Raw genomic sequence first — 57,671 nt, forward strand, 5'->3', positions numbered from 1 at the left:
AAGATTTCATCACAACACTAGTAGACCTACAAAAAGCATGTGGTGTTGATAACTTGAAGATGAGTGATTATGGGATTGTTTATGAAGAACTTGATGTTTTAGCAAAAAATGCCCGTGATACTATGGGAGGTCTATTCCTTGCAAATCCTTGTGAAATGAACCATGAAGAATGTGTTGCAATTTTTGAAAAAGCATACGATTAAGGAGTGATATATAAATGATAAACTATTACAAAAAGCTGATAGGTGTGGTTCTTTGCTCTACATTGATATTCTTTCTTGTTGCATGTGAAAAACAACAAGAATCAGAATCTACTCAAAGTAAAACATCTGAAACGAGTGAATCATTAAAACCTGATAGTGAAGCAATAAAAATAGAAGATGCACGTATCTTAGTTGCTTATTTTTCTCGTATTGGGAACTCAGATACTCCAAATGAAACAGAAGCTGTGTCCTCTGCAAGTGTAAATATTAGAAACAATGTAATTGAAGGAAATACTGAAATTGTTGCAAAGATGATTCAAAGTAAAACTGGTGGTGATATATCTCTTATAGAGATGGAAAATAAATATCCATCTGATTATAGTATTATTGAAACTCAAGGGCGTGATGAACGAAACGATAACATCCGTCCAAAACTTTTAACTAATAGAAGTGATATAGACTCTTATGACATAATTTTTATTGGATATCCTAACTGGTGGGGTGACATGCCAATGGCAGTGTATAGCTTTTTAGAAGAGTATGATTTTTCAAATAAAATTATCATACCATTTTGTACTAGTGGTGGTAGTGGATTTTCAAACAGTATTGAGAACATCAGAAAAGAACAGCCACAAGCAACAATTAAAGATGGTCTAGCTATTAGTCAAACACTTCCAGATGGTACAGAAGATGAGATAAACACATGGTTGTCTAATCTTGGATTAACAAAATAAATTTATAATAAGTAATTGAAAAGGGGAATAAAATTATGGGAAAAAATGTTTGTATAATATCTACTAGTCCACGAAAAAATGGGAACTCTGAAGAACTAGCAGATGAATTTGCAAGAGGGGCAAGAGAACAAGGTAATAAAGTAGAAAAGATTACTCTATATGATAAAAACATTCAGTTTTGTACTGGATGTCTTGCTTGCCAAACAACATGTAAATGTGTACTAAAAGATGATGCAAATGACATTATTAAAAAGATGTGTAATTCTGATGTACTTGTATTTGCTAGTCCAATATATTTTTATGAGATGACTGGACAGATGAAAACACTTTTGGATAGAACAAATCCAATTTTTCCAGCTGAGTATGCTTTTAGTGATATTTATCTACTTGCAACAGCAGCAGATGTTAATGAAAGTGCCATGGATGGTGCACTTAAAGGGTTGCAGGGATGGATTGACTGTTTTGAAAAAGCAAGATTGGCTGGTGTAGTAAGAGGGACTGGCTTAGACCAAATTGGTGCAATTAAAAATGATACAAATATACTGAAAAAGGCTTACGAAATGGGAAAATCTATTTAATAAAACTAACATATAAGAAAATAAATTGTTGAAAAACATGAACTTCATTGATTGACAAACGAGATTTACTTATAGATAAAAGGAGGATTTTGTATGCGTAAAATAAGAAAATGGATTATATTTTTAGCTATATTAACTAGTAGCTTTGTTTTATCAGCATGTAACAATACATCATCAGCTAAAACAAAGGCAGATGATTTAAATGCACTATCTCAAGTCCCAAATAATCAAAGTACAAATGCCACTGATAAAATAAATGCTACTAATAAAGTAAATTCTACGAATAAAGTAAACTCTATTGACAAAGTAAATAGTCCTGATAAAATAAATGAACATGAAATCCGTATTAAGTTAACATTTGATGATAAAGAAGCAATTGCTGTGCTTGAAAATAATCCAACTACACAAAGTTTGATTGTTCAGCTTCCAATAACAGTTTCCTTTGATGACTTTGCAGGTGCAGAAAAAATTGCCTATACTCCAACAGAACTTTCTCAAAAAGAAGCACCTAGTGGCTATAACCCAGATATTGGAGATATTACATGTTATGGTCCTTGGGGCAATCTAGCAATATATTACAAAGACCAACCTTATGCCAATGGATTGATTCCTATGGGGCATTTTGAATCTGGTTTAGAAGAGTTGAGTAATATGGAGAAGGGAGTTAGAGTTACTATAGAAAAAATGTAAAGTTATATACTTTAAAGGAGTGCTTAAATATGTCCCCAAAAAGAATCTTGCAAATCCTTCTTGATGTTGGAATGATTGGAATGTTACCAATTATAATGGCATATGAACTGGTGGGTAAGTCTACACATGAATGGCTGGGATTGGTGATATTTATTATATTCATTCTGCATAATATTTTAAATTATAGATGGTATAAAAATATACTAAAAGGTCGGTATTCATGCACTAGAATTATCTTACTGATAGTAAATGTTTTACTACTTGTTTGTATGATGTGTTTAATGGTCAGTGGAATAATTCTATCAAATCATGTTTTTATTTTTCTACCAATACATAATGGGGTATCATTAGCTAGAACAGTACATTTACTTGCTTCTTATTGGGGATTTGTGTTGATGTCAATACATCTTGGTCTTCACTGGAGAATCATGATAAATACTGTAAGTAGTGTGTTTTATATTAAAAATTCAAAGATTAGAGTTTGGATTTTGCGAATCATTTCTACTGTGGTAGTTGTTTATGGTGTTTATGCATTTGTACAGCAAAACATTATAGATTATATGTTTCTTGTTAATCAGTTTGTATTCTTTGATAAAGAACGCCCAATAATTTTGTTTTTCATTGATTATTTATCAATTATGGGGATGATTGTGTGTATTGTGAGCTGTATTTCAAATTATTTTCAAAAAATCACCTTATTAAAACAGAAATCTAAGGAGTTATATAAATGAATTAACATGCATATAAATGAATCAATATGCATATAAATTAAAAAAACATTAGTCATATGGCTAATGTTTTTTATTAATTAAATTTTATTAATTAAATAATATTCTTTTCTTTATAAATAATCATCTATAATGTAGTGTAATATTTTTTCATATTCTTTTAGTTTTAATAATATAAATACGAGAGTAAATCAAAGAATAATAAGAAAAAATAAAAGTGGTTGTAAAGCTTATAATTACTTACTTCTATACTAATTACTATACCACAAAATAACAAAAAAATCAAGTCGAGTAATCCCTCAACTTAAGTGATATACTAGGTATTAACAATTTTTTATTAATAAAATATAACTAGAGGATAATCTATGTTTTTTCAATTTATTTAATTAAATTGACCTCTAATTAAGTAATTATAAGGAGAAATATTATGAACTTAACAAAAGGATTAGATGTTTTAAAAGTTTCATCACATGTATTGGGCGAAAATAAAGTTATGTATATTCCTGTAATCTATACAGAAGATGAGGCAACTCTTGTCGATACTGGTCTGCCAGGGCAAGGGGAGTTGATAATGGAGGCTCTTAACAAAAGTAATACAAGCTTCAATAAATTAAAAAATATAATAATCACTCATCATGATATAGACCATATAGGAAATATAAATTACTTAAGAGAAAAGTCTGAGAATAATATCAAAGTATACGCATACAAAAGTGAAGTTAGCTATATAACAGGGGAAGAAACGCCTTATAAACTTTATATGTTAGAGCAAATGGTGGACAATATTGATAATAAGATGCTTAGTATGTTAAATGTTATGGGACTTGGATTTAAGTCATCATACACTAAAGTAGATGTGTCTTTGGATAACCATGAAGTTTTAAATTTAGGTGAGGAAGTAGAAGTTATACATACAGGTGGGCATACTAGAGGTCATATATGCCTTTATTTAAAGAAATCTAAAGTACTTATTGCTGGAGATTTGTTACAAATAAAGGATGGGGAACTCGAGCCAGTTGATGTGATGCATAGCAACAAACAAGAGTTGGCAGATGCTATCAAAAATATAAGCAATTATGATATAGAGGAAGTAATTTTTAGTCATGGCGGATTGTTTCAAAAAAATGTAACTGAGGCATTAAAAAATATAGTTATTGAATAGTATTATTATCAAATAGTATTATGTGATTTAAAATAATCTACAATAATTTCTTAAATTACTTAAAATCATGTTTGAATATGAAGCAGGAAAATTAAAGATAAATAATAAAAAAATCCTTAGAATCTATTTATTTAAATTCTAAGGATATTGTTAAGTTTTAAAGATGTTATTAAGTTGTAAAGATATTAATTTTGATATTAAATTTTTAAGTTGTAAGGATATTAAATTTATTACGAACATATCTGTAAAGTCGAAGTTAGTTGCTAATCACATTGTTCATACCTTTTATTTTTAATAAAATTCTAGTAACTAAAAATAATATAGGTAACTCTATCAAAGAACCTATTATAAGTGCCAATGATATTAAAGATTTATCTGGAAAAGTAGCTATTGCAATAGCTATTGGAGATTTTGCATAAAATAAATGCCCATATAATCATTAAATAGAATTATAAGGGCATTTTAGTAGTTAATTTTAATTATTAAATTAATAACTTTATTTATGTAATCTATAAATATTTTAACTTTTCAGCTATTAATTTATTATTAATCTTTGATGCTTCAAATTCAATAATCTCATAATCACCAAGCTTATTAATATAAAAAGGGTCTTCTTGTATAATTTTATTAGCTTCTTCTTTATCAGTATTGCATAAAATTATTCCACCTACTCTAGGATTTTTTCTTCCAGAGCATATAAATTTGTTATTTGTATAATATTTATTTAAAAATTCTATATGTGCATCTAGTTTTTCTTCAATTTTATTTAGTTCAACTGTATATGTTATGTTTACTATTACCATACGTACATCTCCTTAGATAAAGTATATTTAATACATTTAAACTAGCACTTTTAAGTTACAAAGTCAAATATAAAGCTAATGTAATACGATTGTATGATGTTAAATTTTATTAAAAAATAAAACAAAGTATAATGTGATAAAAAAGGTAATCATTCAAGAAGTATTGGTCAAAGCCATTGGATGTTTAGGTGTAACACATTTTGCAACTAAGGCAGGTAAGCTTTAGGAAATGTGGTATAATACTATATTAGTATTTTGAGTTAACAAATTAGTTTAATTATGATTTTATAGAATTAATGACAATTAGTTTAGTTCACTAATTGCCATTAATTAAAACTTACTATTTCTGGGCTAATAAATTGAAACACCCTTTGTCGATAATTTTTTCAAAGCCTTTTCTGTAGAATTTACACTCTTACCAAGAACACCATTCTTTATGATATTAACATGGTACCCTCTGTTTATTGCTCCTAATGCTGTCTTATAAACACAAGCTGATGAGTCTAATCCAACAATTGAGATTGTATCAACTCTATTTTCTTTTAGGTATTCACTAAAACTTTTGGATGTAAAGGCATCTTGCTGATGTTTAACAAACACTTCATTATTTTCGACATTTAAATCACTACAAATGGAAGCTCCCTTTGACCCTTGAAAAAGGCAACCACCCATTGAAATAAGGCAAAATAGAAAATCAAAGTGATTAAATTCTTGACAGATATATACTATTTTTTGTCCTTGTTCTTTAGCTTCAATGATAACTCTATTTACACTACTTACAAATTCCTCTTTTTGAGGATAAATTCCATCTTTTCCACACATAGCTTCTTGCATATCAATAACCAACAAAATCTTTTGAGGTTCTTGAAAATCTTGTATTTTTTCTCCTTTTGTAGGGCGTATAAATAGAATCATTCTAAGAATCAAAATTATAAGAAGAAAGTATGATATGGCAGTGGGCGTAAAAGAACACAATGTAGCAAATATGATAATACTACATAGTTGTACAAAAGTATAGAAAGCTTTCATAAATAAGTCTCCTTTAGTTTATATTTTTAATCTTGAGATAATCTTACCTTTATTTTTAATGATATGTACTCTTACTTTTTGTACTTTGTAATAAAAGCATTGAAAGCAGTAATAAGTAGTTGTTTTTCTTCTTCAACTGTAAGAGTTAGACTTCCTTTGTAGACTAAACAAGCAATACCATGAGTATAAATCCATATGTTATAAAATAATTCTTTTGCCTGTTCAAAACTAAGCGAACCTTCACTAGCAGCACTATTCACCACAAAAGCAAGTTGTTTGGATGCCTGTTCATCTAAATTATAATTTATAGTACTGTGTTGCATAATAGCTTCAAACAAATTTGGGTATTCTTTGGCAAAGTTAATATATCCAAGTCCATAAGTTAAAAAATCAGAATCATCTAAAGAGTAATCACTGATATATTGAGTATGAAATGTATGGATTTTTTCCTCTACAGAAACACGCAAATCTTCAACTGTCTGGAATTCTCGAAAAATTGGGGCAACTGATGTACCTAGTACTAGTGCAACTTTCTGAGCAGTGATGACAGTAACACCTTCATTTTTTGCTACTTCAAATCCTGCATTTATGATTGCATCTCTATCTGTTTTTATTTTAGGTGGCATAAGCTCAACTCCTTAAAATAGTAATTGTTATCTAACAAGTACTATTTTATGCTCTAAAAAAAATACTGTCAAGCAAACATAGTAAAATATATAATTTATTCTAAATTGTATCTTTGATTTAGATATGAAATAGAGTATTACAAGTATTTTAGACAATAGTTTATATACTACAATTTGAAAGTTTTATAATACTTAAGTTGAAAAATATAATAATTGTGAACTTTATTACATTATAAATATTTTTTTATTATTTTTACAGTATATAATAATTATTGTAATTGATTTTGTGAAATTATTACTGTAATATCTAATTATATAGATAAGGAAGTGGAGTGATAACTATGTGTTTAAAAAAATTATCAAAATTAGAGTTAGTTATTATGAAATTTATTTGGAATTTAGATATAAAAACAAATTCATATGAGGTTATTGATTATATGCAGGAAGAGCATAATTTACCAGAGAAAGTAGCTTTAAAAACTTTATCAAGATTGTCAAAGAAAAAATTCTTATATGTACAAGAAACGAGTAAATGTATGTATTATACAGTTGCAATCAAAGAAAATACGTACTTTGAATTTATATCAAGAAATGTACAAAGCCTTTTGAAGAATATTTTTATAAAGAATTTATTAGTGTCATTTCATGAAGAGGAGTTAACGGCAGAGAAGATAGACTCATTGGAAAACTGGGTAGTAAATTGGGAAGAAGCTTACATATAATATAATTTATAGTCTAAAAAGAGTTTTGTAATGGTTTATTTACAATTATAAGACTCTTTTTAACTGTGTAAATTTAATATAAAATAATTTTGATATTAACTAGAAATAAAAAGATATACTAGAATTCTCATACTAAATCATTAAATTAACTATTAAATTTAACTAGAATAAAAAATTAATATACTATAATGAACTAGAACTTTGTTTCTTTATAATTCCTATATTCTTGATGAAATTATAAAGAAACTTTAAATAAAATAAGAAACCAGTTATATAAGAACTAATAAAAGGAGGTTTTATAAGATGAAAAACAAGATAGTAGTTATTGCTCCTTCTAAGCTATTTTCAGATACTGTATATGAAGTGCTTGAAGAATTACACATAAAAATTCCATCATATATTGCTACAGGTAAAGAAACCATAGAACTAGCAGACAATCTAATCAATCTTGGTACTAAAGTAATAATTACTCGTGGTCAAAATGTTGATTTATTGCGTAATCATGTTTCAATACCCATAGTAGACATTGGATACAAATACGAAGACATATTTTATTCATATAAAAAAGCACTTAAATATTCTTCGGAAGTAGGATTTATAGGTCTAGAATCATCATATAAAACTGCTAAGCGATTCAAAGAAATCTCAAATTTTGATTTGGAAATACCTAAATTAAACTCTCTTTATGAGTTTGAACATAAAATAAAAGAATTAATTGACAATGGCATTGAGATTTTCATAGGTGGAAAAACAACAAAAGAAATCACTTCTAAATACAATAAGCCTTGTATAGAGACGGAAGTTGAAAAATCTTCTATTCATGCATCTATAAATGAAGCAATTCATCTATATAACATAGGGATTGAAAAGAGAATAAGTAATTCTATTACAGAAGAAATCTTAGAATGTACTCATAGTGGTATAATTGCCATTGATAAAAATCACTCACCACTTTTTATAAATAATCAAGCAAAAAGGTTGCTATTTAACCAAGTTGATAAATTTATAAAAGATTATTTAACCTCTAGTGATATTTTAGATTCACTTAAAAATGGACACTCTCTATGCAACAACATAATTAATTTTAAAGGTTCTTCTCTTACATTTGACTGTTTTCCTATTATAATTGATAATTTACATTTTGGATGTGTTGCAACTATACAAGACATAGAAAATATTCAATCTACAGAAAAAGAAATAAGAGAAAGTTTGATTTCAAAATCTCACTGTGCAAAGAGTACTTTTAACGATATATTAGGTTCAAGTGATACATTGATGCACTCAGTAAACATGGCAAAGAAATTTGCTAAATCTGATTCTACAATTATAATTACTGGAGAATCTGGTACTGGGAAAGAAATATTTGCTCAAAGTATCCATAATTACAGTAATAGATTTGATGGACCTTTTGTGGCTATAAACTGTGCAGCGATACCTGAGAACATACTTGAAAGTGAACTGTTTGGGTATGTAAAAGGTGCTTTTACAGGTGCTAGAAATGAAGGGAAAGCAGGTGTCTTTGAATTAGCACATAATGGAACTATATTTTTAGATGAAATAGGAGAGATTTCTAAAGATGTACAAGTAAAACTGCTTCGAGTATTACAGGAGAGAGAAGTTACTAGAATAGGTGATACTAAAGTTGTACCTATTAATGTAAGGGTTATAACAGCTACTAATAAAAATTTAGTGGAGCAGATTGATAATAATAACTTTAGAGAAGATTTATTTTACAGGCTTTGTGTGTTGAAATTGGATTTACCTTCTCTTAGAGAGAGAAAAGAAGATATAGAACAACTGACATATGCTATTATATCTCAATATAACAAACCAGTGTCAATATCTGATTCTGCACTTAAAATATTAAGTAGATATGATTTTCCTGGTAATATAAGACAGCTAAAAAATATAGTAGAAAGATTGGTAGTTATGTGTGATGATAATTTTATAGATGAGTATTTAGTTTCTGATATACTAATTTCTGAACCACATTTTAGAAAGGATATAAATTCAGCAACCACAATAGATTATTCTCCTACTTTGGTAGATAATAAAATTGTGGATTATGAAAAAAAATTAATTCTTGAGACATTAGAGAAAAATAATGGAGCAAAATCTGCTACTGCAAGTCAATTAGGGATTAGTACGACTACACTCTGGCGTAAACTTAAAAAGTATGCTCTTTCAAATTAAATACTTGCTAAGTAAAATAGTGATTAAATAAACGTTCATAAGATAGAATAGTAATGAATAAGATAGTAGTTAAATAAGATGTCCATAAGATAGAATAGTAATTAAATAAGATAATAATTAAATAAGATGTTCATAAAATAGAATAACAATGAATAAGATAGTAGTTAAATAAGATGTTCATAAGATAGAATAATAATGAATAAGATAGTAGTTAAATAAGATGTTCATAAGATAGAATAATAATGAATAAGATAGTAGTTAAATAAAATTTTCATTAAATAAACTAAAAATACGATTAACTAAATTGATAGTTAATCGTATTTTAATCTTTATATATATAAAGATTTTATAGACATAGAGCAAAGGTCATTTATTATTAAGCTCTGTAAACATCATCTATAATTTCTACACCTTTTTTTTCTAACGTTTCTTTTACCCAATCTCTATTTGCAGTTCCCTCAGAAGCATTTAGCACCTTAGCATGGTCTTGCTGAGCATTTGCTTCTGCCTTCTCAATAAGGTCTACTGCATCATTTTTAGGAATTACTATTACACCATCTTGGTCTCCTAGTATTATATCTCCTGGATTAACAGCAATTCCACCTATAGATATAGGTACATTTACCTCACCAGGACCTTCTTTATACGGACCACCTGGAGTAGTTCCTGTAGCATATATTGGACAATTAGACTTTGATATAACATCAATATCTCTTATTGGACCATCTATTACTATTCCAGCCACTTTTTTGAAATCTGAAAGATATTTGTACATTATTTCTCCCATAATAGCTTGTGTTCTATCTCCATTATTAGATAGTATTATTACATCTCCTTCTTGAGCTATATTAAGAGCTTGATGAAGCATTAAATTATCTCCTGGTCTTGATTTTACTGTTAATGCAACTCCACACATTTTGTTTTTTGGTGAAGACATTAACCTTATTTGTGAACTTAATGCACTTGACCTATACATACAATCTCCAACATTTGCTGCTGGTAATACGCTAAATCTTTTTACAAGTTCTTTATCTGGTAAATCTCTTTTTAAATATACTCTATTTCCTATTGTCATTTTAAATTCCTCCTAATAAGTGTTTACTAATCATTAAGTGTTTACTAATCATTGTATATAGTTGCATTGTCCCAATTTATTGATTTTACTGGCCATGTAGGATTTTTACCTTCAAATACCTCATTAACTCCAATTGCAGAATGTAAAGAGGCTCTATTGGTAGCTTCTTTAGTTGCTGCTCCTATATGAGGGGATACCACAACATTATCTAAATACAGGATAGGATTTTTGGAATCAACTGGTTCTTGTTGTAATACATCTAAACCAGCACCTGCTATAATATTATCTCTACATGCTTCATATAAGGCTTGCTCATCTACGACACTTCCTCTTGCTGCATTTATAAAAAATGCTGTTTCTTTCATCATATTAAACTGTTCTTTTCCTATAAAATTTTTAGTAATAGAAGTTGTTGGGCAGTGAACAGAAACAAAATCACTTTCTTTATATATCTTGTTTATATCTCTAGTTACTTCTATACCTTTTGGGAAGTCTTTAGATGATTTATATGGGTCATATGCAACCACTTTCATATTAAATCCATCCATACACATCTTAGCAACTCTTGAACCTATGTTTCCACATCCAATAATTCCTACAGTTTTTCCATCAAGCTCACATTTAGGAGTTCTTAATTTAGCTTTATAATAGTCATCTATAAAGCTTTTTCTTACTTTTGTATAATTTCTAGAGCAATATAACATATACATTAGTGTTACCTCTGCAACAGAAGTACTATTTGCTACTGGACAATACAATACTTGAACACCAAATTCTTTTGCTGCTTCTAAATCCACAGTATCAAATCCTGCTCCATGACGTACTATTACTTTTAAGTTATCAGCAGCTTCAAATACCTCTCTCGTTATTTTAGATAACCTAACTATAATTGCATCAATACCTTTTATATCATTTATTATATCTTTAGTATCCATACCTGAACCAGTTATTAGTTCATGTCCTCTACTTTCTAAGTAATCTCTTCCTTCTTGCATTATTTCTTGTGGTAATAATATTTTCCAACCCATTTTTTTCCTCCTAATTAATTTTCATATATGTAATCTGGGGCACAATATACTATAAATCCATCTTTGATGGTCATTTCTGTTTTTAATAATTTATCTGCCTCGAATTTACTACCTTTCCAATCTGTATAAACTTGTTTAACATCCATGATGTCAAATATCGCTACATCAGCATTTGCACCTTCTGATAAACATCCTATCTGATTTTCCATTTTCATAAGTTTAGCTGGATTTTGTGTTGTCATTTTCACAACATCATATAGACTTATTCCCATACATATGTATCTAGACATAAGGTTTGGCAGAGAGAATATAGGTCTTCTAAACATGCTATCTAACACCAAATCTGTACTACAAATATCAGCTATAAATCCTTGTTCCTTTGCTTTTAACATGACTTCAAAATCCCCATGTTTTCGACCTTCTCCTGTATCAAATATGATTCCTCTTTCCCTTGCTTTCTTCACACATTCATATAAATTTCCACTTGGGTCGAGGATAGTATTTTGAACGCCTTGATATACATGTTCAAATATATCTCCTGGTCTTAATATGTTTAATACTTCTTCTGTAGGAACTGGTAAATTTGTACAATGAACTTCAACAGGACATCCTATTTTTTCAGCTATTTTAATAGTTTCTTTTAGTGGCTCTATTCCTAGACCTTCTACTAAATTTTCACTTAATCTTATTTTTAGACCTAATATATTATCTTTATTTTCATTGTATATTCGTTCTATTTTTTTATGATTGAAATACTTTGGGTCAATACATTCATGGTAGCTAGTAGTTACCAAACCTGCTGAGCAAACTTGCAAGAAACTTTTTATATTTACTTTACTCCTAGCCACAATTGAAGATTTAAATAGTTGGTAATTTGCTACTCCTGCTGAACAATCAATTGCACTAGTAACGCCTGTTGGAAGATATGTACTATCTGGATATATACCAATTTCAGTTCCATCTGCAAACATATGAGCGTGTGCATCAATCAACCCAGGAAAAACAAATTTACCTCTTGCATCTATTGTGTGTTTTGCTTTATCACCATGGTTATATTCAGTTACTTTTCCATTGTATATAGCAATTGTTTTATTTCCATTTACATTGTTTTTAGGGTCTATCACATGACCATTTACAATAAGTAAATCTAGCATAATTATTCATCTCCAATATATAAATTTGATGTGTACTTACCATAATCCAATTATCTTCCAGTAAGGTAAACCTATTACTAAGAATATTGCCAATGCAACCATTACCATGATAGTACCTACTTTCCAAAAGTCTTTTTGAGATACATATCCTGATGCAAAGGCTATAAGACCAGCTCCATTTCCATAATGAGTCAATAAAGCTCCATAACTTGCGAAGAATGCTAGTAATAATGTAACTACCATTGGATTTGCTTTAGTGGATAAAACTATTGCAAATAGTACAGGATAAAAAGATGCTACAAAAGCACTATTTGATACAAAGAAGTATCTAACTGCTAAACTTACTAATAACAGAACTATTGTAACTAATAATCCATTTACATCTGATAGATTAAGTACAGCCCCCAATTTATCAGCTAACCAAGTGTAAAAACCTGCATCAGCTAATGAGCCAGCAATACCATAAAATGCACCATACCATATAAATATATTCCATGCTCCTTTAGCACCAATAACATCATCCCAATCTAAAATACCTGCTATAAGGACTAATGCTAAGAATACAAATCCTACTACCTGCATATTTAAGTTTATAAAAGGTATTTTTTCACCAAACATCCAACCAAGAATTGCAAGAATAAAGAATACGACTAATATCTTTTCATGTTTTGTAATAGTACCCAATGATTCTAAATCTTTTCTTATCTGTGGTTTAATATCTGTTAAATGAGTTAAACCTGGTTTGTATATCTTATATACTATAAGTGGTGCTACTAGTAAGAATAAACCTGCTGGTACGACTGATGCCATAAACCAAGTTCCCCAAGTTAAGTTAACACCTAACATACTTGCCGCCAAAGAAACTGTTATCGCATTAGTTGCCATACCTGTCAAAAATAATGCTGCTGTCCCTTGAGATACTACATATGTTAATACTGTTAAATATGCACCTAATTTTTTAGGCTCATCATCAGGTTTAGAACCTGCACCTTCTGCTATATTTCTAAATATAGGGTATATAATAGTTGTTCTAGATGAATTTGAACCTGTAGCAGGGCTAAGTATTAAATCACTTATCATCATTAAGTATCCAAGCCCTAGAGTAGAATCTCCTGCTCTTAGTAAAAGGTTATATGCCATACGTTTTCCTAATCCTGTCTTTACAAAAGCTGTACAGACAATAGTTACAACAACTAAAAACCAAGTCATCTTATCTGAATATCCATGAAGTAGTATTGACTCGTCCATAAACATAAGTGCTACACCTACAATGATTAAAGTGAGGATTGGTTCTTTAAATGGTTTAATAACAAGACCTGCTAGTAAACCTAGATATAAAGCAACAATATCCCAAGTTTCTTTTTTTAATCCTTGTGGTGCAGGTAAGCTCCATACGATTATTGGTATAGCTGCAACAAGTAAGAATTTCATCAACTGTTTTTTATTCATTTTTTTCTCCTTATTTGATTTTAGATTTATACTAAGTTATAAAAGCACAAAATATGCCAACTTTTCAGATTAATACTATTTTTTTATTTTTTTGTGTAATTTATTACGATTTAATTGAGAATCGAATCGATTCAATAAGAATTTATAAAAACCTTTTCTTAAGTAGTATTAGTAGTGGTATTTTATTTTCCTATATTGCATTTCAAAATGAAATGATATAGTTTAAAAATGAAATGGCATGTTTCAATTATTAATAAAGCAATATAAGGATATCTTGAACTAAAAATCTAAATAATATTTGACAGTTAAAATAAAATACTCGATTTAAATTTTGTTATGTATAATTGTATAAATAGTTATATATATTACTATATAAATTAGAAAAAGGATGTTTATTAATTATTTTTAGAAACAGATAAGGAAAGATAATTTAGATGAATAAGGAAAAAGACTTTAGAAATATAGTTGGAAAAATTAAAAGATGTACAAATCGTTGAAAGAAAGTTGATAAATAGTAGTACTGAGATAATATTCTCATATATCTAATGAAAAGGATAAGAGAAGCTTCAGATAGAATAATTGAATTATAAGGAATTTTTTGAAAGTCTGTAAATGGAGTATAGAGAGATATTTTATAAGATATATTTATTAAGGTAAATCATTAATATGATACAATAAATATAATATGAAAATTAGAAAAATTTCAGAGAGACATTTAAAATATAGGAGTAAATCTTATGAAGGTTCTATGGAATAAAAATATTACATAGTGGAGTAACTTGTAAAGGGTTTTATTTTAAAATAGTAATGGGGAAAAACCTTTAATGGGTGAAAGTTTTATTCAAAAAATAGACTTCAGAAAGAAGGTGTAATATGGGTGAGTTACAGAAAATTCCAGGGGTAGGGAAAGCAACAGAAGAATCTTTAATGATGTTGGGATATACAACAATCGAATCACTTAAAGATGAAAATCCAATAGAAATGTATAAAAAAGAATGTTTAATGCGTGGACATCATATAGATAGATGTCAGCTATATGTATATCGTTGTGCAGTATATTTTGCATCAACTGAAAATCCAGAATCAGAAAAACTAAAGTGGTGGTATTGGAAAGATTAAAAGAACTTAGAGAAGTTTAGGAATCAGTAAAAGAGTCAACTATTCATTTTAAATAATGATAAAAACGAATAGTTGACTCTTTTTTAGTTGTAAACTTTATGTAAATCTATCTATCTAAATATACTACTCAACAAAATATATTAAGATAATTAATTAGAAACTGTCTCCTCAAGCCATTTTCTGCACTGCTCAATATTTACCATAGGGTCAAAACCTTGGTCTTTACCCTTATTTAAAAGCATATCACAAGGGAAAGTGTCACATTCCCCACAATGATTAAGCTCCTTATCTTCACAGCAAGTTTTAACCTTACATTCTCCACCCCAAAATGGCTTTTCCATATTTGGACAGCCAGTGCAATTCACTTGCTCTTTTTTTGTACAGCTATTACAACAAACACCACATCTTGATTCAAACATATTCAAACATCCTTTCTAGTACTAGTATTATAAAATAAATTTAGATGACTAAAAATCAATTATTTGAAATTATAGAGTCATCTAAATATTATACATAAGATTATTATTTCTTTTATACCAAACTTATAAAGACTACTCAAAAAATTCCTTTGCATATTCTACAACACCAGAGATTCCTTGCAATCCACCTTCTAATAATTCTAGAGCCATGAAGTTTTTATCTGGAACTTCAAATGGAGCTTCTATATTAAATTTACTTGCTACCTGATAACCAAACTTAGGATAATACTTGTCATGCCCTAAGACAACACAACCCTTATATCCTTTTGCCTTTGCTACTTTATGCCCCTCTTCAATTAGCTTTGTACCAATTTTTTTACCTTGCATACTAGGAGAAACTGATACAGGAGCTAATGTTAAAAGGACACTATCCCCAACCTTAATTTCTGTAAATAAAATATGACCAACTATATCTCCATCATGCTCAGCTACTATTGAAAGTTCTGGCACAAAGTTATCACTAGTTCTTAAACGATTAACAAGATTATGCTCATCGTGGTCAGAAATTTCTTCATTTTCAAAGGCAGACTTAATAACATCATACACTTTATTTTTATCACTTTCTTTTTCTTGTCTAATTATCATTTTAATTACACCTCACAAAAGTTAAATATTTATTCATCATATTTAATAATTTTTTAGCTATATTTAATTAACTTTCATTATATAATATAGTAGTCAGATTTACATTAAACCTTTAGTATAATAATAAATAATTTTAAATAATAATATTATTATGAACCTTTATACTTTTAATTGTATATCAAGCATATAACTTTTAAGTAACAGATATATAGCCTTTAAATAAAAAGTATATAGTTAGGAGAGTAGAGTAGTAAGCTTCTATTATTTTTTATAATAAAAAGCACTACACCAATAATAGTTGTATCCTCTAATTTCTAACCATTCAGGGAATGAAATATCTTTACTAGTTTTATCATATTGAAACCATAAGTCATACAACTCTTGATAATAAGTTTTTTCCTTTAAGTATTCACTATACGAACCTAATCTTTCTTTATATTTTGTAAGTAGTTTGTCCAATTCGTCTAAATTATACTTAATATTTTCTTTAGTACCTAGAATCACACTTTCTTGTATATGGTGAGAGGCAAACCAGAGCCCATCTATATACTTATTTAATAATAATTCTACAGACTTAATATCTTTGTTATCTAACCTTAAGGCGTCTTTTAACATATCCTCAGAAGAGTAGTATTCTTCATTATCCAAAAAAATAGGAATATCCAACTGGTATCCCCATCTAAGAAAGGGCATTTCCTCATTTAAAATAGCCTTTTTGACTATTGGAAAAATTAACTTAACAACTAGAGGTTGTTGAAATGTTTTTATACTATTTTTATCAAAACGTTCCTTGCAAATATATGTAACAAAATTTTTCTGCTTACTTTCAGGTAATGTCAGTATGTATTCAATCATAAGGTCTAGTTTTTTGTTTGCTAACTTTTTCAAGCCACTATTTCTTGTGTTTGCATATTCATTCCAAAGTGTTGTTATTTTGCTATCTTCATAATCTATGGTATTCATATTTTTCCTCCAAATAATATTAAAACTCTTTTTGAGTTATACAATTATGTCTGAATACTAATGCCTAAGTATATAGTTATATAAATAAGCTTATTACCATGCATCAGGAATTAAATTCCAAATTACAATTATAGTAATAAGTATTATTGATAAAGTAACTGAAGATGTAACTAATATTGGCTTATTTTTTTTTATAATACCCACAAATATACCTACTGTTAACAGCAGTACTAATAAAAGGATTACCAAACTAAATCCAAATGCAAACATATTTATATGCCCTCCTCATAAAAATATATATAAGCTTTTCCTGTATTTTACCATATCACGTGGTGAAAGTCATTTTTTAACACTAAATATTTTAAAGTAATATACAAAAAAATATGATAAAAAATAAGATTATATAACATTAAGATAATAATTGCTTTATAAAAATAAATATACAATATGCAAATAAATATAATATATAATAAATAAACCATCTAATTATAATTCAAATATAATTAGATAAAATAAGTATTTGAATTATAATAGATGGTTTTAATTCTAAATAAAATCTTTACTATTAATATATTTGATTCTAATATATTAGCTATTAAGAAATAACATCATTTTTCTTAAAATTTCTATTGGCAATTTCAGCAAACACTATAGTAGTAATAAATGCAACACATATTGTAACCAAAGTATCATTAATATTTAAAGCAGATTGTTTTATAACTCCCATTGCACTTCCTAGCATAGAATAAGGAAAAAAGATACCAATAGAAGGTTTAGCCACTATTAAACCCATACCAAACAAAGAAAGACAAAGGCTGATTCCAATAGGAGTTGCAAAACTTCTTATCTTAATAGACATATATAGCTGTATAGAAGCTATTGAAATAGAAATAATCCAGCCTTTAGCAATCCAACCAGTAAGTTCTTTAGGTATACTATCAGGAAAGCCAAACATATTTCCTGCAACTATGTAAAAGATAACAAATACAATTTGTGTAATAGCTGTAAGTATTGAAACTACTGCAAGCTTAGATAAGAAGATATTTTTTAGATTAACTGGCAATGTCATTATATTATTCCAATTACGATTCATATGTTCAAGCCTACAAATATAAGCACAAAAGATTGCTATTAAGATAGGAAAGAAAAATTCCCCATAAAAAAGACTAACTTGAGTCCATAAGCTATACCATTGTTTTGTGAGTATACCCTGATTTAGATAAAAGTTACCACAACCAATCAATACACTTATAAGTGGTAAAGCTAATAATACATACCATATAAAAGAATTTTTTAACTTTAGGATTTCTCCCAAAACTGATTTCCTTAACATTTAAACCCCTCCTATACTTCTTTTTTTAATAAATGATTTCTTCCAATATAATAAATTAACATTCCAATCAAGAAAATTAAAATTGTAATAGAAAAATTCATATCAGTTCTGTAAACAGATGAACCTGCAACAGTATCATAAGCATAACTCAGAGGTGATAATTCTAGGTAATAAGACCATATAAACAATCTACGGATACCTTGATAAAACAATCCTGATGTCAAACCTATAAAACTACCAACCATACCAAATGTAATTGCAATCATTTGATTTGGGATTACAGTTGCAATCCATAAGTGGAGTGCAATTATAGCAATATTTACGAGAATTGTTCCTAATGAATATTTTAAAAGTAAAAATATGGAAAGTGGCTCAGTAACTCCTCTAAAATGTCCAAATAGGATAATAGATAATACTTGCATCAATACAGGTACAGATACCAAAATAGCAGAACATAAAAATTTAGATGAATAAATACTATTTAAGGATGTTACAGAAGATTTTAAAAGTTTCCATGTATCTCCCTTATGCTCTATATCGCTTATACGTGATGTAATTATTGCTATTAGAATAGGAAAGAATAAACCATTTAAACTTGTAAAACTCATAATCATATATGAATATTCAAATCCACCTAGCATATCTGGGTTACGTGTAATAGCTCTGCTTGAATTCATGATGCACCACATTATTTCAACAGCTACAAATAAAAAGGTCATCAGAATAATTTTCTTTCTTTTAAGTTTGTAAAATTCTAGACCAAGATATTTCATTATAACGTCACCGCCTTACCAGTAAGTTCTAGGAATATGTCTTCCAAGCTCTTTTTATGCTCTTCTATTCTGAATACATCAATATTTGAGTTGACAAGCATACTATTTACTTTGGCTACATCTGAGTCCTTTAAATTTTCAATAGTCAAGTATCCATTTTGTATAAGTGACATATATCCTTTATTGTTCAATAGTTTTTGTGTAGATACAAGGTTTTGTGTTTTGATAGCAATATGACTTTGTCCTCTATCATGAAGTTCTTTTATGCTATCTTGAAAAACAAGTTCACCATGGTTTATTATTCCTATTGATGTGGCAATCTGGTCAATTTCACTCAAAAGATGGCTGGATATTAGAACTGTCATACCATATTTTTCTGGTAGTGACTTTATTAATTCTCTAATTTCCTCAATTCCTGCTGGGTCAAGCCCATTTGTAGGCTCATCAAGTATTAATAATTTAGGAAACTTCATTATAGCCATGGCAATACCAAGACGTTGTTTCATACCTAGAGAGTATTGACTAACTTTTTTATCCTTTTGGTTTTCTAGTCTTACTATTTTCAGTGCTTCATTTACATTTCTTTTAGGTAAATCTAAGAGTTTTTGCATGATAGTCATGTTTTCAAGACCTGTTAAATGTCCATAGTATGATGGAGATTCTATCAATGAACCAATGTCCTTCAAAATTGATATTCTATTCTTCTCATTTAGTTCTTTATTTAAAATATTAATATTTCCTTGTGTAGGCTTTGCAAGTCCAAGTAACATTTTAAGTGTGGTAGATTTTCCTGCTCCATTAGGACCTAGAAAGCCATATACAGCTCCTTTTGGAACTCTTAGGTCTACATCCCTTACTCTAAATATTTTATTGTATTCCTTTGAAAGTCTTTGTGTTCTAATTATCATTTCCATATATTTCATCCCCTTTTTTAACCTGTGTTTATTGTTTTTTTTAGCTTATATTAGTATAATAACTTGGTTACATTTCAGATAGCTGACGTTTACCTTACAATAACCTTAAATAGTCTGTTGAGGTAAAGTCATGAAAAAGGGTCTATGATATACTAAAAAAGGGTGATAATTATGGAATCAATAAAAGATAAAAAAATACTTGTGGTGGATGACCACAAGGAATTATTAAAAATGATAGATGAAATCCTAAGAAAAGAGGGATTTAGTAGAATATTTTTAGCATCGAGTTATGAGGAAGCTGTTAGAGTATTTAAAAATATAAAGCCAGATTGTGCAATTTTAGATGTTGTTTTACCAGATGGCGATGGTTTTTCCATTATGAGAAAAATTAGAGAGACATCTAAGATACCAGTGATTTTTCTTTCTGCAAGAGGTGAAGATGAGGATAGATTGATTGGTTTAGGTCTAGGGGCTGATGATTATATAGTAAAGCCATTTTTACCAAAGGAACTTACTTTAAGACTTGTGGGGATATTAAATCGTGTATATGTGTCTATAGAAGAAGATGAGTTACCAATATTTAGATTAGGAGATTCTGTTGTTGTAAATTTAAATAGTGCATCTGTTGAAAAAGATGGACAAGAGATTTCTTTAACAGCTAAAGAACATTCACTACTTTTAAAGTTGTATGAAAATAAAGGGCGAATTGTTACTAGTGACTCACTGTGTCAAGCTATTTGGGGAGATGATATGTATGGATATGAAAATACTCTTATGGTTCATATCAGAAGGGTTAGAGAAAAGATAGAAAAGACTCCATCTTCTCCTAAGCATCTTCTTACAGTAAGAGGGCTTGGATATAAGTTGATAATTAATTAATTTTAGATAAGAATGAAGGAAGTCAAGAGGAGTGATTTAATTTTGGATAGTGTAAAGTATATATTAAGGAGATTTATAGGTTCAAGTATCTTGATTTCGTTGCTTTTTATTATATTAAATATATTAGGTTTATTCATGTTTTCATATATGACATTTGTATCTAAGTATTCAGGTGATTTAAATCAAAGTGATAGTAAGGAAATAAGAGCAAACTTGATGATGCTTGAAGATAAATTAATTTTAAAAGATGGAAAATTTACTCTAGATGATTCTAGTAAGGGAGTTTTACATAGCAATAAAGTATGGGCAATGCTAATTGATGACAATGGAGATAGAGTATGGGGCTTTGATTTGCCAAAAGAAATTCCAGACCATTATACTTTGACAGATGTAGCTAAGTTCTCAAGGTTCTTTTTAAAAGATTATCCTGTGTATGTATGGGAACATCCAAATGGAACCTTAGTAACGGGGTATCCCAAGGATAAATATACTAAATTCAACCTTACCTATACTATTGACGAAATAAGTCAATTTCCTATGATGATAATAGGTATGCTTCTGTTTAATGCAATAATTACATTTTTACTAGCCTTATTTATAGGATTAAAAATGGTTAAATCCATAAAGCCAATTATTACTGGTATAAAGCTTATGTCAAAGGGTGAGCCAGTACTTCTTCAAGAAAAGGGGATATTAAGCGATATTTCAAAATCTATTAATACTGTGTCTAAAGAGTTACAAATGAAAAATGAAAAGCTTAGAAAGAAAGAGGAAGCTAGGACTAACTGGATTGCAGGAATATCTCATGATATAAGGACACCACTTTCAATGATAATTGGATATTCTGGAGAACTTGAAGAAAGCAGTAGTCTTTCTCAAAGAGAGCAAGAACAAGCATCTATTATATGTAATCAAGGTGTTAAAATTAGAGAATTAGTAAATGACCTTAATTTGGTGTCTAAACTTGAGTATAATATGCAACCATTAAATTGTGATAAGGTTAGGGTTTCTGTGTTTTTGAGAGAGCTTGTTTCTGAATTTATAAATAATAATTTGGATAATGATTTTTATATAGAGCTTGATATATTGAATGAAGATATTACCATCAATGCAGATAAAAAATTGTTAAAGAGAGCTATTAGTAACTTAATACAAAACAGTATAACTCATAATCAGCAAGGTTGTAATATAAAGGTGATTTCTAAATCAGATTTGGATTTTTGCTATATAATTGTTGAAGATGATGGAAAAGGGATGAGCCAAGAAAAGATTAATTATTTATTAAAATCACAAAATGGCTTAAGTGAAGCATATGCAAAAGGTCAAAATCATGGTCTAGGTCTTTTGATAGTTGCAGGTATTATCAATGCACATGAAGGCAAGTTAGATATTATGAGTACTGATTGTCAAGGAATAAAAACAATACTAAAATTACCACTGATTAAGTAATATTTTATAAAATAATAACAGATAAGAATGAAGAATGGAAATATTTTGAAAATAATTTTATTATTTATTGACAAAGAGGCTCTATTAGAGTAGAATGGTGATGAATTCTTTTCTTGTCAAGTTTTATTAAATAAAGAGTAACTTTTACTTTATGCGCTTAAAGTTGAGTTGCTTGTGGTATCAAAATTTTCATAGAAATAATATTTTGGAATTATTGTAAGACTGTTAAACTCTTTATATAATTCCATTTTTTTATATTTTTTATCTAATATTCAATATTATTATTGACAAAAAAATTCTACTAAAATAGAATTAGAGTATAGTGTTTTTTAATTTTAAGAAAAATATAATCATATGCTAAAGAAGGTTTTAATTGTATGATGTTCTGTGTAATTATAGTAGCTTTTATTCAATTATTTTAAGTATGTTTTATCTTACTTATTTATTTATAACAAGAAAAATATATTAAATTAGCGTATTTTGTGTTTTGAAGTTCTACTAAAGTAGAGTTTTTGTGTATTATTTTAGTATATATCTTGTACAGATGTATATATATATCGAAATATATTGATTATTTATAATATGATTAATGTAAAAATTTAAAAAAGTAGATATAGATAAAAAAACTGCTGAAATAGCAAAATATAATTATATAGAAAATTACAATTAAATCCGAAAGTAGAATCTTAAAATTACAATTAACATTATTTTTTTAGTTAAGAAATAAAAAGCTAAAGGAAATTGAAATACAATATTTAAAATTAAAAAATATAAAAGGAAGGAGAGCTACTGGACAAGTATCCAAAAGTAGATAGCTGAGTACAAAATATTTCATAAAATTAAGCAATATAATACAAAAGAAATTTGACACTATTTATATATATTTACTGTGTACAAGTAGCTAAATTTAAAATTTAAAAATATCTTATAAATCGAAGTTCATATAAATCAATATAAGATTTATTTACTAAAAAAATTTTATTATGGATATTGCTTGTCTATATTCTGAGTAGCAAAGGTTTATCATGCCTATAAAAAAGTTGCCAAAATCAGAATTAAAGATAATGAAATTTATATGGAAACTAGATTCCAAAGCAACATCGAGAGATATTGTTTTAGGAATGGAGCAAAAATATCAGTGGAAGCAAACAACGACTTTGACTCTTTTATCTAGATTGGTAGTGAAAGGATTTCTAAATTCTCAAAAGATAGATAAATATACACACTATGAAGTTTTAATTAAAGAGAAGGAATACGTAAATGTTGAAACTAGAGATTTCTTTAAAAATGTTCATGATTCCTCTATGAAAAGTTTATTATTAGCATTACATGATAATATTAATTTGAGTAAAGGAGAATTATTATTTATTGAAGAGTGGATAGAGAGTCTAAAAAAAGATGAAAAAAACATATAAAGTAGAATATTTTTTAGACTTCCAATCTAAATCATATAGTATATTTATATAATCTATATGACTACTTAAGTAGTATAGGTAAAATCTATGAGTGTATTGTTAGATTAATCCAAATCAGATTAAGCATGAGTGTAAATAATAATGGATATTTTATTAATTCGATTAAAAAAGCTACCTTTACTTATCAACTAGATAAGTGTAATTAAGGTAGCTTTTTTAAATTGAACAGCACCCTATTTAGTAGAATTTTACAGTATCTTGTTTACTGTGTCTAATAAATAGGGTGCTGTTCAAATATAATAAGTTAGCTTTTTAAATATGAAATATGAAATTTTAGAATGTATGAGATGTATAAGCCTTGTAAATATGACATACAGTTTTCTTATTTAAACTGATAAAATAAAGAGATAATAAAAAATATTGAACAAACTAAAAAAGTACTAAGAATTAGGAGGGGAATTTATGAAATATCAAGTTTCACTATTAGCAGTAAATGATGTTGAAGTATCAAAAAAGTTTTATCAAGAGCTATTTGAGCAGGAAGTTGAATTAGATTTAGGTAAAAATGTAAGCTTTAGTGGAGGATTTGCTATACAAGAAGATTTTGGATGGCTTACAGGGATTAATCCAGATACAATTATACAAAAATCAAATAATATGGAACTTTATTTTGAGGTTGATGATTTTGATAAATTTATTGAAAAACTCAACTCTTATAAAGATGTGGAGTTTGTTCATCAGCCATTAAAATATGAGTGGCAACAGAGAGTAGTCCGTATTTACGACCCTGATAAGCATATTATTGAGATAGGAGAATCTATGGAAGTCATAGCTAGAAGGTATTTATCTGAAGGTTATTCTGTAGAAGAAACTTCTAAAATAATTCAACATCCAATTGAATTTGTAAAGCAGTTTGAAAGTAATAAGTAATGTTTTTTTATTTTTCCTTTATTATATTTTAAAATTTAAGTTACATGATAATGCAACTATATAAAATTATGTTTAATATGTTCAAGTAGTAATTACTTGAATTAAGATTAATTATGATGGAATGAACTAAAGAGAATTTATAGGATTAATATTTGACAAGAATTATAAAGTAAATTAGGATGAATATAATATTAATATAAAATGAATAAAATAACATATAAGAAATAAAAATAGCTTAGAAATACTTTGATAAAATTGAATATTGACAACATTAAGAAAAAGTAAGGTCAGAGTATTTAGAAACAAAAAAGTTATTGTAAAATTATTATATTAATATGTATTAGTCAAATATTGTTGTAAAGGAGTGGGTATTATCAAAGCAGTTGAACTTTACAAAAAATTAGAATTGGAGTTTGATATTAAAAATATTGAGGATGATTGGAGTTTTATGAATTTTGAAAATGATTTTATTACTCCAGAATTTAAAACGAAATACATAGGAGTAGTATTAGATAATGCTCAAAATATCAATAAAGTATATACAACTACTTTTCCTGACAAGGAGATAATTAAGCAGGTTATAGATAAAGATGAGAAAGATATTTTAATTTTTTCACATCATGCAATGGGGTACATAGCATCAGATGAATGTTTTCCATTCTATGATATACCATTATCTTATATGGAAGAGATGAGAACTCGTAGAATCTCTTTTTACGTATTACATTCGCCATTAGACAACTATAGTGAGTATTCAACTTCTGTCAGTTTTGCAAAGGCTCTAGGCTTAGAAATAGTCGAACCATTTTGTAAATATGATGATAAAATCAAGACAGGAGTTATATGTAAGACGTCCTTAAAATCAGTGGAAGAGATTAAGGAATTAGTCAAAAAAACTGTTGGTCATGATGTTAAATTGTATGATTATGGAGATGCTATATTAAAAGATGGTTTAGTTGCTATTGCAGCAGGAGGAGGAAGTTATCCATTTGTAGCAAGTGAAGTTGCCGAACTTGGTATAAATTTATACATAACTGGATTTACTAAACCTTTAAAGCACTTTGAACCAGTATTAGAGTTCCATAAAATAGCAAAGGACAATTTGATTAGTGTTATAGGTGCTACTCATTATTCTACAGAAAAATTTGCCTGTATGTCTATGGTTAATTATTTTAAAAAACTAGGTCTAGAATCAGAATTCTTGGAAGGAAAAAAATATTTAGCAGATTTATAGGGGATAAATTAGAAAACTTATAGGATATGATTTACAGGATTATAGAATATGATTTAGCAGATTTATAGGATATGATTTATATGATTATAGAATATAAATTAGAAGATTTATAGGATATGATTTACAGGATTATAGAATATGATTTAGCAGATTTATAAGATATGATTTATAGGGTTATAGAATATAATTTAGCAGATTTATAGAAAATAAATAGTATATAAAACCATAAAAATAAGCAGTTAGTAGGAGTTTGTCTCTATTGACTGCTTATTTTTATATCTTCTTATATAGGCATTTCGTAACCGTATTTGCTAATATTACAGTTAGTTATAGTCTTATGACTTGTTTTTCCTTTGCTCATCCAGTTAATTGTTTGAAAAGTTCTTTTCTCATTCTCTTACCATGTAATGCCCACTGATTACTGCAAAGATATATGCTGTGTGGAAGACTCTGTTTACTGTGCCTTTCTGTATTTTATATATTTGTAAATTTATGTTTTAATCAATAAAGTTATACCATATAGAAATGAAATATAATGCTTTTACCAAGATAAAAGGGGTTCATAAGTAAGTATATATAATCATATTTTACATTTACAAATGAACTTCTGATTGTTATTTATTAGGTTTATTTTTCGATATTTTTTCTGATATTATTTATACTTGATTAGATTTTATAAATATTTATTTCGAATTATTATAAGTATTTATTTTAAAAAAATAGAATTATTATATTTATGAGAATAAATGGTATAATAAAAGGTAAAGTGTCAAATATGCACTAAATTAAATAAGTTAATTAGTATATAGATTAAAGTATAAATAATTAGAACTTATTAAATATCAAAAAATGACCACTTATAAAAGTAGTTGTTTAAAAAGACATAAATAAAGTAGTTATTTAAAAACACATAAAAAGTAATTATCTAAAACATATAAAAAAATAATTATCTAAAAAGACATAAAAAAGATAATTGCTCATTCAAGTAACTATCTCAAAATGGACAAAAAGATGACTTCTTATTAATCATCTAAAAAATAGAAAATCAGATATATGAAATTTAATAAATAATAATTGACAGAGAAAGGAAAGATAGAATGATATTTACAAGAAGCAATAAATACGATAAGGAATTTCTCATGGAAAATATGATGGGACCTAATTGTATAAAAATATTGGAAGAATTAACGAGTAAGATAAAACTAGAAAAAGGAATGCGTATCTTAGATTTAGGATGTGGTAGAGGTATATCTTCTATATTTTTAGCTAATGAATTTGATGCTACTGTATTTGCAACGGATTTGTGGATAGAACCAACTGAAAACTATGAAAGATTTAAACAGTTTAAATTGGATAATAAAATATTTCCTATACAAGCTGAGGCACATGAATTGCCTTACGCAGAAGGTTTTTTCGATGCAGTAATAAGTGTACATTCTTACCATTATTTTGGAAATAAAGAAGGGTTTTTAGAAAATCACATATCACCCCTTGTAAAAGAAGGAGGAATAATTGCTATGGCAATGCCTGGATTAAAACAAGATTTTGTGAATTGTATACCAGATGAACTTATTCCATTTTGGCAAGACAATATGAATTTCCATTCAATTAAATGGTGGAATGAACTTTGGTCAGAATCTGAGTCTGTAACTGTAGAGAAATGTGAGGCTTTAAGCTGTCATGATGAAGCTTGGAATGATTGGCTAAACTGCGATAATTCTTATGCTAAAAATGATAAAAAAATGCTAGAAGTAGAGAATGGTAAGTACTTTAATACAATTTCCTTGATAGCTAAAGTTAAATAAGAGAAAAATTTAGATGAAAAACTTAAATTTAAAATAATTTTTTAGATTGTTTATGCCCAGTTGTATTGTTTATGTCAATTGGGTATTTTTATTTAAAAAATATAAATATTTTTTTATTTATTTTCTAACTCTACTATATAAGAAATAAATACATAATGTAAAATATAACTGTATGATACAGAGTATAAGTATAGGATATAAACTTTGAATAGGATATAATATAGATAAATGAATAGGTATTAATTATAGGAGAACTATGTTTATGATAAGCTAACATTGACAAATCAAAGGCTTACTTTTATACTCGATACAAGTAAAATAGCTTTTAAATTATAGATTCAAAATAAACAAAATATGTAATTATAAATCAAATAATATAATGAATAAAAATATGAAACTATAAAATAAATAACTTAGGAGGTACAATAATGAATGAGACAAAAGAAGAAAATTTATTAGAACAATTTTATAAAGTACAATCATTGCTACATAAATTTCACCTTCAAAATCATAAATCACATGGATTTTTTAGAGCAACACACAGAGGTCAAGGTAGAGTATTATCCATGTTGAAAATAAAGCCAGAAATCACTCAAAAAGAACTATCATACTTACTTGATATGAGACCTCAATCTTTAGGTGAGTTACTTTCAAAATTAGAAAATCAAGAATTTATTACTCGTACACACTCAGAAAAAGACCGTAGAGTAATGGTAGTAAGATTGACATCAAAGGGAATGGATGAAATTAATAAAAATGAACAGAAAGAAGACCCAACTAATCAGATATTTAATGTATTAGAGCCAGAAGAAAAAAGGAATTTAAGTGATATTCTTACAAAGATTACTGATGAACTGGAAAGAACTATAAAAAGTGAGGATGGTAATAATTTTGATGGAATGCCTATGCAACCACCACCAAGACCTCATCATGGACAATATTTAGGTGGTTTTGCTGGTAGAGAAGGAAATCAAAACTTCTTTAATTCACGTGAAGCATATCAAGATTTTTTTAATAGAGAAGAGCTATTTGAACAGATGGTAAAACAACATCCAGAGCTTATTGAACAATTGATGAAACAGCATCCAGAGTTTTTTACTGAAAAAGAACTTGATAGAAAAAATAGTTCTAAGAATGAAAATAAAGAAGATATTAATGAAAGCAAACCAGATATTGATGAAGATTAAAAATTTTATAGTACTATTTTAGAAGTTTTTCTATATATTTTATTATACTTCAAATTAAATTGTGAGATGTTGAAATATAGAATCAAAAGACTAGTATATCTATATTATTTTAACTACTGAAAAATTTATTTTAATAGAGAGATATATAAGTAGAAACATACAAAGCTATTTTAAGTTAATATATATAGTAATTTATCTACTATTATAATTAGGGTAATAGAGCATGATTTAATCATAAATTAAAGAAGGGGAAATGTTGAGTTGATGGAAGGAATAAAATTTATAAAGCCAGAAGAAAAGTATATTTGGTCATATTGGCAGACTTTTGATAATATTGCAAAAGAAAGGAAATACCTAGCTATGGACGAAGCATTTCCTTTTGAAGAAACAGTTGAATTTATAAAGAATGTTATGATTGAAAAATTTCCACAGCTGTTTATAATTGATGTAAAATCAGATATCTGTATTGGTTGGTGTGATGTTTTGCCTAAAGCTGAGACAGTTGGCTATTTGGGTATGGGTATTCTTAAGGAATACAGAGAAAAAGGTATCGGAAGTAATCTTTTAAAACAAATTATTGATTTATCAAAGGAATATGGATATAAAAAAATTGAGCTAGATGTATTAAAAAGTAATAGTAGAGCTATTCATGTTTATAAATCTTTAGGGTTTGTGGAGGTAAATACAATAGCTAGTGGATTTACATGGAATGATAGACCTGTAAAAGAAGAAGTTATTCAAATGGAGCTTACACTAATATAAAATAAAGTTTATTGAGAATTAATAGGGTGGTAGTAAAAAATACTATCCTATTTTATTGTTTAAAATAGAAGTTTTTCAGTTAAATATACTGTTTTTAGAGAAAATTTTGTTTTCCTTCCCACTATAATTATATCATAAATAAAAATTTTTTTTAAGACTGTGAATATATCCTCATTTCTATATAATTGATATAGTGGATTAAATGTTAATTTCAATTGAGGAGGATTATAATATGAATCTAAATGATTTTGAGTCAAATCTTGAAAATCAGTGGTTACAAAAAACTCTTAAAGAGGCTAATAGACAACTTGAGGAAAAACGTAATGAAGAAGATAAGTTAAAAAAAGATGCTATAGAGACTCAAAGGGAACTATGGAATGACTTAGGTTCTATTTCTATTGAAAATGGATTAGAGCAACTTTCAGAATTTATGTCATTTATGGATGTTATGAAACATCAAAAAAGAAGCCATGAATTTACTAAGAAACTCAAATATAAGTATGAAAGAATGATTGAATCTCCTTACTTTGGAAGAATTGACTTTACAGAAGCTTGTGAAACTGAGTCTCAAAAATATTATATTGGATTATCAAATCTTATTAATGATGATTATGATTTTCTTGTATATGACTGGAGAGCTCCTATTTCAAGTATGTTTTATGATTATGAAATTGGACAAGCAAGTTATGAGTGTCCAGAAGGCATAATCTCTGGAGAAATAACCAAAAAAAGACAGTATAAGATAAAAAATGGAAAGATTGAGTATATGTTTGATAGTAATGTAAATATAGATGATGATGTATTACAAGAGCTTTTAGGTAAAAACTCTGATGAGAAAATGAAAACTATAGTTACTACTATTCAAAGAGAGCAAAATCAAGTAATTCGTAATGAGAAATACAAGAGCTTAATTGTACAAGGTGCCGCTGGAAGCGGAAAGACATCTATAGCACTTCATAGGATAGCATATTTATTATATAAACATAAAGATAAAATAACTTCTGCAAATATAATGATATTTTCTCCAAATAACATATTTAATGATTATATCTCAAATGTATTGCCACAGCTGGGTGAAGATAATATCTGTCAGACAACATTTAAAGACTATATGTATAAAGAATTGGGTGATGAGTTTAAAAAAGAAAGCCCAACTGAAATGATGGAGTACATTCTTAATAATAATGGGAAAATCACATATAAGGATAGGATAGAAAATATAGAATTTAAAACCTCTTTAGAGTTCACAAAAATATTAAAACAATATCTAAATTATTTAGAAACAGATGATAGATGTTTTGAAGATATTATTGTAAGAGGTAAGTTAATAATTTCATCTGAAGAGTTACAAACACTGTTTTCTAATGACTATTCAAATTTACCAATTAAGAAAAGATTAGAGAAAATAAAATCAAGGATAATATTTTTAATTGAGCCATATGAAAAAGCTTGGATTGATGAAATATTTAAAAAACTTCAAGCATCTGGTGATTATATAGAAAAAGAAGAAATGATGGAGAAAAGCACTTTTATTGTAAGAAAGCATCTAAAAGAAGTTTACTCTAAAATTTCAAGAATGACAGAATTAGATTTAATAGATACTTATAAAAATTTATTTAAGAATTTAGAAATATTTTTAGATAAGGCAAATATTGAGTATGATAAAAAGTTTATAGATAATATAAAAACTTATACAATGGATAATTTAAGTGTAAGGAGCCTTTATTATGAAGACCAAGTGATTCTTTTATATTTAAAGGGAGCTCTTGGAGGTATTCCAAACACATCACAGATTAAATATGTAATCATAGACGAGGCACAGGACTATACTCCTTTGCAGTATGAAATATTTTATAAACTTTTTAAATCTGCCAATATGACTATATTAGGAGATATTAACCAATCAATCAACCCATTTATGAATGTTGGAGATTATAACAATATTCCTAATGTATTGGAGAATGATACTTGTATAATAAATCTAAGTAAAACATATCGTTCTACAATGGAAATTACTAGATTCTCAAGACAACTTCTTACAAAAGCTATAGATGATGGGTATGTTGAGAGACATGGTGATGAGCCTAAGGTCATTGGTTTTACAGAGAAAAATTATATGGATAAAAAGCTTATTGAAGATATAAAAGCTTATAAACAGAAAAATTATAAGTCTATCGGAATTATAACAAAAACAGCTCGTGAGACTAGGGAAGTGTATGAGTTTTTAAAAGAAAATAATATTGATGTAGAGGCAATAACAAAAGATGATGATGAATATGTGAATGGCGTATTAGTAATACCATCATATTTATCTAAGGGACTTGAATTTGATGTAGTTATAATATACGATGCAAGTGATGAAAGGTATAATAGTGAAGATGAAAGGTTACTTCTTTACACTTGTTGTACAAGAGCTCTTCATGTGTTAAATATATACTATTTAGGTAAGATAACCCCTTTGTTAAAATAACAAGTTTTTGATTATAATCTAACTTTTATTTTAAGGGTAGCAGATATTTATAGTCTACTTTATTTATCTGTTTTGTATGGATTTACTCATATATTTGCAACTAAAATTAATATAATGATTTATGATAAAGTTAAATCTTTTAAAATCTAAACCAAAGGACTTATTGTGTCTTTGCAACTAAAATTTATATAGTAATTTATGATAAAGTTAAATCTTTAAAAAACTAAACTAAAGAGCTTATTGTGTCTTTACAACTAAAACTTATATAATGATTTATGATAAAGTTAAATCTTTAAAAAACTAAACTAAAGGACTTATTGTGTCTTTACAACTAAAATTTATATAATGATTTATGATAAAGTTAAATCTTTAAAAAACTAAACTAAAGAGCTTATTGTGTCTTTACAACTAAAATTAATATAATGATTTATGATAAAGTTAAATCTTTAAAAAACTAAACTAAAGGACTTATTGTGTCTTTACAACTAAAATTTATATAATAATTTATAATAAAGTTAAAGCCCTTAAAATTCCATATGAATGGTTTTTAAGGGCTTTTTATATTAGTAATAACTTTTGCGAGTAGTTAGATTTGTAGAGCAGTTAAATATCTAAAATTTCATATATTAAATCTAAAGAAAATATAAAGATGGAAGATACAACTATATTTACAAATAAGAAAATTAAAATCATGTATAATAAACTCATAAACAACTTATTGTTAATTATATTTATTTTGCATCTATTACTTCATGAGCCATTTTAACTAAGTCATTCATAGATAAATTTGAATCTTGAATTGTAAAAGAGTAGTAAACTCCATCTTGTTCCCAAGTCAAGAATTTAAATTCATTAACTTCCACTTTATCTGTTCCTTCACTAAATGTATATTTACCTGACTTTTCATCAAGTTTATCTTGTTCTGTCATTTTATAACCTTCTGGCACAAACTTGTACATTGATGTTTCATAAGAAATATTTATATCTTTGTAAGTATCTACAACTTTCATATTCTCAGAATCTTTTTCAAGTTCATTATTTGCTGTTTTAAGAGATATTTCATCATTACCATTTTTATACTCAAACTCAAGTACTTTTAATTCTCCTAAAACATTATCTTCTTTATCAAGTGCTTTTTCATTTATAGTATATGCCCCTTTAAATTTATATCCATTACTAAATTCGGAAATTAGATTAGGGGTAAAGTTAAAGTCTTTTTTTACCTGTTCAGTAGTTGGAATAGATGCATAGGTAGCCTTAATGTTTGATTTTCCAACTATACTAGATATTTCTCCCACTGCAAGAGCTGTTGTACCTAATACTAAAGTTATAGCTAAAGTTGCGACTAAACCTCTTCCAAATGGTAATTTATGTGTTTTATTATTCATTTTATAATTTTCCTCCCTTTCTGGTAAACTATTTAGTGTTTTACTTAAACTATTATGAAAGCTTTCTGGAGCTTTTGGAAACGAATTATTTAAGCTATTTTTATTCATATGATTACCTCCATATTTTCTAATTTAGTTTTTAATAATTTTCTTCCTCTTGATAATCTACTTTTCACAGTTCCTTGAGGTATATCCAATATTTCCTTAATTTCATCAACTGAATAACCTTCAATATAGTAAAGTACTATTGGAACTTTAATTTTTTTAGGGAGACTTTGAATAGCAATATACAAATCATTATAATCTTCTTTTTCAGCGATTTTTTTATTTTTAAATACGTCTTCAAATGATAGAAATTTCAATTGTTTACGTCTTAATGAATTACATTCATTTATCACTATTCTAATCAACCAAGTTTTAAAATATTGTTCTTCCTTAAGAGAATCTAACTTTTCATATGCTTTTAAAATAGCATTGTTGACGGCATCTTCACAATCTTGGTCGTTTCCTAGAATAGATTTAGATACACGATACAAAGTCTGTTCTGATTCAAGGATATTATTTATAAATGTAGTTTTATTCAAATGAATTCCTACCTTTCTGTGCAAATTGTAGCGCTACTTTTTTGCCTTTCACTTATTAGATAAGATTTTACTATAAATGGTTCACTTTTTTTAAAAAAAATTGAATAAATAAAAATAAGGTACCTTAAAAATAATGTTGACAAATTATTAAGGTACCTTTATAATTAGAAATAGATAAGGTACCTTAGTAAAAACGAGAAAATAAATTAATAAAAAAATCGAATTAATTAGGAGGAGTTAATATGAATTATTACAGAGATAAAAAAGAAAACTTTAGAGGGTTTGAAGGTCATCATAGTAATCCATGGAATCATATGTGTGAAGGATGCAGACTATTTGAAATGATGTATCATGAAAGATTTGGACCAAGAGGATATGGTCAAGGAGAATTCAGAGGTCATGAAGGATTTGGTTCAAGAGAGCATGGACATGGAGAGTATAGAGGTCATGGAGGATGTGACCCAAGAGAACATGGGCAAGGAGACTTTAGAGGGCATGGAGGATATGAGCCAAGAGGATATGGACAGGGAGAATTCAGAGGTCATGGAGGATGTGACCCAAGAGAACATGGGCAAGGAGACTTTAGAGGGCATGGAGGATATGAGCCAAGAGGATATGGACAAGGAGAATTCAGAGGTCATGGAGGATATGAGTCAAGAGGATATGGACAAGGAGAATTCAGAGGTCATGGAGGATGTGACCCAAGAGAGCATGGACATGGAGAGTGTAGAGGTCATGAAGGATATGAGTCAAGAGGCAATGAGCAAGGAGACTTTAGAGGTCATGTAGGATATGAGCCAAGAGAATATGGTCAAGGAGAATTCAGAAGTCATGAAGGATTTGATTCAAGAGGATATAGTCAAGGAGAATTCAGAAGTCATAAAGGGTGTGACCCAAGAGGATATGTACAAGGAGAATTCAGAAGTCATAAAGGGTGTGACCCAAGAGGATATGGTCAAGGCGAATTTAGAGGTCATGAAGGATATGAGCCAAGAGGATATGGTCAAGGAGATTGCAGAAAAGGTCATGAAGGATTTGAACAAAGAGGTGATGAAAGAAACCATATGGAGCACAAAGTGCATGAAGAATTTGCTACTAAAGATTGTAAAATAGATAATGAATATAGAGAACATGAAAGATTTGAAAATCAAAATGAAGGTGAAAAAATAGAGGCTGAAAACAAAGAAGATGCTAAGAAAAATAATATAGAAGAAAATAAAAATATGACTGAATCTAAGGTAGATAGCAATGAGTCAGTACAAGAAGGTCAAAAAAGTAATACTAAAGAAGAAAAAAAATCTATTGATAAAAAGTAAGATTATAAATTAAATAAAAATTAATAATAAATAAAAGAAAGAAATAAAAGAAATAAAAATTAAAAAATAGTATTAAAGAGAGATACTAAGAGATAAATACTTAAAAATAAATCTCACAAATAAATTTAAATATATAATACTAGTAAAATGACAAAGGTGATAGTTTTTAATAGACTATTACCTTTGTCATTTTTAGATACTGTAAATTAATTTGTGCTTTTAAAGATAATTTCTACTTTATAGGAACAATTATTTATTTACTATAAATGTAGTTTTATTCAAATTAACTTACTTCATGTACAAGTTTAAATATAAGTTCTTTAAACAGCGCCTAAAGACAACTACATTTTGACCAAAAGTAAGCTTTTAAGAAAAAGCAATGATATTTAAATAAGAATTAAAAATAAGAAACGAAATCATTTTGTATAAATAGAATCGTAAATAACACTAGAAATCATAAATTATGAAAATAATAATCTTTTTAGAAAATAATAAAGTTTTCTGACTAAAAATTTTATATTGAAATGTCAAAATAAAGAAATACCTTATAAGTTAATTATGCAAGAAAAAGAATATGTGGGAATTTTCTGATATTTATCAATTATCAATATATTATCCAAATCTTAATATTTTTAACGAGACTTTAAGACAGATAATACCCTATTAAAGATAACCTATCTTAGATAAAATAAATTAAAACAAAACAAAAATAGAAGAAGATTAAAAAAGAAAGTAAATCATGAAACATCAAAAAATTTATTTTTAAGGGGGAATAAAGTATGAAGTTTCAAGAAATGATTAATAGTCCAGGTCTTTGGATTGTCTCTAGTTTTTTAGTAATTATTTCCGTTGTTCAAGCAATCGTATTTATGAGGGCAGCACTAAAAGAGGCCTCAGCTATTGGTATTGAAAGAAAAGGAATTAAAGCAGCAATTCGTTCAGCTAGTGTTACAGCTATTGGACCTTCTCTATCTCCTGTTATTACATTATTATCGCTTGTAGCTATAATTGGTGCTCCTACGACTTGGATGAGACTTTGTGATGTAGGAGCGGCCAGAACAGAACTTGGAGTAATATCTCTCACATCCAATTTGTCTGGGGTTGAAGTAGGTAGTGCTGCATTTGGAGCACAAGCTTTTTCTTATGCACTATGGGGGATGGCTTTAAATAACTTAGGTTGGTTGTTCATTGTATTTATTTTGGGACATAGAATGCGTGGAATTGTTGAAAAAATGAACATGAAATATAATCCTGCTTGGGTTAAAAAACTACTTGCAGGAGCTACTGTTGGATTATTTGCTTACCTTCTTTCAAACCAAATAAAAACATTTGAAATACCAAAAATGACCCCAGCAATTATTTCAGCTATAGTTATGCTAGTATTTACGACTTTATTTAAAAAGAATCAACGTCTTCAAGAATTGTCCCTAGGTATTGCTATGTTGATTGGAATGTTTGGTACACAGATTATATTATCGTGATTAAAACAGATAAGAGGTGATAGTTATGTATGATAAAAAGATGATTAAAATAGGAAGAATTTCTATAGGTCTTGCAATTATTGCAAACTTTATTCCAGCTATCTATGTAGGTCTTCGTTTTGGGCAGATGCCAATGCTTTCTGTTATATTCCAAATTTGGGGGCTAGTTGCCACAACTTATGGAATCAGTTGGATTGTTCAACCTATCGCTTATTACCCAACTTTGGGAGCCCCAGGTTCTTATATCGGTTGGCTTGCAGGGTCTGTTGGAGACATACGTATGCCTGCAGCATCAATGGCACAGAAAATTGCAGGTGTAGAATCAGGGACACATGAGGGTGAAGTTGTTGGAACAATTGGTACATGTTGCTCAATATTTGTATCAGCTTCCATGATTACCATTTTTACAATTGTAGGGTATAAAGTAATTCCTTTGTTACCTGAATTTATTACTGATTCATTTAATTATATACTTCCAGCACTATTTGGAGCAATTTACGTTGACATTGCACGTAAGGATATTCGAGCTGGTGGATGTACGATTGCTGCAGCATTAGCGATTATGTATTTTGGTGAAAAAATTGGTATACCAGGAGGATTACTAACTTTGTTTATTGTAGTAGGCGGAATACTTATCACAAGAGTTTTCTTTGTAGTTGATATGAATAAAACAACAGAATAAAAGTGTTTATTAAAAAATATGAATATAAATTAGTTTTGAAAGGAGAATAAATATGTTTGATATTAAAATTATCAATGGGATAATCGTTGATGGTACAGGAGATTCAAGATATAAAAGTGATGTAGGGATTGTAGGAGATAAAATCATAGCTATTGGAGATTTAAGTCAAGAAGAGGCGAAAAAAACTATAGATGCAACTGGAAAATTTGTATCTCCTGGTTTCATAGATTTCCACACTCATTCCGATTTATCTCTTGTATATGATAAATATACAAGAAGCCGTATCTATACTGGTGTAACAACAGATGTTATTGCAAACTGTGGTATAGGAGTTGCTCCTATAAGAGAAGAGAAGAAGCAAGAGCTAATTGACTATCTTGGAACTAGAATAATTGGTACAATTCCAACAAAATTGGAACTTCATTGGAATACAATGCAGGAATACTTTGATTACTTAACTGAAAATTCTCCAGCCGTAAATGTTGTAGCTTATGTAGCACAAGGTCCTGTACGTATTAATGAAATGGGTTTTTCAAAGAATCCTGCTACTCCAGAGCAACTTGAAAATATGAAGTTGGAAGTTAGAAAAGCTATGGAAGCTGGATGTGTAGCTCTTTCATCAGGATTAGTTTATCTGCCAGGAGCATATACAAAGAAGGAAGAAATGGCCGAACTATGTAAGGAATTGATACCATACAATGGATACTATATATCTCATATTAGAGATGAAGGCGACGACGAAATGGAAGCTCTTGATGAAGCAATTTATATAGCTAAGACAGCAGGAGTTCCTCTGCATATTTCTCATTTGAAAATTATGGGTCATAAGAATTTTGGGACTATAGATAAAATATTTGAAAAGTTAGATAAAGCTGAGGAGGATGGTTTAGAAGTAACTTTTGATTGTTACCCATATACAGCTGGAATGACATCTTTAGGTGCACTTTTACCTACTTGGGTATTTGAAGGCGGTGTAGAAGATATGATAAAGCGATTAGAAGTACAAGAAAACAGGGAGAGAATAATAAAAGAGTTAGAAGAAGGTATTCCTGGTTGGCAATGTTTTTACCAATTGGCAGGTGGATGGGCAGGTGTTGTACTAGCTTCTGTAATGACTGAAGCAAATAAATATGTGGAGGGTAAAACTTTAATAGAAGTAGCCGAAATCAACAATGAAGACCCATTTGATACATTCTTTAGACTTTTGATTGAAGAAAAAAGTAAAATTCAAGTGGTTGTTCATACACAAGGTGAAGAAGATACAGATAAAGTTGTTTGCCATCCAAAGTCATGTATAGGTTCTGATAGTATGGATCTTTCTACAGAAGGTTTGCTATCTCTTGGAAAACCTCATCCTCGTGCATTTGGTACCTTTGGACGAATTTTCTCCTATTATGTTAGAGAGCAGGGTATGTTGACTTTTGAGGAAGCAGTTAAAAAGATGACCTATCTTTCAGCAAAACGCTTAGGTATTTGTGAAGAAAGAGGTCTACTTAAGGAAAATTATTTTGCAGATGTAGTGGTGTTTGACCCAGATACAATACAAGACAAAGCAACTTACAATGATTCTAAAAAGTATACAGTGGGAGTAGAATATGTATTGGTAAATGGTAAAATTGCGTTGGCAGAAGGAAAACAAACTGACATATGTGCTGGACGTGTAATTAAAAATCCTCTTAGCAGAGCAAAATAAAATATATTAGAAATTTTTCTAAAAATAGCCTTTCTTTAAAATATAAGGAAGGCTATTTTTGTTAAATTAATAAAGTTTGTTCTACTTGCGTTTTTAAAAGGTTTTAACTTTAAGTAGAAAAAACAGAAGATTAATTGTAAAATGTAATTAATATTACTGGATAAAATTTAAAGACAAAAATATTTCAACAAATAATGATAAGTAAAAAAACTTCAAGTAGATTTTTGTATGGTAAATAATTGATAAATTGTTTTAAAGGCTAACGATATTATAAGAAAGGAGAGACATAATGAAAATACTTTATGTAGGACCAGATATGGTAATCGACAAAATATTAGCAGTAAGCAAAAGAAATTTTCCGAATATTGAAACAGATTTTGTTAGATATGATAGATATGTTGAAGCACCTGACTTATTGGAACAGTATAAAGGTAGAGTAGATGCAGTGCTTTTTACAGGTAAATCACCATTTAAATTTTTTGAAAAAAGACAAAAAGATTTTATGCTGTCTGATTATCTTCCTAGACATGAAACAACATTATACAGAGTATTGCTTGAAATTACATATTTACTTAAATGCGATATTAATAGACTTAGTATAGACACTTATGATAAGGCAATGGTTAAGAGATTGTATAAAGAAATTGGAGTCGAATTTAAGGATGAACAAATGTTTTTTGCAGACCAAAAGTATTTAGAAGACGATTACATAAAGTTTGTGCTCGAATTTCACAAATATAATTATCAAAATAATAATATATGTTGCTGTATTACAGGTCTTGAAGAAGCTTATCATATAATGAAAAAAAATGATATTCCAGTAGTTTTAGCTTTGCCTTCTGAGGATGTGATGGTGCAAAGTATAAAAAATATCCAGATGCGTTATATTGCAAAGAAAAACAATGAGAATCAGATTGTTGTTCTTGCTATCAAACTAAATATGCCTTCAGAATATTCATTGATGAAGGAAGACGAGTATGCTTATCTTTCGCAAAGGATTAAGATACTTGATAAACTATACCATTTCAATAGTCGTATAGATGGTGTTTTGGTAGAGCAGAGTAGAAGTGAATTTATGATTTTCACAACTAAAAAAATACTAGAGTTAGAAACAAAGAAGTATAGGGATATTTACTTGTTGGATATGATTCGTGAGGTCTCAGTTATAAATTCTTACATAGGAATTGGTTATGGAAAAACAGCAAATGAAGCTAAATTTAATGCTTATGAGAGTATTAAGATGGCTCAGGTTCAAAAAAATGATGCAGCATATGTAGTTTTTGAAAATGGAGAAGTTATGGGACCACTAGAATCGAATCCTACTGTTAAAAAGAAGAATAGCTTTGATGAACGATTTTATCAAATAGCCACAGAGACAGGTCTCAGTGCTAATATTGTATATAAAGTATTCAGTAGTATAATAAATAGTGGAAAAACTGAATTTACATCAAAAGAGTTAGCTACTATATGTGGTGTAAGCATTAGGACTATGGACAGGATAATACTTAAATTGTGTGATGCTGGATATTGTGAGGTAGTAAGTGAACAACTTATGAGTAAGTATGGCAGACCTAGTAGAATATTACGTTTTAAGCCTTTTTTATTATTTTAATATAAATGTGTAAAACTTAACTAGATATTAGAATAATTTATGTGATTGTTTGAAAAAAGTTATCATATTAAGTAATGAAATTTTTCAATAAATCATACATTTGATAAAAATGTTAATTAGATTACCTTCTTGAATGGTAGTGAGATATTCTATATTGAGGATTTAGTTATACTACTTTTAGAAAGATATGAGGCTGTAGGTAGATTTATTTTTAAATGAATCTACTTACAGCCTTAATTTTTTAAAGACCAACACTTTTTAATTTTATTCTAATTTTAAATGGTATATATTTAGATTTCTATAAAGTGTAAAGTTGAGGGGACTAATTTTAGGCAATGGTTTATTGATTTGCAGTAGTCATTTAATATATTAATTTATTTATAGAATTATATCAATTTGATTAGATATGAGTCACAAATTATATTTTTATGATAACATTTTCTTTACAAATTTTTAGAGATATGTTAATATTTAGAAAAATGCATATGTATTCATAAAAAACACTTTAAACAGGGAAAAAAGTGCTTGAAAGGATAACGTATGCAGTTGGAATGAAAGGTTAAATTATAACTTAAACAAATATGGGAGGATATAAATATGGGAAAATATCAAAATTCAAAAAAAGTTGTAAGAAATTACTTTGAAGCATTAGAAAATGCCAATGGGAATGGAGTTAAAAATGTTTTAAAGCAACACATGAAATCGGACTATAATTGGAAAGGTGTATATCCATTTCATGAACAAGAAGGAATAGAAAATGTAGCAGATGTATTTTGGAAACCTTTAAAAAATTCATTAAGTAATATGCAAAGAAGACAAGATATTTTTATTGCAGGGACTAATGAAATTGACAATAGTGAGTGGGTAATGAGTATGGGACACTTTATGGGACTTTTTGATAACGATTGGCTTGGTATTAAACATACTCGTAAAATGATTAGTTTAAGATATGCAGAATTTAATTGTGTTCAGGATGGAAAAATTTCTAAAACTGGATTATTTGTAGACATAATTGGATTTATGATTCAAGCAGGAGTCAATCCATTACCTCCACAAACTGGTTCATATTTTGTATATCCAGGACCAATTGACCATAATGGATTACTTTTTGAAGATGCAGATGAAATTGAAGGAGTAAAAACTTTGGAATTAGTGAATAAAATGGTAGATGATTTATCTAAATTAAATGAAAGTGGTTCTATGGGATGCCCTCCAGAAGTACTTGAAAAATCATGGGCTAAAGATATGATTTGGTATGGTCCAGGAGGGATTGGTGCTTCTTATACTATACCTAGATATCAAGAGCAACACCAATTACCATTTAGAAATAATTTAAAAGGAAAGACTTTTAATGGACATGTATGCAGATTCGCAGAAGGGAACTTTGCTTGTTTCTTTGGGTGGCCTAATCTGACTAATATACCATGTGGAGGTTTTTTAGGATTGCCAGGTGGTGAGATTAAAGCAGACATGCAGGTTGTTGATGTTTATTATCGTAAAGGGGATAAGCTTCAAGAAAACTGGGTACTAATTGATATTCCTTATTGGCTGAAACAACAAGGTCTTGATATTCTTGAGAGAACTAAAAGTATTTTTAATGCCTAATTATGCATACGTATTCTTAAAAAGATGGAGGAATATAAAATGATATCCAATAATAAAAATGATGGAATAGTAAAAGAGCAAGAAAAAGAAAGTTCTATAAGTGAGCTTGAATCAGACAAAGTTAAGGAAAGACATAAATCTAAAGTAAATCAAACTAATTTTAGCAATACAGATAAAAATCAAATTACTAATAATGAAACTACTAATAATGGAACTATTGATAATGAAATTACTAAAAATCAAATTACTAATAATGAAACTATTGATAACGAAATTACTAAAAATCAAATTACTAATAATGAAATTACTGATAATGAAACTATTGATAACGAAATTACTAAAAATCAAATTACTAATAATGAAATCGCTGATAATAAAACCATTGATAATGAAATTACTAAAAATCAAATTACTAATAATGGAACTACTGATAATGAAATTACTAAAAATCAAATTACTGATAATGAAACAGGCATACATAAAACTGATGAAGATAAATCTAATATAAATATTACTACTGAAAAAAATGAAAAAGTTGTATTTAAGGGGGAATATAATATGGAGTCTACAAAAATTTACTATGGAGATTCACTAGAAGTAACACCTGTTGGAGTGATGGACTACAATGATTTTTCAAAACAGACAAAAAGGGAGCAAGAAATACCAGGATTTGATTCTAAGTATAGGGATTTTGTAGATTATATTATGAAAATAACTCATAATATTTGGGAAGAAAAAGGTATAGGAGTTATTTATGATACATATCACAACAATGTTACAATGCACTGTGGTTCTTCTAATTTAGTTGGTATTAAAGACGTTATTTCCAATACTCTTCAAACATTACATGCTTTTCCTGATAGAAGATTAATTGGACAAAATGTAATATGGTCTAACTTTGGTGCTGATGGTTTTTTATCTTCTCATCGTGTTTTATCTACAGCAACTAATCTAGGTGATAGTAATTTTGGACCAGCAACAGGTCGAAAAATAAACTTTAGAACTGTAATTGATTGTGCTACAACAAACAATAGAATTCATGAAGAGTGGTTAGTTAGAGATAATTTATGGATTGTTACTCAATTAGGATTAAATCCTCAGGAAGTAGCAAAAGATATGGCAAAAGCAAGTGTATCTAAAGTACTTAGTTTACAATCAACATATGGTATCTGTGAATCTATGGATGGTCAATTTATGCCAGTTAAATACCAAGCGAAAGATGATTCTGTTGGTGAAATGATGCTTGAGATGACAAGTCGTATTTATAATTATAAATATATAAATGAAGTTAAAAAATACTATCATGATAATGCAGTAGTCCATTTTATATGCGATAAAGATTTAAATGGATATGATGAGATACAGGGTATGATTGTAAGTTTACTTGCATCAATTCCAAATGGAAGTTATGAAGTAGAAAGAGTAACCTGTAATCAAAGGGAAAAAAATGAAGGATATGATGTATCTGTAAGATGGAGATTACGTGGAATAAATGAGGGGATAGGTTTTTTTGGACAACCTTCTGGAAAACCTGTAGAGGTAATGGGAATCAATCATTATCATGTACTACAAGGTAAAGTAAAGGAAGAATGGATAACTTTTGATGGTATGGATGTTCTAAAGCAAATGTATATGGGTGTAGAAGAGTAAGTTTATTAGAGTATAAATAGTTTTGAAATCTATATAATGATTATTCTTTTTATAAAATTCGAGAAATGGATGTATATAACAAATAGCAGGATAAATTCTTAGATAAACTATGATTAATATTAAAAAGGGGGATTTATAAAGAATATGAAAACAACAGTTGAGATAGAAAATGATATCATATTAGGAAAGGACTATTCAAACCTAAAAAGAGGAATTGCATTTTTTTCAATTGCTTTAATATACTTTTTTTATTGCTACAATTTTATGGTAGGTACCTTTATTAAACCAACAATGATTTATGCTCTAACAGAGGGTGGATTTGGTTTTTCATTAAGACAAACAGAAGAAATATTTGCTGTGATGTCTTTTGGGACAATTCCAGGTACGTTTATTTTTGGAGTGATTTCTACAAAAATTGGGAAAAAGAGGACTTTGATTAGTGTTGCTTTATTAATTGGACTGACAACATTTATACCAATGTTGTCTCCTACAAATATTATATTATGGAAATTTGCACGTTTGTGTACAGGAGTAGTACTAGGTGGTGTATTTGGAACAGCTATGCCTTTGGTTGCAGATATGTTTCCAAGTAAATATCGTGGTAAATTAGCGGCTATATTAACTGCCTTATTTTCGTTAGCTATGATTTTCGGTGGTAAGGTGTATGGAATCTTGGGTGATGCAAATTGGCAAATATTGATGTATACTGCGATTGTACCACCTATAGTTGGAGCTATCTTGGCAATTTTCTTTGTACCAGATGATTTGGAGTATACAAAAGAATTAGTTAAAAAAGGAAAAGAAACTGGTGAAAGAATTAGCTATATAAGTATGTACAAGGGAAAATACTTATGGATTGGTCTGGGAACAATTCTTTTATCAGGTGCTAATTTTACAGCATATTCAGCATTTTCAAATAATGCAACTACATACTTAGTAACAGGAATTGGAATGACAGCAGCAGTAGCCGGTTCCATATATAGTTTACAAGGAATTGGTCAATTAGTAGGATATTTATTTTGGGGTTCTATAGCAGATAAATTTGGGAGAAAAGTACCTTTTATAGGGATGGCATTAGCAGCAGTGTTTGTTTTTATATATACAAAATTAGGAGGAGACAATATAACAACATTCTACATGATATCAGTATTGTTAGGTCTTGCTGTTGGATATTCTGGAGCATGGGGAGCATACTATACAGAACTATTTCCAAGCAAATATCGTTCATTGTCATCTGGGATTTCGTTTAATGGAGGAAGAATTATATCTACATTTGCAATACCTGCCATAGCTGGTACAGCTTCTGGTACTTTAGGTATGATAACTATCTTTTATATATCAATAGCAGTATTTGTAGCAGGTGCTATTGTATGGTTATTCTTACCAGAAACATTAAACAAGAAGTAATAAAATAATGAAAAATTCTTTTATCACTTAGAAAGGGGTGGCTTATGATTTCATCAATTGATGTATGTATTATAACAGGATATTTGCTGTTAATGTTAGTTATTGGTTATTATTCAGGAAAAGATAATAAAAATCAAGAAGATTATTTCTTAGCAGGTAGGTCAATGCCATGGATTCCAATTGCTTTATCAGTTGCAGCTACTATGATTAGTGCAAATGGCTTTATAGGTGGTCCTGGATGGGCATATATGGATGGAATGTATCCAGTAATGGTTAATATTACAGTACCTTTAGCAATATTTTTTGCACTGAGCGTTACCACCCCAGTTATTTATAGATTAAAGATAACTTCTGTATATGAATATATGGGATTTCGATTGGGAAATTATTCAAGAGGATTAACTATTATTCAATTTTTTATTAATTCATTGATTCAAGCGAGTTCTATGGTATATATACCAGTACTTATTATTCAGATGATTACTGGTTGGCCACTTTATGTTTTAGTTCCAATCGTTGTACTTGTATCAATCATATACACATTATTAGGAGGAATTAAAGCAGTTATATGGACTGATAGTATTCAAATGCTAGTAGTAATAAGTGCTGTATTTATAGTAATTATTACAGCTTTAAAAGGAATGAATCTCAGTTTTTTTGATACATTGCAAATTGCACAACAGAGTGGTAAATTAAATACATTTGATTTTAGCACAGATATTTCAATTACAAATACTTTTTGGGCTACTTTAATTGGTGGAACTATAATGTGGATAAGATATTTCTGTTTTGACCAAGCTCAAGTACAAAGAGTTTTAACATCTAAATCTTTAAACAGTGCAAAAAATTCTTTTGTAGTTAGTGCATTTGTTATGAATTTAGTTTATTACTTTATGTTATTGGTAGGAGTGATTTTATTTGTCTTCTATGATGGAAGAACATTTGAAACTTCAAACGAAATAATGATTACTTTTATTTTGAATGAACTCCCAGTAGGAGCAATTGGAATTATTATTGCAGGTGTGTTTGCAGCAGCAATGTCTAGTATTGACTCTATACTAAATAGTATGACAACTGTTTTTACAAAAGATATTTATGAGTTTTATTTTAAAAAAGATGGTAAAGAATCATCATTAAAAGTAACGATGATTATAACAATGGTTATAGGTGTTGTTATGACAGGTTTCATTATTATGGGATTTGGAGGAAGCATTAAGTCAATTCTTGACCTTGTTGGTAACTATATCTCATACTTTGCTGGACCAGCTACAGGTGCATTTGTACTAGCAATGTTTACATATAAAGCTCATGATAAAGGAGTATCTATTGGCTTTATTGCAGGATTAGTTTTAGGATTTTTTATTTCTAATAAATATAACGTGAGTTGGTTGTGGAATCCAGCAATAGGTGCTACAATAACATTGATATTTGGATATATTTTTAGTATCATTTTAAAAAACAATAATAGTGTAGACGATATTAAAAAATATACTGCATTTGGTATGAGAAGAGACCTTATTTACAAAGAGATGGATAAAGTGGATGGAGTGTCTATACTACCATTTTCTTTAGGGAAGCAAGAATTAATTGTGTTAGCTTTTTTCATCATCCAATATATTATCTTATTTTTAATACAATTTTAAGAAGAAATACTAGATGTTTAAGGAGAAATACTAAATGAATCAAAAAAAAGTTCATTATAATAAATCAGCTACATCAAAAGATGTTGCGAGATTGGCAGGAGTATCTCAATCATCTGTTTCAAGAGCATTTGGTAGTGCAAATGGAAAGGGTGTAAAACCTGAGGTAAGAGAAAAAATTTTTCGTGTAGCAAATGAAATAGGATATGTTCCTAATTTAGTTGCAAGAGGAATGATTAGTGGCAAAACAAATGTTATAGGATTGATAGTTGGTGATAATCTAGGTCCATTTTACAATAGAATTATCAACTTATTTGTAGAAAAAATTCAAGAGATAGGTAAACAATGTCTTGTTTTTAAAGTTCCTAGACAAGAAAGTATAGACAGTATAATTTCAAAAGTGATTCAGTTTCAAGTAGAAGCTGTAATTATTACAGCTTCAGCTATGAATAAGGTTATGGCTGAGACCTGTGAAGAAAATAATATTCCTGTTATTCTTTTTAATCGTTTTATACCTGGTATAAAAATAAGTACAGTCTATGTAGACCCAATTGAAGGTGGAGGAATGGCTGCTGAATATCTGCTTGATAGGGGACACAAAAATATAGGATACATTCAATTTACTAGAGAAACAAGCGAGGAAATGGAAAAGAAAATTGGATTTTATTCTAAGTTAAGACAAAATGGAATTCATAATCTTAAAGAAGAATCTGCAAGTTATGATTATGATTCTGGATATGAAGCAGGGAAAAGAATGTTATCATTACCAAGTCCACCAACAGCGATTTTTTGCACAAGTGACTTGATAGCTATTGGGGTAATGGATGCTGCAAGATTTGAGTATAAATTAAGGATACCAGAAGATTTATCAGTTATAGGGTATGATGATATTCAGATGGCTTCATGGAAAAGTTATAATTTAACAACAATTAGACAGCCACTAGATTTATTAATTGAAAAAACAATTAAGATACTTAAAGCTTTATTAAATGAAGAAAATCATGAATCAGTAGTTGAAATGCTAAAACCTGAATTGATTGAAAGAGGTTCTACAGTTTAAGTGATAGATATCTAAATATATGTTAATGATAATTTTTGTAAAGGAATCTTAGTAAGTAAAAGAATAGGATTTTTATAATTATTCTTGGTTAACATTGGCTGATAATAAACTTTAATGTATTTATGTAAGGGTAATATTTATATTAACAGATAAAATTAAAAGATGAGTCTTAAAGTTGATAAGACTCATCTTTTTAAATTTACATTAGTTTACAGCTTCTTTTCCTATTAAATCTTTCAACTCTTCATGAGTCATAGTTTCTTTTTCAAATAGGAATTTAGAAACAGAATGTAAATCTTCAAGATTATCCTTTAATATCTCTAAAGTTTCCTTATAACAAACTTCAACTATACGATTTGCTTCCTTTTGAATTTTATCACATAAGAAAGTTTTATCATTTCCATCAATAGTCATAAATCCTAAATTACTCATACCATATTCACAAACCATTTGGTTAGCTATCTCAGTAACTTTCTTTAAGTCATCTTTAGCTCCAGTAGATTTATGATTAAATATTAATTCTTCTGACGCTTTTCCTGCAAGTAGTATTTTTATTTTTCCAATCAACTCATCCTTAGTATAAATATATCTATCTTCATCAGGTAATTGAAGAACATAACCTAATGCTTGTCCTCTAGGAACTATAGATATTTTTTGTATAGGACAAATTCCTACTATATCACTTACAAGAGCATGTCCAGCTTCATGATAAGATACTATTTTTTTCTCTTTTTCAACCAATGCAGAGTTTTTAGACTCTAGCCCTGCAATGACTCTTTCAAGTGCCTTATCAAAGTGTTCTGATGTAATGTATTCGCTGTCATCTCTAACTGCAAATATAGCAGCTTCATTTGCTATATTTGAAAGATGGGCTCCATTGAAACCATGAGTTTTTTTAGCTAAAAGTTCTAGATTTACAGATTTGTCTATAGGCTTGTCATCTGTATGTACCTTTAGAATTTCAAATCTAGTATGATAATTTGGTGCACCTATATGAATGTGTCTGTCAAATCTTCCTGGTCTAAGTAAAGCTTCATCTAATAAGTCAAGTCTATTGGTAGCACCTATTATTAATACATTGGAGTCTTTATTAAATCCATCCATTTCAACTAAAAGTTGGTTTAATGTTTGGTCCTTTTCGTTGTTACTTTCAAGATGTCTTTTTGCTCCTACAGCATCTATTTCGTCTATAAATATTATACTTGGAGCTTCTTTTCTAGCTTTTTCAAATAAAGTTCTAACTCTTTTTGCCCCTACACCTACATATTTTTCAACGAACTCTGAACCTGTAACATTGAAAAATGATGAGTTTGTTTCACCAGCTACAGCAGATGCAAGTAAAGTTTTCCCTGTTCCTGGAGGGCCATAAAATAATACCCCTTTAGGTATCTTTGCACCCATTTTTTGATATTTTTGTGGTGACTTCATAAAATCAACTATTTCAAATAGTTCTTCTTTTACTTCGTCTAATCCAGCAACGTCTCTAAATGTAGTCTTTGGTTTTGTAGAAAGTGAATCGTCTGTTTGATTTTCTCTTTCCATTTTTGTTTGTGCAAAGACAGGAACTGGATTGTTGATTTTCTTAAAAAAGTTGTTTAGCATTTTCATATTCACACCTCAGGTAATTAATTATTGTTAATCAATTTTATATTTTCCATATTTACTATTTTTTATTATTTATTTTTCATGGAAAAAATATACATGTTATCTAAATAAAAATAAATTTGTTAAATGTATGAAAAAGTGAATTTGTATGTATATATAGATTGTTTTTATGTATTAAATAAAATGCGACAAATCAAGATAAAATAAAAATGATAAAAAATGTTATATTGTATAGATTAAGGGACATGAAGCATAGTATTATGTATAAAATTAGCTAAGTAAGTTTTTTAGTTATAGTTTTAAAATAATATCGATTTAGGATTATTATATCTTTATCATAAACAAAAAAATTAATATAAATAAAAGGAAGAACTGTTAAATAAGTATTAAAAGGTGGAACTACTGAGTGTGTTAACTAGATATAAAAATTTGAACTATATATCTGTTAAATAAAATAACTGTTAAAAAAAATAGATTTTAAATAAAATTTAGTTGTTAAATAAGATTTAAGGAAATATCTATCTATACTATTATACAAATTGTATAAATAGATAACTTATTAGAGTATCGTATAGAATAATAAGTATGTAGTATATTAGAATCCAATATAGAATTTGTTATGTAGAATACACAGATATAAAAATTTTTATAGTAGAAATCTAAAAATTAATAGCAAAATAGATAGCATGGACATATAATTATTATTAGGAAGAAGTAATTAAATTTTGATAAACTAAAAAAAGTAGTTGCAAATAGTTTGATTAAGTGATATAGTAGATAAGGTAAGAATAAAACAAAGAAGAAGTCCGCTTCTCACCTTACAACGAAGGTTAGTAAGGTAAATATAAGTTAAAGCTTAATTTTAGTTTAAGCTTGTTTAAATTTGGTAACTTATATGGCGGATGATTATATCATTCGCTTTTTATTTTATAAAAAATTTGGAGGTGTCCTACAATTAGCAAAGAATTAGCAATCAATGAACAAATAAAAGATAAGGAAATAAGAGTCCTTTCATCAACAGGTGAACAACTTGGAGTAATGCCTACTAAAGAAGCTCAAGCAATGGCTACTAGCAAAAACTTAGATTTGGTTCAAATCTCGCCAAATGCAAATCCACCAGTATGTAAGATAATGGATTATGGAAAGTTTAGATATGAACAAACGAGAAAAGACAAAGAAGCTAAGAAAAAGCAAAAAAATATAGTTGTAAAGGAAGTAAGACTTAGACCAGGTATTGAACAAAATGATTTAAATACGAAAGCTAATAATGCTATAAAATTCCTTAAAAAGGGAGATAAAGTCAAAGTTGAACTTAGATTTAGAGGAAGAGAATTAGGACATAAAGACATAGGCAAAGAAGTTATGCTTAAGTTTTTAGATATAATAAAAGAGTTTGGAGAACCAACAAAAGCCCCTGCATTTGAGGGTAATAATATGGTTGTAATTATAGATCCAAAAAAATAGATGATTAACTGAGAGGAGGAATTTGTCATGCCTAAAATGAAAACTCATAGAGGTGCAGCAAAGAGATTAAAGAAAACAGGAACTGGAAAGTTAAAGAGAGCTAAAGCTTTTAAAAAACATATATTAACTAAAAAATCTGCAAAAACTAAAATGAACTTAAGAAAATCAACTTTAGTAAGTGATGGAGATGCTAAGAGAATAGCACAATTATTACCATACTAGGATACAGATTATAAATAATAACTATAGAAGAGGGATATAAAAGGAGGTCATAACGATGGCAAGAGTTAAAAAAGCTATGAACGCTCGTAAAAAGCACAAGAAAATATTAAAACTTGCAAAAGGATTCAGAGGATCTAGAAGCAAATTATATAGACCAGCAAATACATTCGTAATGAAAGCATTAAAAAATGCTTATATAGGAAGAAAGTTAAAGAAGAGAGACTTCAGAAAACTTTGGATACAAAGAATAAATGCAGCTGCTAGAATGAATGGAATATCTTATTCAAGATTAATGAATGGATTAAAATTATCTGGTATTGAAGTTAACAGAAAGATGTTATCTGAAATGGCTATACAAGACCCAGAAGGATTTGCAAAATTAGCAGAAGCTGCTAAAGCAAAATTAGCTTAGTATTGAATCATGAAATGTAAAGTCTTTGAGTTATACAAATAATTCAAGGGCTTTTTTATTTTTTGAAAAGTAATTAGTTATTAAAAAATTTTACTGTTATTATTTAACTATAGAAAATGATATTACCCAATGTATAAATTTTCCAAGTAATCTTGAATTGATATTATCAACATGATAATATTATCTTATTAAGAATATTAGGGGAGGTAATGCAATATGAATGATAAGTTGATGGATTGTTTTGTAAACCCAACTAAATGTAAGTTGCTACTTGAGATTTTTTCAAATAACAGAACTACAGCAAAACAGTTAGGCGAAAAATTTCAAGACATATCAAAAGCTACACTCTATCGCTATCTTAATAAAATGCTAGAAGATGACATTATAAAAGTGATTGAAGAAAATAAAATAAGAGGAACTGTTGAAAAAGTATATGCTATGAAGTTGGATATCGCTGATGATGTAAAGAATATTATAAATGAGAATTCTGGAGAAGCATATGCACAGCTATTTACTCAATATATGATGGTATTTTTAAAAGAGTTTTATGAGTATGCTGAAAAAGGGGAAAAGGATATCTTAAAAGATGGTTCGGGATTTTCTGTCTGTCCAGTGTATGCTAGTGTTGATGAGATAGTTGAAGCGAATAAAAAGATTGCTAGTATACTGGAACCTCTTAAAAATAATTTACATGGAGAGGGAAGAAGATTGCACTCTGTAGGATTAATAATTACACCACCTAAAGAATATTAATAGTAATAAAAAGTAACAGTTTGATTTTCATATAAAGCTGTTGCTTTTTTAGTATTTTTATTTCAATGTATGTAATAAAATGTATATCAAGCTGACATATAAAATGATATGATATATTTAAGGAAAAGATTGTATATATATGACATATTTAAAGTAAAGGGGATGAAACTTATGAGGTTAATTACACGTTCTGATTTTGATGGATTAGTATGTGGTGCATTATTAAAAGAAGCAGGTATTATTGATAATTGGAAATTTGCTCATCCTAAGGACTTACAGGATGGATTAGTTGAGGTAACAGAAGATGATTGTCTTGCAAATGTACCATTTGTTGAGGGTTGTGGTCTTTGGTTTGACCATCACTCTAGTGAGTTTGAGAGAAATGAGCTTCTAGGAAAGTATAAAGGTGAAAGTCGTATGGCTCCTTCTTGTGCAAGAATTATTTATGAGTATTATGGTGGAAGTGAAAGATTTCCTCATTTTAATGAGATGTTAGAGGCAGTAGACAAAGTTGATTCTGGAAATCTTACAATAGAAGAAGTACAAAATCCAACTGGATGGATTTTAATTGGTTACCTTATGGACCCAAGGACTGGTCTTGGTCGTTGGAGAAACTTTACCATATCTAACTATCAATTAATGGAAAAGCTAATTGATGCATGTAGAACTTTAAGTACAGAAGAAATTTTAGAATTACCAGATGTAAAAGAACGTATAGATGTTTATTTTGAGCAAACAAGTAAATTTAAAGAGATGATTGCTAAATATACACATGTAGAAGGAGATGTTATCATTTCTGATTTACGTGGAGTTGAGACAATCTACACAGGGAATCGCTTTATGATTTACAGTATGTATCCAGAACAAAACATATCTGCTTGGATTGTAAATGGTAAAGGTGGAAAAGGGTGTTCTGTAGCTGTTGGATATAGTATTTTAAATAGAACTTCTAATGTTGATGTTGGTAGTCTAATGCTTAAGTATGGTGGTGGCGGACATAAAGCTGTTGGAACTTGCCAGTTCAATGATGAGCAAATAGATGAACTACTTCCAAAGTTACTTGATGAACTTGTAAATCCTAAAAAATAATGAATGAATTTATAAATTATAAAAGCTAATATAAATAAAATCGAACTTCTTTGTACCCTTTCACATAAGGTTGTGAAGTGGTACAATGCAGTTCTTTAATATTTTACTAATTGAAATGCCCATACTATCATACCTATAGTAGAAACTGAGCTTAGTATCAGGATTCTCCCATATCTCGTCTTAAATCATATTCATTATTGTACAGCTTTAAATGCACTAAATATACTTGCATACCAAAACATGACTCGTAATCGTTCTATTTAATATAACAACTTAAAATATGATTAAATACAAATAATATAAGGGATAAAATGTATATATTTGAATATAAAATCTGATGCCTAAATGAATGTTGCTCATAATCATATAAACTGCTATAGTTTAAAATAAAGTATGATGTTAAATTTTATTATAATCTAAAGATTTAAGAGGGAGGATTTTATGAAAATAAAATTTTTTATAATGACATCTATGATATTTTTAATAGTATCACTACTTGTGGCGTGTCAAAGTACTGAAAATTTAGAAGAGGAAACACCAGATGCAGAAATTAAAATACTAGGTACAGCTGACTTACATTCAATTATGACAGATTCTTTGGTTTCATATGTAAAAGAAGAAAGAGCAAAGAATGAAAATTTACTCATGGTAGATGCAGGAGATTTTTTTGGTACACAAAGTAAAGAAATGTGGGAGTGGACTTCTGGAAAAAAGCTAGTTATTAGAAGAAATGGTAGAGCAGAATATAAAGACATAATTAAGACAAGTAAAGATGAGGTACCTATAGTCAAAGATATGGCACCATTGAAATATGATGCTGTAGTATTTGGAGATAATGAATTTATTTCAAATGATAAGCAAAATCTTGATAAACTAGTTTCTGATTTTAAAAATAATAATATGCCATTGGTATCGGCAAATATATATGAACAATCTGGAGAAAATTATGTACAACCATATGTGATGAAAAATGTTAAGACAGATGCTGGGAATGTAAAAGTCGGAATACTAGGTCTTACTATAAAAGAAGTAGGGAAAAATCATGGGATTGAAGATTTTGAAAAAGAAAAAAAGGCAAGAGAACTTGGAGAACAACCTGAGTACAAGGGAAAATTATATTCAAATGATTTAATAGAAGATGCAAAAAAATGGGTAAAAGTAATGCAAAAAGAAAGTCCAGATATAATAGTTGCAGTTGTACATTCAGGGGAAGAACCTAAAACAGATAGAAATCCAGGTAATAGAATAAAGGAATTAGCAACTACAGTGGATGGGATAGATGCAATTGTAGCTGGTCATACTCATGAAAAAATAGATGAGCATAAATATAAAAATAAGTCTGGGGAAGAAGTAATAGTGACACAACCAGGGTCACATGCAGATAGTGTATCGCAGATTAATTTTAAATTAAATAAGAAAGATGGTAAGTGGGAGATAAAGGAAAAGTCTAGTAAATTAAAAGTAATTGATAAAGAAGTAAGTATAGTTGCTACTGCAGATTTACATTCACATTTTTCTGATAAATTAACCGTTGACCTTGTTAATGAACGAAGTAATCCGATTGAACCTGTAGTAGTAGATGCAGGTGACTTTTTAGACCCTCAAACAGAGGTAATGACTAAGTGGTATAAAGAGTGGAAAAATATAAGGGATAATAATACAGGCAAAAAGATTAGTAGATGTCCAATGGCCATAGATATGAAGGAGGCTATGTATGATGCGGTGGTACTTGGAAATCATGAGTTTGTATCTGAAAAAGATGAGTTCTGGTCTGATGAGCGTCTTTTAGATGCTGTTATAGAGGATTTTGAACAGGTTTCAATTTCTGTATTATCAGCAAATATATATAGGCAATCTGGTAAAAATTATGTTAAGCCATATCTCATAAAAGATGTAGAGACGAATGAAGGAAATGTAAAAGTAGGAATATTGGGTCTTACTATAAAAGAAGTGGGTAAAGGTATTAAAAATGTAAATTTACAAGAGCAATTTCAATACAAAGATAAATTGTGTGCAAATGACTTAGTGGAAGATGCAAAAAAATGGGTAAAAGTGATGAAACAAGAAAGGCCAGATATAATAGTTGCAGTAGTACACTCAGGAGAAGAACCTAAAAATCCAAAGCATCCAGGCAATAGAATAAAGGAACTAGCAACTACAGTAGATGGAATTGATGCGATTGTAGCTAGTCATACTCATGAAAAAATAGATGAACATGACTATAAAAATAAAGCTGGAGATAGAGTTATAGTGACACAACCAGGAGAACATGGTAAATATTATTCTAAAATTACTTTTAAAGTAAATAAAGAAAAAGGTTCATGGGTTATCAATGATAAATTTAGTAAAACAGTCGCAGTCGAATAATTTTATAAAATTTATAGATACAGCAAAATGTCTAATATTAGCAGTATAGATAAGATGAATAGATAAGAGTATTTCAATGTGGTAAATATATTGTGAGTATACTAGGATAAATCTTAATTGATAATCTGAGTGTACTAGAGTAAGTTTTATTTTACTAATAAAAAATATTGAGAACTATATGTAGATTTAATTAAAAAGGAATTTACGTATAGTTCTTTTAGTATAATAAATAGTACAAACTTATATAGTAAAGATAAAGCATGATATTAAATTTTATTATCATCCAAAAATCTAAGGGGGAGGCTTTTATGAAAATAAAATTTATTATAATGGCATCAATAATATTTTTAATAGTATTACTCGTAGGGTGTCAAAGTACCAAAGATACAGAAATCAATGTACTTGCTACAAGTGATTTACATTCAATTATTCCAGATAATTTGGTTTCCTATGTTGAGGAAGAAAGAAAATATGATGAGAATTTACTTATGGTAGATGCAGGAGATTTTTTTGATATGCAAAGTGGTGAAATGAACAAGTGGTTTACTGGACAAAAACTGGTAAGATTTAAAGATGGTATACCAGAGTACAAAAAAATAGCTGAACCACGTGAAGGGGAGGTTCCTTTAGCTAAAGAAATGGCAAAGCTGAAATATGATGCAGTTACATTTGGAAATCATGAATTTGTTTCTAATGATAAACAAAGCCTTGATAGGTTGGTTTCTGATTTTAAAAATAATAATATACCATTGGTGTCAGCAAATGTATATAAACAATCTGGAGAAAACTATGTAGAGCCATATGTAATGAAAAGTGTAAAGACTGATAAAGGGGATGTAAAGGTTGGAATATTAGGTCTAACTATAAAGGAAGTGGGTGAACGCTCAAGATTTAAAAATTTTGAGGAAGACAAAAAAGCTAGAGAACTTGGGGAACAAGCACAGTATAAAGGAGAATTATATGCAAATGATTTAGTAGAAGATGCTAAGAAGTGGGTAAAGGTTATGAAAAAGGAAAAGCCAGACATAATAATTGCCATCGTACATTCAGGTGAAGAACCCAAAAACCCTAAAAACCCAGGAAATAGAATAAAAGAATTAGCAACTACTGTAGATGGTATAGATGCTATTGTAGCAGGGCATACTCATGAAAAAATAGAACAGCATACAT

53 protein-coding genes (2 of these 53 cut by a window edge) are annotated in these 57,671 nt (G+C 28.6%); 36 read left to right on the forward strand and 17 right to left on the reverse strand.

Annotated elements, in window-relative coordinates:
• From ACTG44_RS03650 to ACTG44_RS03680, 7 genes are all read left to right on the forward strand, one after another.
• Positions 1 to 203, forward strand: partial view of an iron-containing alcohol dehydrogenase gene (locus ACTG44_RS03650; protein ID WP_479921311.1) — the 3' end only. It extends 976 nt beyond the left edge of the window; 203 of the gene's 1,179 nt are visible here — the last part of the coding sequence; its start codon lies off the left edge, out of view; its stop codon occupies positions 201 to 203.
• 14 nt (positions 204 to 217) lie between these two features.
• Positions 218 to 937 (forward strand): flavodoxin, encoded by a 720-nt coding sequence (locus ACTG44_RS03655; RefSeq protein ID WP_479921312.1) that lies wholly within the window; start codon positions 218 to 220, stop codon positions 935 to 937.
• 35 nt (positions 938 to 972) lie between these two features.
• On the forward strand, positions 973 to 1,515 hold the full coding sequence (locus tag ACTG44_RS03660) for a flavodoxin family protein (RefSeq protein ID WP_479921313.1): 543 nt from the start codon (positions 973 to 975) through the stop codon (positions 1,513 to 1,515).
• Between the two features lie 93 nt (positions 1,516 to 1,608).
• The gene (locus ACTG44_RS03665) at positions 1,609 to 2,205 is read left to right on the forward strand and encodes a cyclophilin-like fold protein (RefSeq protein WP_479921314.1); all 597 of its coding nucleotides are present in this window, start codon (positions 1,609 to 1,611) and stop codon (positions 2,203 to 2,205) included.
• Positions 2,206 to 2,234: 29 nt separating this feature from the next.
• A complete protein-coding gene (locus ACTG44_RS03670) occupies positions 2,235 to 2,936 on the forward strand; it encodes a DUF4405 domain-containing protein (RefSeq protein WP_479921315.1) in 702 nt (233 codons plus the stop codon).
• A 424-nt stretch (positions 2,937 to 3,360) separates the two neighbouring features.
• Complete coding sequence (locus ACTG44_RS03675; protein ID WP_479921316.1) at positions 3,361 to 4,095, forward strand: MBL fold metallo-hydrolase; 735 nt, start codon at positions 3,361 to 3,363, stop codon at positions 4,093 to 4,095.
• A gap of 272 nt (positions 4,096 to 4,367) precedes the next feature.
• Positions 4,368 to 4,514 (forward strand): hypothetical protein, encoded by a 147-nt coding sequence (locus ACTG44_RS03680; RefSeq protein WP_479918175.1) that lies wholly within the window; start codon positions 4,368 to 4,370, stop codon positions 4,512 to 4,514.
• 90 nt (positions 4,515 to 4,604) lie between these two features.
• On the opposite strand, the gene ACTG44_RS03685 is transcribed toward ACTG44_RS03680, so the two are convergent.
• The 3 genes from ACTG44_RS03685 to ACTG44_RS03695 form a co-directional block, all read right to left on the reverse strand.
• Positions 4,605 to 4,898 carry a YciI family protein gene (locus ACTG44_RS03685; RefSeq protein WP_479921317.1) on the reverse strand — a complete coding sequence of 98 codons (294 nt, stop codon included), beginning with the start codon at positions 4,896 to 4,898 and terminating at the stop codon, positions 4,605 to 4,607.
• 351 nt (positions 4,899 to 5,249) lie between these two features.
• Positions 5,250 to 5,927, reverse strand: a complete 678-nt coding sequence (locus ACTG44_RS03690; RefSeq protein WP_479918177.1) for a cysteine hydrolase family protein — start codon at positions 5,925 to 5,927, stop codon at positions 5,250 to 5,252.
• Positions 5,928 to 5,998: 71 nt separating this feature from the next.
• Complete coding sequence (locus ACTG44_RS03695) at positions 5,999 to 6,553, reverse strand: WHG domain-containing protein (protein WP_021383334.1); 555 nt, start codon at positions 6,551 to 6,553, stop codon at positions 5,999 to 6,001.
• Between the two features lie 341 nt (positions 6,554 to 6,894).
• On the opposite strand from ACTG44_RS03695, the gene ACTG44_RS03700 reads away from it, so the two are divergent.
• Together ACTG44_RS03700 and ACTG44_RS03705 are read left to right on the forward strand one after the other, a co-directional pair.
• A complete protein-coding gene (locus tag ACTG44_RS03700) occupies positions 6,895 to 7,275 on the forward strand; it encodes a BlaI/MecI/CopY family transcriptional regulator (RefSeq protein ID WP_021383312.1) in 381 nt (126 codons plus the stop codon).
• Between the two features lie 303 nt (positions 7,276 to 7,578).
• Complete coding sequence (locus ACTG44_RS03705) at positions 7,579 to 9,468, forward strand: sigma 54-interacting transcriptional regulator (RefSeq protein WP_479921318.1); 1,890 nt, start codon at positions 7,579 to 7,581, stop codon at positions 9,466 to 9,468.
• A gap of 376 nt (positions 9,469 to 9,844) precedes the next feature.
• On the opposite strand, the gene ACTG44_RS03710 is transcribed toward ACTG44_RS03705, so the two are convergent.
• From ACTG44_RS03710 to ACTG44_RS03725, 4 genes are read right to left on the reverse strand one after another with little or no spacing between them, the layout of a single operon-like run.
• On the reverse strand, positions 9,845 to 10,543 hold the full coding sequence (locus tag ACTG44_RS03710; RefSeq protein ID WP_479921319.1) for an RraA family protein: 699 nt from the start codon (positions 10,541 to 10,543) through the stop codon (positions 9,845 to 9,847).
• Positions 10,544 to 10,587: 44 nt separating this feature from the next.
• Positions 10,588 to 11,571 (reverse strand): hydroxyacid dehydrogenase, encoded by a 984-nt coding sequence (locus ACTG44_RS03715; protein WP_479921320.1) that lies wholly within the window; start codon positions 11,569 to 11,571, stop codon positions 10,588 to 10,590.
• A 14-nt stretch (positions 11,572 to 11,585) separates the two neighbouring features.
• Positions 11,586 to 12,725 carry an amidohydrolase family protein gene (locus ACTG44_RS03720; protein WP_479921321.1) on the reverse strand — a complete coding sequence of 380 codons (1,140 nt, stop codon included), beginning with the start codon at positions 12,723 to 12,725 and terminating at the stop codon, positions 11,586 to 11,588.
• Between the two features lie 36 nt (positions 12,726 to 12,761).
• Positions 12,762 to 14,174, reverse strand: coding sequence for a DASS family sodium-coupled anion symporter (locus tag ACTG44_RS03725; RefSeq protein ID WP_479921322.1), 1,413 nt, complete (start codon positions 14,172 to 14,174; stop codon positions 12,762 to 12,764).
• A gap of 873 nt (positions 14,175 to 15,047) precedes the next feature.
• Between ACTG44_RS03725 and ACTG44_RS03730 the strand changes: the two genes are divergently transcribed.
• Positions 15,048 to 15,293, forward strand: a complete 246-nt coding sequence (locus ACTG44_RS03730) for a helix-hairpin-helix domain-containing protein (RefSeq protein WP_479921323.1) — start codon at positions 15,048 to 15,050, stop codon at positions 15,291 to 15,293.
• Between the two features lie 149 nt (positions 15,294 to 15,442).
• Here ACTG44_RS03730 and ACTG44_RS03735 read toward each other — a convergent pair whose 3' ends face one another.
• The 7 genes from ACTG44_RS03735 to ACTG44_RS03765 form a co-directional block, all read right to left on the reverse strand.
• A complete protein-coding gene (locus ACTG44_RS03735; RefSeq protein ID WP_479921324.1) occupies positions 15,443 to 15,712 on the reverse strand; it encodes a DUF3795 domain-containing protein in 270 nt (89 codons plus the stop codon).
• A 132-nt stretch (positions 15,713 to 15,844) separates the two neighbouring features.
• On the reverse strand, positions 15,845 to 16,357 hold the full coding sequence (locus ACTG44_RS03740; protein WP_479921325.1) for a GNAT family N-acetyltransferase: 513 nt from the start codon (positions 16,355 to 16,357) through the stop codon (positions 15,845 to 15,847).
• Between the two features lie 261 nt (positions 16,358 to 16,618).
• A complete protein-coding gene (locus ACTG44_RS03745; RefSeq protein WP_479918180.1) occupies positions 16,619 to 17,320 on the reverse strand; it encodes a hypothetical protein in 702 nt (233 codons plus the stop codon).
• A gap of 93 nt (positions 17,321 to 17,413) precedes the next feature.
• Positions 17,414 to 17,590 (reverse strand): hypothetical protein, encoded by a 177-nt coding sequence (locus tag ACTG44_RS03750; RefSeq protein ID WP_021383324.1) that lies wholly within the window; start codon positions 17,588 to 17,590, stop codon positions 17,414 to 17,416.
• A 325-nt stretch (positions 17,591 to 17,915) separates the two neighbouring features.
• Positions 17,916 to 18,653 (reverse strand): ABC transporter permease, encoded by a 738-nt coding sequence (locus ACTG44_RS03755; RefSeq protein WP_479921326.1) that lies wholly within the window; start codon positions 18,651 to 18,653, stop codon positions 17,916 to 17,918.
• 11 nt (positions 18,654 to 18,664) lie between these two features.
• Positions 18,665 to 19,426, reverse strand: a complete 762-nt coding sequence (locus ACTG44_RS03760) for an ABC transporter permease (RefSeq protein WP_479921327.1) — start codon at positions 19,424 to 19,426, stop codon at positions 18,665 to 18,667.
• Positions 19,426 to 20,340, reverse strand: a complete 915-nt coding sequence (locus ACTG44_RS03765; protein ID WP_479918183.1) for an ABC transporter ATP-binding protein — start codon at positions 20,338 to 20,340, stop codon at positions 19,426 to 19,428. Before ACTG44_RS03765 ends, ACTG44_RS03760 begins: the two co-directional genes overlap by 1 nt.
• Positions 20,341 to 20,511: 171 nt before the next feature.
• Between ACTG44_RS03765 and ACTG44_RS03770 the strand changes: the two genes are divergently transcribed.
• The 9 genes from ACTG44_RS03770 (at position 20,512) to helD (ending at position 32,471) form a co-directional block, all read left to right on the forward strand.
• Positions 20,512 to 21,219, forward strand: coding sequence for a response regulator transcription factor (locus ACTG44_RS03770; protein ID WP_479919855.1), 708 nt, complete (start codon positions 20,512 to 20,514; stop codon positions 21,217 to 21,219).
• Positions 21,220 to 21,261: 42 nt separating this feature from the next.
• Positions 21,262 to 22,668, forward strand: a complete 1,407-nt coding sequence (locus tag ACTG44_RS03775; protein WP_479921328.1) for a sensor histidine kinase — start codon at positions 21,262 to 21,264, stop codon at positions 22,666 to 22,668.
• 1,025 nt (positions 22,669 to 23,693) lie between these two features.
• Entirely contained in the window at positions 23,694 to 24,083 is a 390-nt protein-coding gene (locus ACTG44_RS03780; RefSeq protein WP_479918186.1) for a BlaI/MecI/CopY family transcriptional regulator, read from the forward strand.
• 462 nt (positions 24,084 to 24,545) lie between these two features.
• A complete protein-coding gene (locus ACTG44_RS03785) occupies positions 24,546 to 25,013 on the forward strand; it encodes a VOC family protein (protein ID WP_021383512.1) in 468 nt (155 codons plus the stop codon).
• 364 nt (positions 25,014 to 25,377) lie between these two features.
• Entirely contained in the window at positions 25,378 to 26,247 is an 870-nt protein-coding gene (locus ACTG44_RS03790) for a Nif3-like dinuclear metal center hexameric protein (RefSeq protein WP_479921329.1), read from the forward strand.
• Positions 26,248 to 27,344: 1,097 nt separating this feature from the next.
• The gene (locus ACTG44_RS03795; protein ID WP_044212777.1) at positions 27,345 to 28,052 is read left to right on the forward strand and encodes a methyltransferase domain-containing protein; all 708 of its coding nucleotides are present in this window, start codon (positions 27,345 to 27,347) and stop codon (positions 28,050 to 28,052) included.
• Between the two features lie 428 nt (positions 28,053 to 28,480).
• Complete coding sequence (locus ACTG44_RS03800) at positions 28,481 to 29,239, forward strand: MarR family winged helix-turn-helix transcriptional regulator (RefSeq protein WP_021383462.1); 759 nt, start codon at positions 28,481 to 28,483, stop codon at positions 29,237 to 29,239.
• 264 nt (positions 29,240 to 29,503) lie between these two features.
• Entirely contained in the window at positions 29,504 to 30,001 is a 498-nt protein-coding gene (locus tag ACTG44_RS03805; protein ID WP_021383483.1) for a GNAT family N-acetyltransferase, read from the forward strand.
• 232 nt (positions 30,002 to 30,233) lie between these two features.
• A complete protein-coding gene (gene helD / locus ACTG44_RS03810; RefSeq protein ID WP_479921330.1) occupies positions 30,234 to 32,471 on the forward strand; it encodes an RNA polymerase recycling motor HelD in 2,238 nt (745 codons plus the stop codon).
• 731 nt (positions 32,472 to 33,202) lie between these two features.
• Here helD and ACTG44_RS03815 read toward each other — a convergent pair.
• Together ACTG44_RS03815 and ACTG44_RS03820 are read right to left on the reverse strand one after the other, a co-directional pair.
• Complete coding sequence (locus tag ACTG44_RS03815) at positions 33,203 to 33,967, reverse strand: hypothetical protein (protein ID WP_479921331.1); 765 nt, start codon at positions 33,965 to 33,967, stop codon at positions 33,203 to 33,205.
• On the reverse strand, positions 33,964 to 34,443 hold the full coding sequence (locus ACTG44_RS03820; RefSeq protein WP_479921332.1) for an RNA polymerase sigma factor: 480 nt from the start codon (positions 34,441 to 34,443) through the stop codon (positions 33,964 to 33,966). The genes ACTG44_RS03815 and ACTG44_RS03820 overlap by 4 nt, the downstream gene beginning before the upstream one ends.
• Before the next feature lie 242 nt (positions 34,444 to 34,685).
• Here ACTG44_RS03820 and ACTG44_RS03825 point away from each other — a divergent pair, with 242 nt between their 5' ends.
• The 10 genes from ACTG44_RS03825 (at position 34,686) to ACTG44_RS03870 (ending at position 48,589) form a co-directional block, all read left to right on the forward strand.
• On the forward strand, positions 34,686 to 35,759 hold the full coding sequence (locus ACTG44_RS03825) for a hypothetical protein (protein ID WP_479921333.1): 1,074 nt from the start codon (positions 34,686 to 34,688) through the stop codon (positions 35,757 to 35,759).
• A 779-nt stretch (positions 35,760 to 36,538) separates the two neighbouring features.
• Positions 36,539 to 37,240: a DUF5058 family protein gene (locus tag ACTG44_RS03830; protein ID WP_021383454.1), complete on the forward strand. Its 702-nt coding sequence runs from the start codon at positions 36,539 to 36,541 to the stop codon at positions 37,238 to 37,240.
• 25 nt (positions 37,241 to 37,265) lie between these two features.
• Positions 37,266 to 37,922 (forward strand): hypothetical protein, encoded by a 657-nt coding sequence (locus ACTG44_RS03835; protein WP_021383510.1) that lies wholly within the window; start codon positions 37,266 to 37,268, stop codon positions 37,920 to 37,922.
• A gap of 52 nt (positions 37,923 to 37,974) precedes the next feature.
• On the forward strand, positions 37,975 to 39,615 hold the full coding sequence (locus ACTG44_RS03840) for an N-acyl-D-amino-acid deacylase family protein (protein ID WP_479921334.1): 1,641 nt from the start codon (positions 37,975 to 37,977) through the stop codon (positions 39,613 to 39,615).
• 289 nt (positions 39,616 to 39,904) lie between these two features.
• Positions 39,905 to 41,227, forward strand: coding sequence for a hypothetical protein (locus ACTG44_RS03845; protein ID WP_479921335.1), 1,323 nt, complete (start codon positions 39,905 to 39,907; stop codon positions 41,225 to 41,227).
• Between the two features lie 597 nt (positions 41,228 to 41,824).
• Entirely contained in the window at positions 41,825 to 42,832 is a 1,008-nt protein-coding gene (locus ACTG44_RS03850; protein WP_479921336.1) for a nuclear transport factor 2 family protein, read from the forward strand.
• A 39-nt stretch (positions 42,833 to 42,871) separates the two neighbouring features.
• On the forward strand, positions 42,872 to 44,482 hold the full coding sequence (locus ACTG44_RS03855) for an ester cyclase (RefSeq protein WP_479921337.1): 1,611 nt from the start codon (positions 42,872 to 42,874) through the stop codon (positions 44,480 to 44,482).
• Positions 44,483 to 44,626: 144 nt separating this feature from the next.
• Complete coding sequence (locus tag ACTG44_RS03860) at positions 44,627 to 45,889, forward strand: MFS transporter (protein WP_479921338.1); 1,263 nt, start codon at positions 44,627 to 44,629, stop codon at positions 45,887 to 45,889.
• Between the two features lie 44 nt (positions 45,890 to 45,933).
• Positions 45,934 to 47,532: a sodium:solute symporter family protein gene (locus ACTG44_RS03865; protein ID WP_479918197.1), complete on the forward strand. Its 1,599-nt coding sequence runs from the start codon at positions 45,934 to 45,936 to the stop codon at positions 47,530 to 47,532.
• Between the two features lie 34 nt (positions 47,533 to 47,566).
• A complete protein-coding gene (locus tag ACTG44_RS03870) occupies positions 47,567 to 48,589 on the forward strand; it encodes a LacI family DNA-binding transcriptional regulator (RefSeq protein WP_021383468.1) in 1,023 nt (340 codons plus the stop codon).
• A 204-nt stretch (positions 48,590 to 48,793) separates the two neighbouring features.
• Here the strand turns inward: ACTG44_RS03870 and ACTG44_RS03875 are convergent, their stop codons facing one another.
• Positions 48,794 to 50,197 carry an ATP-dependent metallopeptidase FtsH/Yme1/Tma family protein gene (locus tag ACTG44_RS03875; protein WP_021383451.1) on the reverse strand — a complete coding sequence of 468 codons (1,404 nt, stop codon included), beginning with the start codon at positions 50,195 to 50,197 and terminating at the stop codon, positions 48,794 to 48,796.
• 969 nt (positions 50,198 to 51,166) lie between these two features.
• Here ACTG44_RS03875 and infC point away from each other — a divergent pair.
• The 7 genes from infC to ACTG44_RS03910 form a co-directional block, all read left to right on the forward strand.
• Complete coding sequence (gene infC, locus ACTG44_RS03880) at positions 51,167 to 51,658, forward strand: translation initiation factor IF-3 (protein ID WP_479918773.1); 492 nt, start codon at positions 51,167 to 51,169, stop codon at positions 51,656 to 51,658.
• A gap of 27 nt (positions 51,659 to 51,685) precedes the next feature.
• Positions 51,686 to 51,880: a 50S ribosomal protein L35 gene (rpmI, locus tag ACTG44_RS03885; RefSeq protein WP_003429729.1), complete on the forward strand. Its 195-nt coding sequence runs from the start codon at positions 51,686 to 51,688 to the stop codon at positions 51,878 to 51,880.
• A gap of 55 nt (positions 51,881 to 51,935) precedes the next feature.
• Positions 51,936 to 52,292: a 50S ribosomal protein L20 gene (gene rplT / locus ACTG44_RS03890; RefSeq protein WP_021383519.1), complete on the forward strand. Its 357-nt coding sequence runs from the start codon at positions 51,936 to 51,938 to the stop codon at positions 52,290 to 52,292.
• 216 nt (positions 52,293 to 52,508) lie between these two features.
• Positions 52,509 to 53,045, forward strand: coding sequence for a helix-turn-helix domain-containing protein (locus tag ACTG44_RS03895; RefSeq protein ID WP_479921339.1), 537 nt, complete (start codon positions 52,509 to 52,511; stop codon positions 53,043 to 53,045).
• Between the two features lie 171 nt (positions 53,046 to 53,216).
• A complete protein-coding gene (locus ACTG44_RS03900) occupies positions 53,217 to 54,134 on the forward strand; it encodes an exopolyphosphatase (protein ID WP_479921340.1) in 918 nt (305 codons plus the stop codon).
• Between the two features lie 441 nt (positions 54,135 to 54,575).
• Complete coding sequence (locus ACTG44_RS03905; RefSeq protein WP_479921341.1) at positions 54,576 to 56,501, forward strand: metallophosphoesterase; 1,926 nt, start codon at positions 54,576 to 54,578, stop codon at positions 56,499 to 56,501.
• A gap of 308 nt (positions 56,502 to 56,809) precedes the next feature.
• Positions 56,810 to 57,671: the 5' portion of a metallophosphoesterase gene (locus tag ACTG44_RS03910; protein ID WP_479921342.1), read on the forward strand. It continues 1,037 nt past the right edge of the window; only the first 862 of its 1,899 coding nucleotides appear in the window; the start codon lies at positions 56,810 to 56,812; its stop codon lies off the right edge, out of view.

Source organism: Clostridioides sp. LIBA-2809 (assembly GCF_056688965.1).

Bases quoted from the DNA above. Each gene is read 5' to 3' on its own strand.
- ACTG44_RS03850 (WP_479921336.1), top strand. From the start codon at position 41,825: ATGGGAAAATATCAAAATTCAAAAAAAGTTGTAAGAAATTACTTTGAA.
- ACTG44_RS03900 (WP_479921340.1), top strand. From the start codon at position 53,217: ATGAGGTTAATTACACGTTCTGATTTTGATGGATTAGTATGTGGTGCA.
- ACTG44_RS03845 (WP_479921335.1), top strand. From the start codon at position 39,905: ATGAAAATACTTTATGTAGGACCAGATATGGTAATCGACAAAATATTA.
- ACTG44_RS03860 (WP_479921338.1), top strand. From the start codon at position 44,627: ATGAAAACAACAGTTGAGATAGAAAATGATATCATATTAGGAAAGGAC.
- ACTG44_RS03660 (WP_479921313.1), top strand. From the start codon at position 973: ATGGGAAAAAATGTTTGTATAATATCTACTAGTCCACGAAAAAATGGG.
- ACTG44_RS03805 (WP_021383483.1), top strand. From the start codon at position 29,504: ATGGAAGGAATAAAATTTATAAAGCCAGAAGAAAAGTATATTTGGTCA.
- ACTG44_RS03690 (WP_479918177.1), bottom strand. From the start codon at position 5,927: ATGAAAGCTTTCTATACTTTTGTACAACTATGTAGTATTATCATATTT.
- ACTG44_RS03670 (WP_479921315.1), top strand. From the start codon at position 2,235: ATGTCCCCAAAAAGAATCTTGCAAATCCTTCTTGATGTTGGAATGATT.
- ACTG44_RS03770 (WP_479919855.1), top strand. From the start codon at position 20,512: ATGGAATCAATAAAAGATAAAAAAATACTTGTGGTGGATGACCACAAG.
- ACTG44_RS03710 (WP_479921319.1), bottom strand. From the start codon at position 10,543: ATGACAATAGGAAATAGAGTATATTTAAAAAGAGATTTACCAGATAAA.
- rplT (WP_021383519.1), top strand. From the start codon at position 51,936: ATGGCAAGAGTTAAAAAAGCTATGAACGCTCGTAAAAAGCACAAGAAA.
- ACTG44_RS03740 (WP_479921325.1), bottom strand. From the start codon at position 16,357: ATGATAATTAGACAAGAAAAAGAAAGTGATAAAAATAAAGTGTATGAT.
- ACTG44_RS03865 (WP_479918197.1), top strand. From the start codon at position 45,934: ATGATTTCATCAATTGATGTATGTATTATAACAGGATATTTGCTGTTA.
- ACTG44_RS03700 (WP_021383312.1), top strand. From the start codon at position 6,895: ATGTGTTTAAAAAAATTATCAAAATTAGAGTTAGTTATTATGAAATTT.
- ACTG44_RS03745 (WP_479918180.1), bottom strand. From the start codon at position 17,320: ATGAATACCATAGATTATGAAGATAGCAAAATAACAACACTTTGGAAT.
- ACTG44_RS03675 (WP_479921316.1), top strand. From the start codon at position 3,361: ATGAACTTAACAAAAGGATTAGATGTTTTAAAAGTTTCATCACATGTA.
- ACTG44_RS03665 (WP_479921314.1), top strand. From the start codon at position 1,609: ATGCGTAAAATAAGAAAATGGATTATATTTTTAGCTATATTAACTAGT.
- ACTG44_RS03725 (WP_479921322.1), bottom strand. From the start codon at position 14,174: ATGAATAAAAAACAGTTGATGAAATTCTTACTTGTTGCAGCTATACCA.
- ACTG44_RS03840 (WP_479921334.1), top strand. From the start codon at position 37,975: ATGTTTGATATTAAAATTATCAATGGGATAATCGTTGATGGTACAGGA.
- ACTG44_RS03905 (WP_479921341.1), top strand. From the start codon at position 54,576: ATGAAAATAAAATTTTTTATAATGACATCTATGATATTTTTAATAGTA.
- ACTG44_RS03735 (WP_479921324.1), bottom strand. From the start codon at position 15,712: ATGTTTGAATCAAGATGTGGTGTTTGTTGTAATAGCTGTACAAAAAAA.
- ACTG44_RS03830 (WP_021383454.1), top strand. From the start codon at position 36,539: ATGAAGTTTCAAGAAATGATTAATAGTCCAGGTCTTTGGATTGTCTCT.
- ACTG44_RS03760 (WP_479921327.1), bottom strand. From the start codon at position 19,426: ATGAAATATCTTGGTCTAGAATTTTACAAACTTAAAAGAAAGAAAATT.
- rpmI (WP_003429729.1), top strand. From the start codon at position 51,686: ATGCCTAAAATGAAAACTCATAGAGGTGCAGCAAAGAGATTAAAGAAA.
- ACTG44_RS03780 (WP_479918186.1), top strand. From the start codon at position 23,694: ATGCCTATAAAAAAGTTGCCAAAATCAGAATTAAAGATAATGAAATTT.
- ACTG44_RS03815 (WP_479921331.1), bottom strand. From the start codon at position 33,967: ATGAATAAAAATAGCTTAAATAATTCGTTTCCAAAAGCTCCAGAAAGC.
- ACTG44_RS03720 (WP_479921321.1), bottom strand. From the start codon at position 12,725: ATGCTAGATTTACTTATTGTAAATGGTCATGTGATAGACCCTAAAAAC.
- ACTG44_RS03705 (WP_479921318.1), top strand. From the start codon at position 7,579: ATGAAAAACAAGATAGTAGTTATTGCTCCTTCTAAGCTATTTTCAGAT.
- ACTG44_RS03795 (WP_044212777.1), top strand. From the start codon at position 27,345: ATGATATTTACAAGAAGCAATAAATACGATAAGGAATTTCTCATGGAA.
- helD (WP_479921330.1), top strand. From the start codon at position 30,234: ATGAATCTAAATGATTTTGAGTCAAATCTTGAAAATCAGTGGTTACAA.
- ACTG44_RS03855 (WP_479921337.1), top strand. From the start codon at position 42,872: ATGATATCCAATAATAAAAATGATGGAATAGTAAAAGAGCAAGAAAAA.
- ACTG44_RS03755 (WP_479921326.1), bottom strand. From the start codon at position 18,653: ATGTTAAGGAAATCAGTTTTGGGAGAAATCCTAAAGTTAAAAAATTCT.
- ACTG44_RS03765 (WP_479918183.1), bottom strand. From the start codon at position 20,340: ATGGAAATGATAATTAGAACACAAAGACTTTCAAAGGAATACAATAAA.
- ACTG44_RS03875 (WP_021383451.1), bottom strand. From the start codon at position 50,197: ATGAAAATGCTAAACAACTTTTTTAAGAAAATCAACAATCCAGTTCCT.
- ACTG44_RS03870 (WP_021383468.1), top strand. From the start codon at position 47,567: ATGAATCAAAAAAAAGTTCATTATAATAAATCAGCTACATCAAAAGAT.
- ACTG44_RS03655 (WP_479921312.1), top strand. From the start codon at position 218: ATGATAAACTATTACAAAAAGCTGATAGGTGTGGTTCTTTGCTCTACA.
- ACTG44_RS03800 (WP_021383462.1), top strand. From the start codon at position 28,481: ATGAATGAGACAAAAGAAGAAAATTTATTAGAACAATTTTATAAAGTA.
- ACTG44_RS03825 (WP_479921333.1), top strand. From the start codon at position 34,686: ATGAATTATTACAGAGATAAAAAAGAAAACTTTAGAGGGTTTGAAGGT.
- ACTG44_RS03835 (WP_021383510.1), top strand. From the start codon at position 37,266: ATGTATGATAAAAAGATGATTAAAATAGGAAGAATTTCTATAGGTCTT.
- ACTG44_RS03695 (WP_021383334.1), bottom strand. From the start codon at position 6,553: ATGCCACCTAAAATAAAAACAGATAGAGATGCAATCATAAATGCAGGA.
- ACTG44_RS03715 (WP_479921320.1), bottom strand. From the start codon at position 11,571: ATGGGTTGGAAAATATTATTACCACAAGAAATAATGCAAGAAGGAAGA.
- ACTG44_RS03750 (WP_021383324.1), bottom strand. From the start codon at position 17,590: ATGTTTGCATTTGGATTTAGTTTGGTAATCCTTTTATTAGTACTGCTG.
- ACTG44_RS03685 (WP_479921317.1), bottom strand. From the start codon at position 4,898: ATGGTAATAGTAAACATAACATATACAGTTGAACTAAATAAAATTGAA.
- ACTG44_RS03730 (WP_479921323.1), top strand. From the start codon at position 15,048: ATGGGTGAGTTACAGAAAATTCCAGGGGTAGGGAAAGCAACAGAAGAA.
- ACTG44_RS03785 (WP_021383512.1), top strand. From the start codon at position 24,546: ATGAAATATCAAGTTTCACTATTAGCAGTAAATGATGTTGAAGTATCA.
- ACTG44_RS03895 (WP_479921339.1), top strand. From the start codon at position 52,509: ATGAATGATAAGTTGATGGATTGTTTTGTAAACCCAACTAAATGTAAG.